The organism is Actinomadura rugatobispora (assembly GCF_042656285.1).
In the GTDB taxonomy this organism is placed as follows: Bacteria; Actinomycetota; Actinomycetes; order Streptosporangiales; family Streptosporangiaceae; genus Spirillospora; species Spirillospora rugatobispora.
The window spans coordinates 1-57,208 of the sequence record NZ_JBHSON010000072.1; the positions used below are offsets into that span (position 1 = coordinate 1).

A 57,208-nucleotide genomic window follows, 5' to 3' on the forward strand; every position below is an offset into this window, starting at 1 on the left:
CGGCACGATGACGTGCCGACCGACGTCCAGGCCCTCCAAGGGCGTGCGGTCGGCGGGATCGCGACGCTGGATCCAGCCAGGATCGCTCGGCCAACTGGGCACCGCCGCTGGTGGACGGGCGGTCTAGGTGACCGTGGGGTGAGATGCCGAGCAGGGTGTTCACCCGGTAGTGGCCGACCGCAGACGGGCACCGGGCGGCGCGCTGCGGTCGCACGTCCCGACAGGCAGTCGCCTGCCCCGTCAGCGGAGTGGCTTCAGAAACGTCGTTTTGATCCAACGCCGCGGGTTGATCGGCTCCGAGGCAGGAGACGGGCTTCGGGGCCGACCTCGGCGATGGCGCGGGCGCCAGGTCTGTGCGGCCAGCAGCAGGCTGCGCGGTTTGGCCCGGTCGTCGAAGCGGCCGTGCGCGCCGTGGTCGCGGTCGGTGTCGCGTGGTTCCCAGAGGTTGCCGGGCTTGTGCGGTGCCTCTGGTTCGCTGGTCTCCTGGGAGCGGTATCCGGCGCGGCCGAGGTAGCGGTCGAGGAGGCCGGGAATGATCTTTTCGGCGAGCAGTGTGGCGACGGTGGAGCCGCCGACCCAGCGTTCGCGGCGGCGCGGGTGGTCGGCGGCGTGGACGATGGCGCGGGCGGCGACCTCGGGCTGGTAGATGGGCGGCACCGGTTGCGCGCGTCGTGGCAGGCGCGAGCGCACCCAGTCGAACTGCGGGGTGTTGAGCGCGGGCAGTTGCACCATGGTCACCTTGACCTTGCTTCCGTCGTGCAGGAGTTCGGTGCGCAGGGATTCGGTGAAGCCCTCGATGGCGTGCTTGGCGCCGCAGTACGCCGATTGCAGCGGGATGCCGCGGTAGGCCAGGGCGGAGCCGACCTGGACGATGACTCCGGTGTCACGCGGTTTCATCCGGGCGAGCGCGGCGCGGGTGCCGTTGACCGTGCCCAGGTAGGTGACCTCGGTGGCCCGGCGGTACTCCTCGGGCGTGACCTGGTCGAAGGGCGCGAAGACGCCGGTGAACGCGTTGTTCACCCAGGCATCGATGGGGCCGAGTTCGCGTTCGACGCGTTCGGCCGCCGACTCCACCTGGGACGGGTCGGCGACGTCCACGGTCAGTGGCAGGGCGGTGCCGCCCAGTTTCTCCACGTCGGCGGCCGCGGGCTCCAGCCCGGCGCGGCCGCGGGCGAGCAGCGCGACGCGGGCCCCGCGCGCGGCGAAGGCGCGGGCGGTGGCCCGCCCGACCCCCGCGCTGGCACCCGTCACGACGACGACCTGATTGCGCACTGTTTCCTCCCTATCTACCTTGATCGATGTCCTGGGCGTGCCCGGTCGCGCCGGGCCCGCCCCCTGGCCGCCCGTCGAGGCGGGCGGCGCATTCCAACAGGAGTGCGTGCACGAAGGCCTGGGGGAGGTTGCCGCGCATCTGCCGTTGCGCCACGTCGTACTCCTCGGCCAGCAGTCCCGCCGGCCCGCACGCGGCGCGGTTGCGCTCGAACCAGCGCAGCGCGGTGGAGACGTCGCCCTGTTGATGTGCGGCGAGCGCGGTGAGGAAGCCGCAGAGCAGGAACGCCCCTTCGGCTTCGCCGAGCGGCCGGTCGCCGTGCCGGAATCGGTAGGCGTACCCGTCGTCGGTGAGTTCGGCGAGGTAGGCCCGCAGCGTGCGTCGGGTGTGCGGGGCGTCGGCGGGAACGGCGCCGCGGATGGCGGGCAGCAGCAGCGCGCCGTCCAGGCGCGGGTCGCCGGGCGCACGCTGCCAACGGCCCGTGCGGTGCGTCGCACGGGCCATCGTGTCGGCCGCGATGGCGTCGGCCAACGCGGTCTTTCCATGGGCGCGCAGTCCGGCCACGCAGTTCAGGCGGCTGTGCGTCCATTGCCGGTTCTCCAGTTCCCAGATGCCGGCGTCCGGCTCCCGCCAGCGCGCCTGGACGGCCGCCGCCGCCGTCCGGGCCGCGCCGCGGCCGTCGGCATCGAGCCGGTCGCGCCGGGCCGCGGTGTCCAGCAGCAGGAGGGCGTCGCCGAAGCAGTCCAGTTGGAACTGCCGGGACACGTGGTTGCCGACCTGGTCGTAGCCTCCGGGGTAGCCGGGGAGGCCCAGGCGGCGCTGATCGGGCACGGGCCTGCCGGTGAGGGTGTACGCGGGCGCCAGGTGCGGCCCGTCCTCGTGCAGCCGCGCCGTCACGAACCGCACCGCGTCGTCCAGGAGGGGGTCCGCTCCCGCGGCGGCCGCCGCCAGGCCCGCGTAGCACTGGTCACGGATCCACACGTAGCGGTAGTCGTAATTGCGGCCGGCCTCGCTGCGTTCGGGCAGGCTCATGGTGGCCGCGGCCACCATCCCGCCGCCGTTGCCGGTCAGGCCGCGCATGACGGCGTAGGCGTGCCGCGCGTCCCGGTCCGCGATCGTGTGCAGGCGCGGCACGACCCGGCTCCACGCCCGCTCGGTGGCGCGCCAGGCATGGTCGGCATCGGGAGGGGCTTCCCGGAGCGGCCGGTCGGCGATCTCCAGGACCAGGTCATGATGTCCCCCCGCGGGGACGGTCAGGTCCAGTTCAATGCCGTCTCCGGCCTTGGCGGCACCCGCGCCGGTCCAGCGGAACCACAGCCCGCCGGCCTCGGCCTCCCACGTACCGGCCCGGTCAGGACGGTCCTCGCCGCCGTCTGGGCGACCGGTTCCGCGGAACCTCGGGCGGTGCGCGCCGAAGCCGGGGCGCGGGTCGCAGACGACGTGGACTCGCGCGTCGCCCTTCTGGGCGAGGATTCGCCGGAGCAGCACCGCGCGGCCGGCGTCGCCCGGGAACGCCAGCGCCTCGCGGCACTCGATGATCGCACCGGTCGTCACCCACCGGTTCCGCCAGATCAGCGAGCCCGGCTCGTAGAAACCGCCCCACACGAATCGCCCCCGCGGCGTGACGGCGTAGATCCCGGCGCCGCCGATCAGGGAGGCGAACACCGCGTCGCTGTCCCAGCGCGGCGCGCACATCCAGGGGAACTCCCCGCGCGGCCCGGCGAGGACGCCGCGCTCGCCGTCGGCGAGGAACGCGTACTCGCGCAGGACCTGCGGCGGATACCGGTCGCCGTTCATGCGACCCGGTACTCCTGCGCGTCGGCCCGGCGGAACTCCAGCCCGAGCCCCGGGGCGTCGTCGCGCGGGCGCACGGTCCCGCCGGACGGGTCGAGAGCGCCGTCGAAGAGCATCGACTCGATGCGGACATGGTCGTGGAACCACTCGATGTGGCGGGCGTTGGGGATGGCCGCCATGGCGGCCGCGTGCAGGTGCGGGGCGCAGTGTGCGGACAGCTCCCTGCCGTGGGCGCGGGCGAGGGCGGCGACGCGCAGGAACTCGGTGATCCCGCCGACCCGGGTCACATCGGCCTGGAGGCAGTCGACCGCGCCGACCAGCCGGGCGAAGTACGGCAGGTCGTAGCCGTACTCACCGGCCGCCACCTCGCAGGACACCGCGTCGCGCACGGTGCGCAGGCCGCCGGTGTCGTCGGAGGACACCGGCTCCTCCAGCCATCGCAGCCCGGGGGCCTCCGCGGCGATGCGCACGGCCTGCTTGGCGTTGTAGGCGCCGTTGGCGTCGGCGTACAGCTCGGCGCCGGCGCCGATGACGCCGCGCGCCAGGTGGAGGCGCTCCAGGTCCCGGTCCTCCCGCGTCCCCCAGGCCTCGCCGATCTTGATCTTCACGCGGGGGATGCCCTGGTCGCCGGTCCAGCGGGCGAGCTGTTCGCGCAGTCGCGTCGCGTCGTACGTCGTGAACCCGCCTGAGCCGTACACGGGCACCTCGTCGCGGACGGCCCCCAGGAGGCGGTGCAGTGGCAGACCGAGCCGGCGCGCCTTCAGATCCCACAGTGCGCAGTCGACGGCAGAGATCGCCATGGCGCACATCCCGGGACGCCCGGCGTTGCGGACGGCGCGACACATCCGCTCGTGCGCCGCGGGCGGGTCCAGGACGCCGGTGCCGCGGACCGCCGGCTGGAGCAGGGAGGCCACCGTCTCGGTGATGGCGGCCGGCCCGTAGGTCCAGCCGATGCCGGTCGTCGCCTCCGCGCTCGCCTCGATCAGGACGAGCGTGGTCGAGGTCCATTCCAGGGTACCGTCGGCCTCGGGGGCGTCGGTGGGGATCGTGTACGCGGCGGCGGCGAGCGTGATCACAGCAGCTCCGCGAGGAGTTCGGCGAGGTGCCGGGCCCGCGCGCCGGTACCGGCCGCGATCTGGGTGCGGCAGGAGAACCCGTCGGCCAGCACGGTCGTGTCCGGGTCCGCCGCCCGCACCGCCGGCCACAGCCCCAACTCGGCCGCGCCGACGGAGACCTCGTAGTGGCCGCGTTCGAAGCCGAAGTTGCCCGCCAGGCCGCAGCAGCCCGCGTCCAGCACATCGGCCTGGACGCCCGCGCGTCTCAGCACCTCGGTGTCGGCGTCGAAGCCCCAGATGGCGTGCTGGTGGCAGTGCGGCTGGGCGAGGGCGGTGCGGCCCGTGCCCGGCGGTGGTGCGGTGATCGCCTGCGGCGCCCGGTCGAGGAGGAACTCCGCCAGCGAACGGGTCTGCCCGGCGAGGCGTTCGACGTCCGGATCGCCCGCCAGCAGCTCGGGGGCGTCGGCGCGGAACACCGCCGTGCAGCTCGGCTCGAGCCCGATCACCGGGACCCCGGCGCGGAGCCGGGGCGCGAGCGCGCGGACGGTGCGGCGCAGCACGCGCTCGGCGGTGGCCAGTTGCCCAGTGGAGATCCAGGTGAGCCCGCAGCACAGCGGAACGGGCGGCATCTCCACCCGGAACCCGGCCGCCTCCAGAACGCGGACGGCGGCCTCGCCGATCCCGGGATGGAAGTTGTTGGTGAAGGTGTCCGGCCACAGCACGACCGGCGGCCCGTCGACCCGGGACCCGGAGAACCGGTCGGTCAGCCGCCGCCGGGCGAAACGTGGCAGCTCCCGGCGCCTGTCGACCCCGCCGGCGCGCTTGACCGCCCGGTCCAGCAGCGGCGCGTGCGTGAGCGCGTTGACGGCGCCGGGCGCCAGCGCCGCGACACGCGCCCAGAGCGGGAGCCAGCCCATCGAGTAGTGCGAGGGCGGGCGGATCCGCCGCCGGTAGTGGTGGGACAGGAACTCCGCCTTGTAGGTCGCCATGTCCACCCCGACCGGGCAGTCGCCGCGGCAGCCCTTGCAGGCCAGGCACAGGTCGAGGGCCTCGTGGACGTCCTTGGAGCGCCACCCGCCGGTGACGACGGCGTCCTCGCCGCCGCCCGGCATGCCGCGCATCATCTCCATCAGGAGCCGGGCACGCCCCCGCGTGGTGTGCTTCTCCTCGCGGGTGACGCGGTAGCTGGGGCACATCACGCCGCCCGATGAGGCGCGGCACTTGCCGATGCCGACGCAGCGCGCCGCCGCGTGGGTGAACCGGTCGTGGTCGCGGGGGTAGGAGAAGCGGGTCCGCGGCTCGGCGGGGTGGTAGCCGAGGTGGTCGAGGTTCTCGCCCAGCCGGTACACGCCGGGCGTCCTGGACGGATCGGCCGCCTCCAGGGGCGAGGCGACCTTGCCGGGGTTCATCCGGTCGCGCGGATCGAAGATCCCCTTGTAGCGTCCGAACAACCGTACGATCTCCTCGCCGAACATGATCGGGAGCAGCTCGCCCCGGGACTGGCCGTCCCCGTGCTCGCCCGACAGCGACCCGCCGTAGGACGCCACCAGGCGGGCGGCCCGCTCGACGAACCGGCGGTAGACCGCGGCGCCCCCGGGGTCCTCCAGGTCGAACGGGATCCGCGTGTGGACGCAGCCCTGCCCGAAATGGCCGTACAGCGACGCCGACCCGTAGCCGAACTCCTCCAGCAGGGCTCGGAAGTCACGCAGATAGTCGCCGAGCCGTGCTGGCGGCACCGCGGCGTCCTCCCAGCCCTCATGGGTGTCGCGGCCGCCGGGCGGGTACGCGGTCGCGCCCAGCCCCGCCTCCCGGACCTTCCACAGCCGCTCCTCCTCGGCCGGGTCGTCGAGGTAGGAGACACGCGTGTCGTGTTCGGAGCGGTGCATGTCCTGGAGGAGGCGTTCGGCGCGTTCGTCGGCCTCCTCGCGGGTGTCGCCGCCGAAGCGCACCATCAGCCAGCCGGACCCCTTCGGCAGTTCCTCCAGCACGCCATGCCCGGCGACGTGCTCGACGCGGGCCAGGTCGATGAGCGTGTCGTCGATCCCTTCCAGGGCCAGCGGATCGTGCCGTGCCACGGCCGGGACGGCGTCGCCCGCGGCCGTCACGTCGGCGAAACCGAGCACTACGAGTGACTGGTACTTCGGCACGGGCACCAGCGAGATGTGGGCCCGCAGGGCCGTCACGAGCGTCGACTCGCTGCCGACGAGCGCGCGGGCGAGGTCGAAGCCGTTCTCGGGCAGGAGCGCGTCCAGGTTGTACCCGGACACCCGCCGGGGGATGTCGGGGTACCGGGTGCGGATCAGCGCCAGATTCTCGTCGACGAGCCCGCGCACGGCACGGTAGATCTCGGCGCGGCGCCCTCCCTCGGCGAGGATACGTTCGTACTCCCCCGCGCTGGTCGGCCCCACCCACATACGAACGCCCTCGTAGGTCAGCACCTCCAGCCCGACCACCGAGTCGGCCATCTTCCCGTACGCCTGGGCGGAGGCACCGCAGGAGTTGTTGCCGACCATCCCGCCGATCGTGCACGTGTCGTGGGTGGACGGCCTGGGGCCCACCATCAGCTCGTGAACCGAGAGTTCCCGATTCAGATCGTCGAGGCAGGCGCCGGGTTCGACGACCGCCCGCCGCCGCCGCGGGTCGACCGACAGCAGCCGGCGGCAGTACTTGGACCAGTCGATCACGATGCCGGTGTTGCAGCACTGGCCGGCCAGGCTGGTCCCGCCGCCCCGGGAGAGCACCGAGGCATCGTGCTCGCGGCACACGGCCACCGCCTCGACCGCCGCGTCCACGTGCCGCGGCACCACCACGCCGATCGGGGCCTGCCGGTAGTTGGAGGCGTCGTGGGCGTAGGCCGCGCGCGACCCGGCGTCGAACCGGACCTCGCCGTCCACCCGCGCTTCGAGATCACGCTGGAGCGCCGTACGCATACGGGTCACCTACCCGGGTCCCCGGTTTCCATCGCGTGGTCCGGGAAAGGGGCCCCAAAGAGCCGCTGTCAGCCCGAAAGGATCTGATCATGGCGCCCACGGTGGGGACTACCTGCTGACACGCCTTCGGCAATGGGACGTGGACCACCTGTTCGGCTACCCCGGCGACGGCATCAACGGGATCGTGGCCGCGCTCGGCCGGGCCGATGACCGCCCCCGGTTCGTCCAGGCCCGGCACGAGGAGATGTCGGCGTTCGAGGCGGTGGGATACGCCAAATTCTCCGGCAAACCCGGGGTGTGCCTGGCCACCAGCGGGCCCGGCGCGATCCACCTGCTCAACGGCCTCTACGACGCCAAACTCGATCACGTCCCGGTGGTGGCGATCGTGGGGCAGACCGCGCGCACCGCGATGGGCGGCAACTACCAGCAGGAGGTCGACCTGCTGAGCCTGTACAAGGACGTCGCCTGCGCCTACGTGCAGATGGCGACCGTCCCGGCGCAACTGCCCAACCTGATCGACCGGGCCATGCGCATCGCCATCGCCGAACACGCCCCCACCGCCGTGATCATCCCCTCCGACCTGCAGGACGAGGACTACCAGCCGCCCGCGCACGCGTTCAAGAACGTGCCGTCCTCGGCCCCCGGCCACACCGCCCCGCTCACCCGCGCACCCGACGAGGAGATCGAGCGCGCGGCCGGGATCCTCAACGCGGGCTCGAAGATCGCGATCCTGGTCGGCCAGGGCGCCCGCGGCGCCGCCGCCGAAGTCATGGAAGTCGCCGAACGCACCGGCGCGGGGGTGGCCAAGGCCCTGCTGGGCAAGGACGTCCTGCCCGACGACCTGCCCTACGTCACCGGCGCGATCGGCCTGCTGGGCACCCGCCCCTCCTACGAGCTCATGCGCGACTGCGACACGCTGCTGATCGTCGGGTCCAACTTCCCCTACACCCAGTTCCTACCGCCCTTCGGCCAGGCCCGCGCAGTGCAGATCGACATCGACGGCCGCATGATCGGCATGCGCTACCCCACCGAGGCCAACCTCGTCGGCGACGCGGCCGAAACACTGCGGGCACTGCTCCCCCGCCTGAACCACCAACAGGACCGCTCCTGGCGCCGCACCATCGAGGACAACATCGCCCGCTGGTGGGGCACGGTCGAACGCCAGGCCAAGGTGGCCGCCGACCCGATCAACCCGATGCTGCTGTTCTGGGAACTCAACCAGCGGCTGCCCGACGACGCCATCGTCACCGCCGACTCCGGCTCGGCCGCCAACTGGTACGCCCGCGACCTGAAGATCCGCGGCGCCGTCCGCGGCTCCCTGTCGGGAACCCTGGCGACCATGGGACCCGGCGTCCCCTACGCCATCGGCGCCAAGTTCGCCCACCCCGACCGCCCCGCCATCGCCTTCGTCGGCGACGGCGCCATGCAGATGAACGGCCTGGCCGAACTCATCACCATCAAACGCTACTTCTCCGACTGGGCCGACCCCCGGCTGATCATCGCCGTCCTGCACAACAACGACCTCAACCAGGTCACCTGGGAACTGCGCGCCATGAGCGGCGCACCCAAGTTCGAGGAATCCCAGACCCTCCCCGACGTGGCCTACGCCGCCTTCGCCCGCTCACTGGACCTGGAAGGCATCGAGGTCGAAAAGCCCGAGGCGATCGGCCCCGCCTGGGACCGCGCCCTGACCGCCGACCGACCCGTCGTCCTGGACGTGCACTGCGACCCCGACATCCCCCCGATCCCGCCCCACGCCGAGTTCGAGCAGATCAAGGACGCCGCCGAGGCCATCATCAAGGGCGACCCCGACGCCGTCGGCGTGGTCAAGAAGGGCCTCAAGACCAAGGCGCAGGAACTGTTCCCGGGGAGTGGAGGCTGACCTCGGACGGTTCAGGCCAGGGCGACCAGCTGGACCGCGATGATGATGTCGACGCCTTGGGCATAGGCGACCTTGTCCAGCTTGAGGTGGACGAAGTCCCAGACTCCGCGCAGGAACCAACCCGCGGCCACGATGTGGCGGGGCGAGGCCCAGACCGGCCAGGCCCAGGGCGGCGATCATGCCCGGCGCCTGAGCCTGGAACGCGGCCGACCGGCGGCGTCCCTGACGAGGATGACCAGCACTGCAGCCGCCACGACAACGTCCAGGCTCCGCAGGTCGGCGAAGGCGCCCAGCAGAACGGCGCGCACCGCCCACGTCGCTCGCCGCCATCGGAACTTCGCGACGACCAGGTACAGGAGGGGCAACAGCGGCAGGTCCCCGGCCAGGGCGACCACCTCCTCGTCCGACCCGCCGCCGCTCAGCCTGGGAGCCGCCAAGGCGACGGCGAGCCCGGCCGGCCACAAGCGCCGGATCGGCATCGGCGCACTCCGGGGCGAGGCGGGCGTTGATCCGCGATCTTCATCATGCCGGCCATGACATACCGGGCTGGCGTATCTGGATGGACTCCCGGGCCGCGCATGCGGGGCTCCGGGCCAGAAGGACGGCTGATGATCTCATGGCCGATGAGGCCGCTGCTCCACAGCCCGAACCTGATCCGCGAGACGAGGCGGCACGTCCCTGGGGCGCTCGCCCGGCAGGCCCGTTGTCCATGATGGTGATGCCCGCCTGGAAGTGGCAGGCCGCCCGGTGGCGGGGACCCGGATCACATAAGTCGACTGTTTCGCTTTCCGTGGCCCTTTGCTTAGTGGATACGGGGTGGCCGATGTTTCCGGCGGGGTTGGCGTGCCCGCTGCGGCATACGGCGAGTACGGCCGCCGCCGAAACCGGGCCGGGCCGTTCAAGATTGCAAGATTCGCGCTGACCGGCCCTGACGGTTCAGAGGTATCGTTGTACGATTTATTAATGGACCGTAAGGGCGGCCAGGGGTCCCACGTGGGGTCGCTGACGCAGCAGGATTTCGTGACGCTGCTGGAGTTCCGTACGAGGCTGCGGCGTTTCCTGGCGTGGAGTGAGCAACACGCCAGGGAGGCCGGAGTGACTCCGCGGCAGCACCAACTGCTGCTGGCGATCAAGGGCCACACCGACCCCCGCGGTCCGACGGTCGGTGAACTGGCGCGCTACCTGCTGCTGCGCCACCACAGCACGGTCGAAATGGTGAACCGGGCGGAGGAAGCGCGGCTGGTCGCCCGGTACCGCGATGTCGACGACGCGCGGGTGATCCGGGTCCGGATGCGGGTCCACGGCGAGCGTATCCTGGCGGCGCTGACACGCCAGCATCTGATCGAACTCGGCGAACTGGCCCCCGTCCTGGACCACCTCGCCGCCCTGCTGGACAACCTCGGCACGCCCAAGCCGCAGGCAGGCGGGCCGAGGTGCCCCGCCCCCGCGACCTGACCCGTGTTCTCCCGGTTCTCCGTGGGACGCCGCGTGTCGCGGCCGGACGTCGGCGATGCGACGCCTAGCCGCGACACGTGTGATCAGTCCGGCGATCACGCTCCCGTGACGGTCATCGGTGCGAACGTGCCGGGAGCGCCGCGGCCCCGATGCCCAGCACCACGATGAGCGCGCCGACGATGACGTTGCTGATGATGGTCCCGCCCTTGGGAGAGGCCCCGGACACCACCCAGGGCGCGATGATCGTCCACACACCGATGAGCGGAACGGTCCACGCCACCCCGTGGGTGCGGCCGAAGGCCGCGGCCAGGCCCATCGCCATCGCGGCCACGGCAAGACCCGTGATCAGGTTGTTCACCTGCAGATCGCCCGTGCCCCCGAAGCGCCCGAACCCCAGGATCCAGGGCGACAGCGCCAGGTACAGGCCACTGAGAATGATCAACCCGTCCAGCGCCCGCGCGGCGGGCTGCTCAGCGGCCATCTCGTAGTGGGAACGCAGTTCTACCAGATCGGGATGTGCTCCGATGCCCGCGGTTCGGGAAGTCATGAGCTCCCTCCATTCCACGATCGAATGGCGTCTTTCACTCGGCGCCCCGCCTGGAGCCCCGGCCCGCTCGCATCACCTGACGATATCCATCTCTATCGCCCAGCGATATAATACACCGCGGGGCCGGGAACCGAGAAGAGCGAAGAAGCCCGTAGACCAATAGCCCCTGACTGTTGACAGAGTGACATGAAATGGCGATGTGCTTTTTGTGGCCGATAATACGCATGTTGCCGACGCAAGTGGGGGTTCCTGGGCCGGGCCCCGCCGAGCAAGGCGCGGATGACGACCGCATTCGTCCTTTGGGGAGGCGGGAGCCTGGGGCCGTCCAGGTCGGCATGCTCCGCGCACTCACCGCCGACGCTTCGACCGCCCCGACAAGAGGGCGTCGAGGAACTGGCGTGCTCGGTCGGCAGCCACGACGTCCACCCGCTGAACCTGCCGCAGACGCTGCACGCGCCGGTGCGCAACCCTGTCCATGCACTGAAAGGGGCCGGGCATCGGCATCGCCAACGGCACCTTCGCCTTCCGCCCGTTCACGCTCACCGAGGCGATGGGGTCGGCCGTCAGAACCACCTGTCCAGTTCCTGACCTGGGCTCATGCGGCGCGGTGGCAATCGTTGATCGCGCCTGTGACCACTGGCCTTCCCGACCGGCGTTCGGACGGCGTTGACGTCGGGGCGGGTTGAGGCCGGCGTGTGGCCTCCAGGCGCCGGCGTCTGGGCAGCATGGTGATGGTCCACAACCCTTCGGCCATGAACACCTCTGCGAAGGCGGCGGTGAAGAACGGGTCTCGGTCGCGGATCAACCCACGCAGCCAGCCGACACTCTCGCCCAGGTCCATGGCCAGTTAACGGGCTTGCCGCACCACCCACACCCCGCTCGCATGTGCGGGTCACTCCGGCCAAGTGCAGCCGCCGGGTGCCGTGCTCGATGAACACCAGCACCCACAGCACGCTTGAGCAGGACGGTCTCCAGTACCTGTACCGCTCGAATATTGAGTTCGGTTTCTACGGGACCGGTTCGGTCTCACCTGCACGGACGTTCCCGGCTCCACACGTCGCCTCACCCAAGGCGACGGCCGCCCCTGGCCTCCGAGACGGCATCAGGGCAGGCCGACGGCGGTTGGAGTCCCGCCCGCGCCCCCAGAGCGGCTCTCTCAAACCACCTTTGCGATCCGGCACTCAATGCCCGCCGGGCCCACCGATGCCTGAGCCGCTGTCGCACCGCTGAACGTCGTGGTGTCACGGACATCGAACGTCCGCTCCCCGATACGCTGCTTGGTCGCGGCATCGAGCACCTCAACGGTCACCTTGAACCGGGAAGAGTCGCCCTTGATGGTGCCGCTGATCGTGACCGTCCCGGCGCCCCCGACGGTGTTCACCTGGCAATCGACCTGGGCGTCGTAGGACTTGCTGCCGAGCCGGGGCGTTCCCTCCCCAGAGAGTGCCGGGACAAGCAGGCCAAGCACAGCGATCAAGCCGGTGACACCCATGATGACCGCGGCGATGATGAGCGCCTTCTTGTTTCTGCGCCGCCCGCCCCGACCGTAGGGATCTTGGGCGAGGGTCCATTCGTGCGTGGGCATCTGACCTCGTTCAAATCGTTCCGAATGATCATATCCCCCCAACCCGGACGAACGGCCGGACACCGAGCCCTCGGAGCTGGGGCAGGGCGTCCGCCGCCTGTGCGAGTACGTTCAACGCGCGGTCTTCGGAACTCGCGGTGCAGTGGAGCGACAATGGCCTCGGACGAAAGCCCGGACGACAACGCACTCGCGGCGGCCATCGACGGCGCGGACGCCCCCGGTTCGACACGCTGGAGGACGCCGAGCGGCTCAACGGCCTCGGCCGGGTGGAGCGCGACCGGGCGGCCGTAACGCAGCGGCGTGTCCTGCTCACCCTGCACGGTGAGCGGGTCCGGCTGCCGAAGGCACGGCCGCGCCATGGCTCAGCAATCCGGGCGCGGACACCAGCAGCTGGCGCGGCCTGCGGGCGGTGCCCTAGGCCCGTTGGCGTGCGCCGCCGCCTCCACGGCGGGGCCGAGCAGCAGCCAAGCGGGACGGCGTCGCGAGGTCGTCCACGTGGAGCCGGAGACCGCCACGCTCCACCGCCGCCTCCCCGATTGAGGGGGGTCATGCGCATCCGCAGCGGCCCGCGACGAGCATGCTGCGCGCCAGCAGGTTCGCCGCGGCCGACCAAAGACCAGCCAACTCGGCCTCGGTCACCTCCCGAAGACGGGCGGGCAATGTGACCAGACCACGATCAGGCTCATCCCCTTGTTCACGATCACCGCCGACAACTCGGCGAACCCTGACAGGCCGATCAGCAGCGGCAATCGGAACTCAGGCCCGCCCGACAACCACACCACCACGCCGCCCACGAACACCTGCGGCGCCGACCGCGTCCTTAGAGCCGGCGCTGCCTCGTCCGTCGCCCCCTGTGCCACCACGGCGTCGAGTTGTTCGGGCCTGGATCACGGTCAGCGCAAGAAGGACATCGGCACACGCCCCGACCTCCAACACACCCCTGACCAGGGGAATTCTCGACCGTCGAACCCCTCGACGGTGTCCGTGGTCACGCGTTCGGAGCCATCTGCGGAATGATGTCCGGGGGCCCGATGACGGAGAGAAGCTGCAGTTTCTCGTGGCTTTCGCTGCCGGGGACGGCGGTGTAGACGAGAAGGATGTGCGACTGCTCGGGGTCGAGAAGTGTCTGGCAGGTCAGTTCCAGAGCGCCGACTTCGGGGTGCATGTAGCGCTTGACGCCGTTGTAGTGGATGCCGATTTCGTGCTTGTTCCAGATGGCACGGAATTCTTCGCTGCGGGCGAGCAGGAGTTCCATGAGGTGAGCGGCCCGTGATTCGGGGCCGCGGAGTGTGACCATCGCGCGCAGTCCGGAGGCGAAGACGCGGGAGTGCAGCGCGTGGTCGTCGGGGTGGTACAGGGCCCGGGTGGCCGGGTCGGTGAACCACCGGTAGCCGATACTGCGGGCCGGGCCGGTGTATCGGGTGGTGTCGCCGGTGAGTGCGACGCCGAGCGGGGTCTGCCGGAGTGTCTCGCCGAGCTCGGTGACGATCTCGGCGGGGGTGTCGGTGAGCCGGTCGAAGATGCGGAGCATGCCGGGACTGATGTGCTCGCTGGTCGCGCCCCTCGCGGGCGGGTTGTGCCCGGCGAGGCGGAACAGGTGGTCGCGCTCGTCGAGGGACAGGTGCAGGCCCTGCGCGATCGAGGCGATCATCTGCTCGGACGGGTGCGGTCCGCGCTCCCGCTCGAGCCGGCTGTAGTAGTCGGTGGAGATGTGGCAGAGCGTGGCGACTTCTTCGCGGCGCAGACCGGCGGTTCTGCGCCGTTGCCCGCGCGGGAGACCGACGTCCTCGGGTTGAAGCGACTCTCGACGGCGGCGCAGGAACTCGGCGAGCCCAGCTCGATCGATCACGGCTGCTTCCTCCCTCGTTCCAGTGCCTTTCATCCTGCCACCGGTGCCGGATGGCTGCCTGGGATTGTGAATCCCCCCTTCGGGTCACGTTCGGCTGGGTCCGGCCTGCCTGGGATCGAGAGGCCGTGGATGTCCCCGTGGATCCGGCGCAGCATGAGATCACATCCACTTCCGGAGAAACCAGGAGCAGCACATGGCACGCACACGACCGGACATCACCGTTCCCGACCTCTCCGGGAAACTCGCCGTCGTCACCGGCGCCAGCGATGGTGTCGGACTGGGCCTGGCGACCCGCCTGGCCGCCGCCGGTGCCGAGGTCGTCATGCCCGTCCGCAACCGTCGCAAGGGCGAAGCGGCGGTCGCGAAGATCAAGCAGCAGCGGCCGGAAGCGAACCTGTCCCTGCGGGACCTCGACCTGTCGTCGCTGGGCTCGGTCGCCGCGCTGGGGGCGACGCTGCTCGGCGAGAACCGTCCGATCCACATCCTCGTCAACAACGCCGGCGTGATGACCCCGCCGGACCGGCAGGCCACCACCGAAGGGTTCGAGCTGCAGTTCGGCAGCAACCACCTGGGGCACTTCGCTCTCGTCGCCCATCTGCTGCCCCTGCTGCGCGCGGGACGCGCGCGCGTGACCTCGCAGATCAGTGTCGCCGCGAACGAGAACGCCATCAACTGGGACGACCTGAACTGGGAGCGGTCCTACCACGGCCGCCGCGCGTACAGCCAGTCCAAGATCGCCTTCGGCCTGTTCGGGCTCGAACTGGATCGGCGCAGCCAGGCCGGAGGCTGGGGGATCACCAGCAACCTCTCCCACCCCGGCATCGCCCCGACCAACCTCCTGGCCGCGCGCCCCGAGGTCGGCCGGGCACGAGACACCACCGCCGTGCGCGCCATCCGCATGCTGTCCCGCCGCGGCATCCTCGCCGGCACGGTCGACACCGCGCTGCTTCCGGCCCTGATGGCCGCCACCTCGCCGGACGCACGCGGCGCCCGCCTGTACGGTCCCAGCGGTCTCGGGCACCTGAGCGGCGCGCCCGCCGAACAGGCCCTCTACTCCCGGCTTCGCAGCGAGGACGAGGCCAGCCGCATCTGGCAGATCTCCGAGAACCTCACCCACACCTCCTTCCCGGTCGACGAGGGTGCCCGGCCCAGCCTGGGATCGAAGAGCCCTGACAGTCGTCGGGCTCGGTGAGAAGGGTGGGCGGCCGAACCATGGGAGATCTCCACGAATCCACGTGACGGCGGCACCATCCGGCAGGCCAGGATCACCGTCGACGGGGTGGGGACCAAACCGTGGCGGCTGATGACACTCGAACGAGCCCTGACCGGCCGTCCCGCCACCGTCGACGCGTTCGTGTCGGCGGTCGGCAACGCCGCGGAAGGCGCCCGGCCGCTGATGCACAACGCGTACAGGCCCGCGCTGCTGCCACGCGCGCCGATCCGGGCCTTCACCGTCCTACGGGAGAGCCGATGAACGATCGGCACGCTCTTGCACGCCGGGCGGACCGGCACCATCGACATCGGAGTGGCCGACAGCTACTACCGAAAGCCGATGCCCCTGCAACACAGCGAGACCGCGAATGCCCGTCTTCGGGGTCATTGATCACGCCGCGGCGGCGCCGACCCCCCTCGGCGGTGATCTTCTGTGACGGGCTGGCCACGCCGGGTAAATCCACGTACGCCGACGAGGTCGTCGTCGACTGGCCGCACCGCTATCCGCGGTCACAAGGTCTCGACGGCCGGACGGTCATCTGCGTACTTACCCACGAGGCGAGCGACCGGCTCGAAGGCGGCGGCACGAGGGCCGTCTCAGCGGAAGGCGCCGATGTGGCGCCGGGCCCAGTCGGCGAAGGTACGCGGCGGGCGGCCGAGAACCTGTTCGATGTGCGGGCTGACCCGCCGCTCCGCCGGGGTCGGCTCGCCCAGGGCGTCGAGGGTGGTCTCCACCACGGGTCCGGGCATGAACTGCAGCATCTCCGCGCGGGCCTCATCGCGGGTCTGCTCGACGAACCGGACCGGCTCGCCGAGCGCGGCCCCGATCGCTCCGGCCCGTTGCCGGGGCGTGGTGCGGGCGGGACCGGTCAGCTCGTAGACCTGCCCGGCGTGGCCGTCCTCGCGCAGGGCCGCGGCGGCGACCTCGGCGATGTCCGCCGGATCGACGGTCGGCAGGCCGACGTCCCCGAACGGCGCGGCGACCGTCCGACGGGCACGGACCGTCTCCGCCCAGGCGTAGGCGTTGGAGTTGAATCCGCCGGGTCGCAGGATGGTCCAGATGAGGCCCGACTGCCGGACGGCGTCCTCGATGGCCCGCATCGTGCCGCCATGGGACGCCGACTGCGGCCGGGTGGCGACTCCTATGGAGGACAGCAGTACGACCCGTTCCACTCCACCGGCCTTCGCGACGTCGAGAATGTCCCACGGGCGCAGCAGAGGGGCACTGGCGCCGCCGTCGTGGAGGAACAGCGCGCCGCCTCCGTCGAGAGCGGGCCGGAGGCTCTCCGGGACGGTCAGGTCGGCCCGCTGGAGCCGCACGCCATCCGGCGCGGCCGCGTCCGAGACTCCCCGGGACACCGCCGTCACCTGCTCACCGGCCGCGGCGAGCGCCTGCACGAGCGGTCGGCCGACGTTGCCGGTCGCTCCCGTAATTACGATCATGAATGGCTCCCGTGTCGTTCCATCGCGGTCATCGACGCCCGAGCGGGCGCGAACGTCGCCGGCCAGAGCGGCCTCGCGACGACCCGGCGACGCTAACACCCTCGATATAGTAGGTACCTAGAGGAAAGTAGCTCTCTGAGAGGAACCCGATATGGAGCGGTCTCGGACGCCCGCGCCGATCGATCCCGAGCAGGCATGCCCGATCGCCCCGGTAGTGGACATCGTGTTCAGCCGGTGGACCACGCCGATCCTGTGGACCCTCAACGAGTACGACCGGCAGCGGTTCGTCGAACTGTCCCGGCGGATCCCCACGATCACGCCGAAGGTGCTGACCCAGCGGCTGCGCCAGCTCGAACGCGACGGCCTGATCGTGCGCAGCTACCACGCCGAGATTCCCCCTCGGGTCGAGTACGAGATCAGCGAACTCGGCCGCAGCCTCGCCCCGATCTTCGCCCACCTCGCCGAATGGGCCACCGCCAACCTCGACAAGGTCGAGCGGGCGCGGCACGACCACGACGCGAGATCCGCCGGTTGACGCGCCGGCGTGCGGCTCCGGCAACATCGCGGCAGGTCATCGACAGTCTCGCGGCCCGGCTGTGAGCGGCACGCCCACTGCCGGCGGACGACCGCCGAGCACTGGAAGACGTCTTGGAAAGGTTCCTGGCGGCCGGTGCCCAGTCGCGATCCTCCACGCGTCCGGCAGCACATGGCCGCGACAGCAGGAGCCCCTGGTCCGCATGAGCACCCAGATGCTGTTCCCGCGCGGGGAGCAGTTGGAGCGAGGGGTGAGGGCGCACCGGGCGATCCTGAAGGTGATCCTCAACGGGGATCAGGACCGCGCCGAGGAACTCGCCCGAGGGCACACCTCCGCGGGACCGATGGGTGCCCGTGCTCCGCGCCGAGGACCGGCCAGGAGACGCCCGGTGGCATCGGCGAGTTCAGCCGCCCGCTGATCCGGTTCCGCCTCGGTGATGTTCTGCATCGGATGGGTGAGCACGATCGTCGGCAGCGGGCGGTCGGTCTCCTGAAACGCGGTGATGTCCTTCACGCGCTGCCCGAACGGTTCGGTGAGGACGGTAAAGCCCGTGACTCCCGCCCGCTGCACCAGGACCGACGCGAGCACGAGCGGGTTGAGCAGCGCGGTGACAGTGGTGCTGTCCAGCAGGCCGAGCTCGCCCGCGATCATGCCTACGAGCTTCGGGGTCAACTGGTTGCAGATCAGAGGTGTCGGCTGAGGGGGAACCTCTCGGTGAGCCCGGCGAACGCGTCCGCATGGTCCCTTCGATAGGACTCCGCCATCTCGGATCGCGGCCGGTCGCTGACCGTCCTGCGATGCGCTTCGACGACGTGCCCTATGTTGGCGCCGGCCTTGCGGAACTCGGCACCCACGAACTCCAGCAGCGGCGGCTGGGGCACGTCGAGGCCCACGACCAGCGCGCCCGCGCCGTCGCCGTACCCCCAGAGTCCCATCGCGGACGGGTCGGCGAAGTCGACGGTCTGCGGCCACCGCTCCGCCGCACGATCGCCGCCGTGCTTCGCGAGCCAGCCGTGGGCGAAGTCGAGGGCCGCGAGCGTGGCGAGGCACCCGGCCATCATGTCCATGCCCAGGGTGCGGTCGCCCAGCCCGCACAGCCGGATGATCTCTGCGGCTACCGAGCACGAGGCCGGATAGTCCCGTGATGCCCCGCAGTAGATGACGAGTTTCAGTTCGTCGGCCCGGATTCCGCTTCCTGCCAGACCCATGCGCAGGCCAGGGCACCCATGCCGCTCGGGTGGTCATCGGCTCCGCCGTGGTACGCGCGCTCCCACCCTTGGTACACGGCGACGAGCGTCCGCACGTCGACAGATGGCGGCAGGTACAGACCCACGGCCAAGACTTCAAGGTTCCGGATCGCCTTCGCATCCACCTCTCGAGGCCCCTGTGTCCGGATAGTCGTCCATGCGCCGGGCCGCCGACGTTGTGCTTCCGTGGACGGGGTCACCGCCCTGGCCGCGTCCGGGTCCGGCGGCAACTCGGTCTTTCCACCCCTTCGGATTCGACTCTCCGCCCCGGGGCGCCCCCCGAACAATCTCCCAAGCGCGAGGGCGCGGGTGCACTGTTCGAGGGGCCCATCGCCGGATGAGGCCGAAGGAGCGTGGTCACTGGCCGCCGAAGGCCGCCTGGCGGAGGCCGTCGTCGGTCATCTTCGCGACCGCGATCGGGGACTTGTAGGTCAGCACTCCCCCGTAGCCGAGGAAGATCTGCTGCATGCGCTCGAGCGTCTCGCCGTTGACGGTGAGCTTGGGATCGAAGGCGTAGAGAGCGCCGTTCCGGATCGTCTGCTCCGGCGCGTCGACGCCCTTGGCGAGCGACGTCACGACCTCCGCGTCCTTGCGGTAGTCGCCCTGCAGCCTCTGTGCGGCGCAGGCGTTCGCCTTCAGGAACGCGGCGCCGGTGTTCCGGTGGTTCTTGAGCAGCGAGGGGCCGAACACCAGACCCGCGAGCGAGTCGTCGCCGTACACCCGCTTGACATCGATGACCGGCTTGGCCGTGCCCGCCGCCTCCACCTGGGCGGTGTACGGCGCGGTCAGGAAGGCGGCGTCGACGCTTCCGTTCTCCAGCGCCGGCACTGTGTCGGCCAGCGACATCGTCACCAGCTGGACGTCCTTCAGGGTGCGGCCGCCCGCGGCGAGCACCCTGGCGATCTGGTACGAACCGGCGGTGCCGACGTCACCGATCGTGCCGATGCGCCGCCCGGCCAGGTCGGCGGGCTTGGTCACCTGACCGGAGTCGACGAGCGCCTTCCGCACGTACACGCCGACCGGTGCCGGTTCGCCGGCCGGGGTGGCGATGGTCCCGAGCCCGGCGACGACGGCCAGCTTGGCGCCGGAGTTCACCTGGTTGAAGACGGCGGCCGACGGCGCGCCGGCGTAGACGTCCAGCTTGCCTTCGGCGACGAGCGCGACGGCGTCGGCGGGCTGCACCGCGCTCAGTTTCACCCGGAGCCCCTGCTGTCGGTAGCAGCCGATCGATTCGGCGAGGAACACCGGTGCGAGGGACACCGAATTGAGGTAGCCCACCGACACCGAGTTCGGGTCGGACTTCGCTCCGTTGTCCCCTCCGCAGGCGCCCAGGGCCGTCGTCAGCACCGAGGCGAGCAGCAGAGTCGTCAGGCGGCGGTGCTTGGATGCTGGCAGTTTCATGGTTCTCCTCGCCTCAGATCCCGGACCGGCGCGCCCACGGGGTCAGCACCCGTTCGGCGAGCCGGATCAGCATGTTCGCGATGACGCCGACCGCGGAGATGGTCACGATGCCGACGTACATCCGTTCGGGGATCGCGATGTTCCAGGCGTTCCACACCAGGTAGCCCAGCCCTTCCTTCGCCGCGACGAACTCGGCGCCCACGATGACGATCACCGCGAGCCCCGCCGACAGGCGCAGCCCGGTGAGCATCTGCGGCAGCGCGGCCGGGGCCGTGATGTGGCGCAGCGTCGCGAGCCGGGACGCGCGGCTGGCGCGTCCCACGTCCAGATAGCGGGGAGAGACTCCGGCGACCGCGTCGATGGTGTTCAGCAGCACGACGAAGAAGCACGTCAGCGCCACCAGAAGCACCTTGCTCGTCTCGCCGATCCCGAAGATGAGCAGCAGCAGCGGCAGAATCGACAGCTTCGGGACCGTGTACAGCGCGACGATCACCGGCTCGAGCCCCGACCGCAGCAGCCGGCTGGGAGCGATGGCGAAGGCCAGCAGGAGTCCGGCCCCCGCCCCCAGTGCGTAGCCGAGGACGATGCGCTGCAGACTCGCCTTCAGCGACGCGATGTACAGCCCGCTCTCGAACATGCGCTGCCACTCGGCGACGATGTCGCTCGGCGGCGGAAAGTAGCGGCTCTCGATGAGCCCGGTCGATCCCGCGATCTGCCAGGCGGCGATCAGCGCGACGGGAACGAGCACGGCCAGTCCCCGCTCGAGGAGACGCCTTCGCCGCTGGTGCCGGCGCGGGTTCTGCTCGGCCGCGCCCGGACGGATCTCTATCCACCGCTGTCCCGGGTTCCCCGGCTCCTGCCGGTCCGGCGTCGCGGCGGCCGTGCCGCCACCGGGCATGCTGGTGCTCATCGGGCGCCCTCCTGCTGGATCTCCCGGCGCAGCTGTTGCCAGATCCGTTCCCGGAGCTCGGTGAACTCGCGCGCCGCCCGGATCTCCGCCGGGTCCCGCGGCCGCTCGAAGGGCACATCGATGATCGTCCCGATCCGGCCGGGGCGCGCGGACATCACCGCGATCCGGTCCCCGAGCAGCAGCGCCTCGTCGATGCTGTGGGTGACGAACACGACCGTGTGCCGGTCGGCCTCCCAGAGTTCGAGCAGCTTCTCCTGCAGCAGCAGGCGCAGCTGGGCGTCGAGTGCGGCGAGGGGTTCGTCCATCAGCAGCAGCTCCGGCCGTACCGCCAGGGCCCGTGCGATCGCCACCCGCTGCTTCATCCCGCCCGACAGGGTCTCGGGGTAGGCGTCCGCGAATCCCCCGAGGTCGAGCAGGTCCAGCCAGTGCGCGGCCTCGTCCCGCGCCGTGCGCCTCGATCGGCCCGCCTGCAGCAGGGCGAAGGTGACGTTGGCGCGCACGGTCTTCCACGGGAACACCGAGTAGTCCTGGAAGACGATCGCGGTGGCCGGTCGCGACCGGTCGTCGTGCCGGATCCGCAGCGTGCCCGTCGAGGAACGTTCCAGACCGCCCATCATCCGCAGCAGGGTGGTCTTGCCGCATCCGGACGGCCCCAGCAGGCACAGGAACTCGCCGTCATGGACGTCGAGGGAGATTCCCGACAGCGCCTGCACCTCCCGGCCGTTGGCGGAAAAGACCTTGCCCACGTCCCGGACCGAGACCTTCGGCAGCACATCGGCCACGGCCGACGATCGCGAAGACGGGTCCGTCAGGGACCGGCCCCTGGGGCCGTTCTGAGCAGGTGGCATCTCGAACCTCCTGTGTCCGGTGAGGTCCCGGCACTGTGACCTCGGATGACGCTCGTGCCGCAGGCCGCGCGTCTGGCAGTTATAGCAATCTTCGATAAGATAGTAAACAGATACCTTGCTCCGATCAGTGCTGCTCAAGCGGCCGGGAGCACGGCACACTTCAGAGGATCCGTTGGGCAGCGCACGCTTCCGCTGGTCGAGCAGGGCGGCTCCGCTGACCGTGGACGACCGTCGCGAGCGTGCCCGCAAGTCCCTGCCGGACATGGTCTGGGCCTACGACGACCACGACGCCGAGAGCGAGACGACGCTGCGGTCCTACCTGCGCCTTCAGCCCGTGGACGCTGCGGCACCACGTGCTTTCCGGCAAGCCGAGCGCCCGGGGGCGCCGCTCGCTACAGCGCCAGGCCAACGCGCTGACTTCCACGCCGCCAGGGCGCGCTGGGGTTTGGCCGAGCGCTGCCCGGGGCCCGCCGCCGGCGGCGCGCAAAGAGCGCGACCTGCCGCCCACGACACTGCGCACGCGGGAGCTGATCAACCTTCCGGTGCTGCTGGCCCCCACCGGCCCGACGGGACTGAGCCCATTGGACCGGAGAGTTGGGGCCGCTCGCACGACCGGGCGGGCCGGCACACGTGCCATCATCAGCACCGCCGCGGCCTACAGACGGCGGAGCGGCATTGCTCCCAGCCGTATCCCTGCTCGGACCACAGCGGCCTGCACGACCCCACGCTCGAACTCATGCGCCGCGCCGAAGGGGCCAGCTACCCAACGCTGGTCGTGACGGTCGACGTGCCTGTACTGGGCAACCGGGAGGCCGAAGGCCGCGTGGGAATGGGCAGTCCGCCGCCCCTGTCGCCGGCCCGTGTGCTCGGCGCGATGCCCCGTCCGGGGTGGTGCTACCGGTTCCTGCGCCATCGACGCGTGTAGGCGCGGAACCTGGTGGACGCTGGCAGCACGAAGGCCGCCGTGCGCTCGATCCGGCGGCATGAACGCCTGGTGAACCCGACGATCAACTGGGACATTGTCGCGCTGGGCGTCGATGGCATCGTGGACTCCACCCACGGTGGCCGCCGACGCCGCGGCCACGCTCGGCGCCTTGTCGGCGATAGCCGACGATGTCGCCGGGCACGCCGAAGTGCTGCTGGACGGCGGCGTCCGGCGAAAATCCGACGTGGTCAAGGCCCTCTGCCCGGGCGCGAACACCGTTTGCACCGGCAGGCCCTACCTGACCGGCAGGAATGGCCTCGGTCCTGCGCATCCTGCGCGCGGAGATCATCGGCACGATGGCTCTGATGAGTGCCGACTCGCCCCGGGACCGGGCGAGCCGGCGCCCGTGCCCGTGACCGACCGCGCCGGCGGGCTGGTGCCGCCTGCGCCACTGTGATCGCGGCGCTGGGCCTGTCGGCGCAGGCGTCCGGCCACGAGGCATTGCCCAGACCGGCCCCTGGGCTGCCCGGCGGGAGGTGACCGATCAGCCGGCGGGCACCACGACGCCTTCGATCACCTCGGTGAACCGGTGCAGGGTCTCGACACGGGCGAAGTCGGTGAACCACACATAGAAGCGGTCAACGCCGGCCGCGTGCAGGCGGCTGAAGTGCTCGGTGAGCTCGGGGGCAGTGCCGACGACGATGTTCTCGGACAGCTTCGTAGCGCCGTAGCGGCGCTGGACCAGCGCCGTCATCTCCTGCCGTTCCTGTTCGGAGGAGACCAGGCCGACCATCGGCTGCATGGAGACCCGCGCCTCGCCCACCCGGTCGCGAAGCTCCCCCAGCCTATGCAGGGCGTGGATCGGGATGTTCCACCAGTCCGCGTGCTCCCGGGCCAGGGCGAGGGTGCGTCGACCGACGCCGCCGATCGTGACCGGGATACGACGCGTGGGGACCGGGCGTTGCAGTGCGCCCCGCAGGGTGAAGTGCCGGCCGTCGTAGTCGAACTTCTCGCCGCTCCACAGGCCGCGGATGATCTCCAATGACTCGGTCAGGCGGTCGACCCGCTCGCGCGGCTCGGTGGACCCCACCCCGAAGGTGCTCAGTTCCGCGGGCACGCTGCCCCAGCCGATGCCGACCTCGAACCGGCCGCCCGAGGCGTGGTCGAGCGAGACCGCCTGGCGGGCGAGCACGGCGGGGTGCCGCAGCGCGTCGCAGAGGACGAGGTGCCCGACGGTGAGCGTGGTGGTCCTGGCCAGGACCCAGGCCGCGATCGACATCGCCTCCCACATCTCGTGCTCGTAGGCCAGCGGGGGCGCGAGGTGGTCCATGAACGCCATGCCCTCGAATCCCGCGGCCTCCGCGGCGAGCGCGCGCTCCACGATCGTCTCGTGCGACATGCGCATCTGCGGAAGGAAAAGGTGGAAGGTCGGACGCACGCTGGGCCTCCTCATGGCAACCGCTGGACTGTCCGGTGTTGTCTTGCAGAACGCTGTAAGCCTGTTCTCGGCCATCTTCTCTGGGGACGCCCTGGTCGGGCAGGAGCCGCAGGGCGAAGCGCCAGGGCCCGTCCTCGCCGACGAACTCATCGACATGGCAGCCGGCGAGGGCCCTCAGGGTTCCCGGTTCGATCGCGGAGGTCGCCGCCCACGCGCATTCACCGATGCGGTGTCCCGATCGTTGGTCGGCATGCTCCTCACTTCCGGCCGGCCTCTTGCCCCTGGAGCAACGCTAGATTACTAATCTTAGGTAAGAAAGGCTGTCGCCCGGACACACCGCCGGAGAGGTGACGATGCGTTTCATGTTCCACTACCCCGAGACCGTCGGCCCCGACGGCGACGTCCTCGATGCCGGATCGCTGCGCGCGGCGGCGGTCGCGGCGGAACACCACGGGTTCGACGGGTTCTCGCTGAGTGAGCATCCGGCACCGGGCGCCGCATGGCTGGCCTCGGGGGGACACCAGGCGCTCGACCCGTTCGTGGCGCTCGGCTACGTGGCGGCGGCTACCGAACGGTTGCGGCTCTTCACCTACCTCGCGGTCGCTCCCTACAGGAACCCGTTCCTGCTGGCCAAGGCGGCGGCGACGCTGGACAAGCTGTCGGAAGGCCGTCTCACGCTCGGGCTCGGCGCGGGATATCAGAAGAGCGAGTTCTACGCCCTCGGCGTGGACGTGAAGGAACGCGGCGCCCTGTTCGACGAGGCGCTCGACGTACTTCCGCTGCACTGGAGCGGTGAGCCGTTCAGCTACCGGGGCCGGCACTTCAGCGCGCGCGATGTGATCGCTCGGCCGCGTCCGGTCCAGGACCCGATCCCGATCTGGATCGGCGGCAACGCCGCGCCCAGCCGCCGCAGGGTCGCGCAGCGAGCACAGGGCTGGATGCCGATGGTGGGTGGAGGGGACCTCGCCACCAGCGCCGGCACGGCCCCCCTCGCCACCGTGACGGAACTCGCCGAGGCCATCGCCGAGGTACGCGAGCAGGCCGCCGCGGCCGGACGCGCCGAGCACATCGACGTGGCGGCCTCCTACCAGGGCGCAGGAACCACAACGCGACTTCTCGAACCTGACCGTCATCGGGAGGTCCTCGCGGAGCTCGAGACGGCGGGAGTCGGCTGGGTGGTGATATCGCACCGCAGCAACGACTCCACGGCCATCGTGGAGTTCATCGAAGCCTTCGGCTCGACCTACCTCGCGTGACGGATCGGCTGCGCAGCACTCGCACCCGCACAGATATCGACCCACAAGAACCTTCAGACGCAACCGGCGCGACACCGGCCGAGCAGGATCGCGAGCGCGGTCGGCGAGGGACGGCGGATCAGTGGGCCGGACGGAGCCGAGGTGAGAACGCGTGACCGATCTACTGCCCCCCGAGGACGCCCCGGGCAGGAGCCCCCGTCCGAAGAAGGAGAAGATTCCCCCGTTCGCCCGGAGGGTGGCGACCGCGGGATTCGCCGGAACGTTCGTCGAGTACTACGACTTCACTCTGTACGGGGTGCTGACCGTGGTGTTCTCGCCGCTGTTCTTCCCGTCCGACGACCCCACGACCTCGTTCCTGGCGGGACTCGCGGTGTTCGGGGCGGGCTTCTTCGCCCGCCCGCTCGGCGGGATCGTCTTCGGGCACATCGGCGACCGGTACGGCCGGCGGGCGGCCCTGATCGGGACGATCATGCTGATGGGGGTGAGCGTGACCCTCATGGGCCTCCTGCCCACCTACGAGCAGATCGGGCTCTGGGCGCCGCTGCTGCTGGTCATGGCGCGGCTCGGGCAGGGCTTCTCGGCCGGCGCCGAGATGCTCGGCTCGGTGACCTACGTACTGGAGTCCTCGCCGCCGTCCCGCAGGTTCCTGCTCGGCTCGCTCACTCCGCTAGGCGCCATCCTCGGCGGGAGCCTCGGCGGCATCTTCTCCGGGGTCCTGCGCGGCGCGCTCGGCCCGGACGCGATGAGCTCCTACGGCTGGCGCATCCCGTTCCTCGTCGGGGCCCCGCTGGCACTGATCTGCCTGTGGATGCGGGCGCGGCTGGAGGACTCCCCCGAGTTCACCGGCATCGTCGCCCGCAAGGAGGTCGTCAGGTCGCCGCTGGGCGCGACACTGCGCGGGCACTGGCGCATCGTGCTGATCGCCGGGATGGTCGCGCTCGCCGCGCACGGGACGGCCGGGATGAACGCCTACTTCGCGACCTTCCTGGCGGGCACCCGGGAACTGCCCCAGGACCAGGTCTTCATCGCCGTTTCGATGGCGGGCCCGTTCGGCCTCATCACCATTCCGCTGGTCGGGCTGCTGACCGACCGGTTCGGCCGCAAGCCGCTGCTGGCCGGTGTGCTGACGGCCTTCGCCGTCACGATCGTCCCGGTGCTGTGGCTGCTGAGCACCACCCGGTCCTTCGTGGGAATGGCCGCCGGCTGCGTCGTCTTCATGTCGCTGGCCGCCCTGATCATGGTGCCGGCGCTCGCGCTGATCGCCGAGATGTTCCCGCCCGAGGTCCGCTACACCGCCGCCAACTTCGGCAACAACATCGGCACCGTGCTCGGATCCGGCCTCGCCCCACTGGCCGCCGCCTCGCTCGCCGCCGCGACCGGCTCGGGCCTGGGACCTGCCATCTGGATCGGCGGCCTGGTTCTGCTCGGATTGCTGGTGCTCCCCCGCGTCAGGACGACTGAACATCGCCCTGGCCGAGCCACCGCCACCGGGGAGGCGGACCTGGCCGGAACGTGAGAACACGGAGCCCTCATCGAGGGCACGACGACAGGAGCGGCATGCCCCGGCAGAAGCCCCTCTTCGACTACCTGGCGCTGGGCGGGGATTCAAATCTGGTCGCGAACGAGTGCGTCGCCTGCGGCGCGCGGTACTTCAACCGATGCAACGCTGCGCCGGGTGCTTCCGCACCGGGTCCCACGCTCGATTGCGAGGTGACGAGTGTGGAGGGGAACCCGGTGGACGTCTCACCCGGTACCAGCACGTGAAGGTGCGGGTGACCAGCCAGTCCATGCGCACGGACATGACCAAGCTGCACCCCGACAAGGACACCGTCGACCTCACGGCCAAGACGGCCCTGGACGACCGCGAACTGAAGCCCCCTGTCCGACTCGTTCAAGCGAAGGAGCGTCAACGACACCGGCTAAGTAGAGCCCTCTTGAGCGGTGCTGGCCGCTACCGAGTCCACCGGACAAAGAGGTGATCGCAACATTCCCCTCACGGAATTGACCGAGCAGCCCGACGGCGACGTGGTGAAGGGCCTCGCTGACGCCTTGGCCGCGGCACGCGATATCGACGGACACCAGCAGCCGAGGGTAATGTTGCCAGGGAGCGAAGATATGCCGAAAAGGGCGCATGATCCCCTCTCCGACCGGCCTGCCCGGGGCCGGTTCGGTCGCTTCCGGCGGTTCTTTAACGCTCTCCTTCATCCAGTGCTGCAGCGCCGCCGCAATCATTTCGTACCGGCGAACGGAAGCCTCGTGGATCGTCCGGGTCGACACATGCGCCGGTGCCGCGACCTCCCGGATCCATACCACCTCATAGCCCGCCATCTCGAGGAAGTCGGTCACCACCCGGAGCACGACCCGCTCGATCCGGGTCCCGGCTGGCGAACCCACTACTTCCTCATCTCGGTCACGGGCCACGGCTCCCCCGGCGGCGTCCCGAGCCGCGTTGCCGGGACGCCGCGGCTCGTACTGGGTCAGTTCGTCCTCTGCCCGTTCGACAAGCTCAGGGTTCCGCCATCGGTCAGCAGCGGCACGGCGGACAGGGCGCCCGTGGCGGTATCTACGCCCATGATCTTGGCCTGGCCCGCAGCGGGCAGCGCGTCGAGCTCGTCGGCGAAAGTGACCAGGGCGACCAGACCCGGTCGGCGCCGATCACCTCCACCAGGCAGATCGCGATGGTGCCCTCGAACGGCGCGTGCCCGCCAGATCTGCCCCTCCCCCTCGTTGAGGCAGCGGGCACACCCGCCCTCGGTGGCGTACAGACCAACGACGATGCCAGCGTCCTGCACCACCATCCAGAGCAGCGGCCCACCCCGCGTTCGAGCAACCACTCAAACTCGCGGATGGCCTCGTCCACGATCACCGGAGTCGGGAAGATCCGGTCCTCGACGTTCGACGCCCAGTGCTCGTGCGTCCAGCGCGCAGCCTACGGATCGTCGGCGAGCCGATCTGCCAGGTGGAAGAACGCCGGGACCTCGATTCATTTCAGCGGGGAGCGACCTCGATGAAGGCGGGTTCAGGAACGTACTCGCTTGACTTCACCAAGCGCGAGAATTCCTTAGGCAGGTACATGGTGAACGCGGTCCTCCAGCCGCCCGGTAACGCCGTTTTCAATTTGACAAGTGGATGGTAACATCGTTTTCCTCAAGTGGAGCCCGACCAAAAGACCTTTGGAGGCATGCTCCGATGCCGATCGACATCCGCACATTGAAGGGCGACCCCGCGGCGTACCAGGCCGAGTTGCGGCGACGCTGGACAGGACTGCTGAGCTACCGGTACATCGGCCGCAACCACAGTTCGATGAACACCGGACCGGTCGACAACACCGTGACGCTGCGCCGCGACATGCGCAATGCCGCCGGAGGCCTCCTGGTGGCCCCACTGTCGATCAGCGCACCCGAGGGTGACGTCGGCTCGGACCTGGAGACGGTCCCCAACCCGGTCATCCACTCCTGCCAGATCCTGGACGACGCACGCGACGTGAAGCGCATCGAGGTGGTGGAGTCAGAGGTACTCCACTCGGGCACGCGCATGGGCTACAGCCGATCGAAGATCGTTGACGCGGACGACCCCGGGCGCGTGATCGCGTTCACCGAAGGGCAAGGCGTACGGATCGGCGCGGTCCCCGAGGGCCTGCACAAGATGGAGGAAGACAAGCTCGACATCGAGGATTCGCCCGACCTGCCGCCCCTGCGGGAGGCGTTCGGCTGCGCCCGCCGCGCCGACGGGCACTGGATCCTGCCCGAGCTCGCGGTCGAACTCGCCTCGCCCGACGCCGCCCTGCACATCGGGCCGCAGCACATCCTGCTCGAGACCGCAGCGATCGACCTCGCCGCCGGCGCCACCGGCACCGACCGGCTCCAAATGCAGACCTGGCACGTCATGTTCCTGGCCCGCGGCAAGGTCGGCCCCTTCCGTGCCGAGGGCGAGGCGGTGCAGGGCACCGACGGCAACGTCGGCGTCCGTCTGACCTTGCACGACGAGGGCAACGGCGACCGCGCGGTGACGTCGGCCTCTGCCGTGATGCGGATCGTCCCCTAGATCATCAATGGCAGAGGGTCGGCGGGCCAGCGGTCCCTACTGCTCAGTCGACACGTCGGCCTCGGCCACCAAGGACGCTGGCAGAGATCGATGGCGATGATGTCGGCCCTCCTCGGCCAGCCGAGCACTTGCCGGTGGCTGGCCCCGGCAAGTGCTCGAATGCACGGTGCTGTGCACCGCCGCCCGCCTGGGCGCGCCGTCCGCCGATGCGCTGGCAGCCGCCGCTGCGCCCGCAATGCCGCCGGGTGGTGGGGCCGCCACCCACCGACCGTGGCGCCGCTGTGCTTGATCGTGGCGGCCCTGGTGCTTTATCGATGCCCGCATCCCGTGGGTCGCGCGCTCAGCAGAGCGGCCGCGGCCTACGCAAGGCCACGCGGCGAGGTACAGCGCACCACCAGCCGCGACAAGACCGCCGCCCGGTGCGGCCGGGGGCCGGCGTCGCGCACGCGACCGCGGCGACCGCGGTCGATACGCCCGGGCCTCTCACGATCCGAGCCAACGCCGGAGCCGCTTCATAGAACGCACCGAGGCGCGAATCGTCGTTGATGTCCAGGGCGACCAAGCGAACCGATTACGCGGTCAGCGGCCATACCTCTGCCGATTTAAGTCGTCCCGGGGTGGAGTCCGCGCTGAGCCCGCTTCCGAAGGGCTGGAGCGCGCCGACGCCGACCGGGCACCTGTGGTTCGCGGACAGGTGCAGCGTCAGCTCGGCGTAGATGAAGCTCCACTTGCCGTGGGACAGCCGAGCGGTGGAAACGTAGTCAACGCGGCGATCGCGGGGTCGGCTCGCCGTCCCACACCTGCCGACGCCCTGACCCAGCCCCGCAGCGGACCTGTCCGAGTGGCACGCCTCCCACTTGGCTCGCCACAAGTGCCCGCGCCACAGTGAGTTGACCGACGCACTACCCCGCTCCAATACCGGAGAGCTCTGCAAACAGCACTTGTGCGAGCGGTTGCCACGGGATACCGGGGGAATGAGGGCAGTGCCCGAAAGGCCGGGGCCCCTGGCCCTGGCGCTCAGCCCAGAAGACGGGCAACTGGCTGCCACGCTCGACGCCGTCCCGCCGTCTGCGTCAGAGCGGCGGGGCAGGTCATCCTGACAGCGAGCAGGGCGGTCGCCATCTCGCGAGCGCGCTCATTGTGGAGAGCCCGGGCATCGCTCCGTCGGTACGGCCCCCGCGGCGAGCCGGACGCCGAACTTGTCCCCAGAGGGTGGCCTATAGAGGGGGACGGCACCGATAGGAGCCTGAACGTACGAGCCAAACCCCGTGGTGGGCTGGCTCGGGCCGATGCCAGCGAACTTCGGATGGTCGCGGACAAGCCCGCTTAGCGAGGTGGCGAACGCCCTTCCAGCACTGGCCGCAGCTCGACCTCGTCTTGAAAGTCCTGGACGAGCCGGAGTTCGAGGGCGGAGTGCATGGCGGTTGAACTGTCCGGGCCGCAGGTGGTGTCCAAAAGGCGGCTCTCACAAGGAGTGGGCAGGGCCCGGTGCGGGGACACGCCGAGGGCGTTCGGACACGGATGCCCGGTTCAGCAGCCACCCGAACGGGGCGGTGCGAGCAACGCCGTTCAGCATCATCCGAGCGAGCGCGCTGGAGGGCTGCCGGTGCACATTCACCGGCGGGAACGGGCATTGGTCTTGGCTACCGCTGGGCGGTGGCGATTCAGCATGACCGCAGTTCCGTGGCCGGGCTGGGTGGCGAGCCCTGAATGGCTTCCCCGTCCCATCATCAATCTTGTCTTGCCATCGTGCGGACATGCCAGCGCAGGTGGGCGCGCATGCGGCTCAGCATGGCCGGATCATTGGGCGGGCGCCTCATGCCCTGGGGGGTCGGCAGACCGGCTTGCGCGTAACACATGATCGACCAGCTGACCGTCCACAGCGCGACCTCCGCGTCCACGTCCGGCCGCACGGCGCTGCGTACGAGCGCAAGCGTTTGCGGCACCATTCGTGCGTAGTTGCGCTCCTCCAAGTCGGTGATGTCACTGGCGTCGGACAACCGGCGATGCTGCCACAGCCTGGGGAGTTCCGGGTGCTCCAGGCAATGCACGAGAAGGCGGTCGAACAGAAAAAAGAGGCCATCGGCGTCCGGAGTGAAACGCGACGTTATCAGCTCCTGTTCGACCAACCACTCATCGGTCGTCCGCTGCATCGCCGCCAGGTACAGGTCGCGTTTGCCGCCATATCGTTCGGTCACCGTGCCGGGGTCGACACCGGCCGCGTCGCTGATCATCTGGGTGGAGACCTCGTCGTAGCCGAGTGCGGCGAACAGATGTCTGGCCACCCCCAGCAACTGGTCGTCCGCCGCGTCGCCACCACTCTCATCGTGTACGGAGTTAGCGGGGGGAGGCGCCTTCGACGGATTGGACTCTGTCATGCCATCACCTCCGGGCGTCTGTCTCGTCCCAAACTACCCGGTGATACCGAACCGCCAGACTCGGAGTGATTCAACAATCTTGGATGCAATTTTACCGGCGCATTGGCCACCTGCTGGCGCAATGACCCTGGGTATAACTGACGCATAGGACCACATGAGAGGAATACGCTGCGTGCGACTATCTACTCGCTTTCCTTCGTCCGTCGGCGGGTGAGGTCTGGACGGGCTCGGCGATGCCGCCCCTCACGAACAGGTCTTCGAGGGCTTCAACCGGCAGGCACCCCTCGGGTTGCGGCTGGTCGTCGTCGCGCTGGTGAACCGGCACGCGCCCATCCGGTTGGGCGATCAGGTTCCGCGGGCTTCCCTACCGCACGGACTTTCCGGGCAACCGCCCTGGACCGGCTGCGGCCGGGACGGGATCGAAGGCAAAGTGCCCACCGCCTGGTGGACGAGCGCGGGACGCACTTCCCCGCCCGAGGACATCGGGCCGCTGAGATGCGAGAGCTGAGCGAAACCCTGACGCCCTTGCCCGCCCTCTGACCGCCGGCCGTCGGCACCACGGGCACGGCGGCATCGACTTCCTGGGACGATCCACCGGTCGATGTCGAGCGCCCCTCGGCGGCTGGTACGACCAACTGCTGAACGCGCACTCGAACACCGCCGTCGTCGCGCGTCACCCGGCGAACGTGGACGCAGGTTGGTCCTATCTGGCCGGCGAGGCTTTCGGGACGTCGAGCGCGGCGGCACTGACCAGGCTCGCCCGGATCGTCTCGTGCTCGCTGGACTGCAGGGTGTTCGTGTGCGAAGCGCTCAGATGGGCGGCGGCCAGGCTGGTGGCCTTCGTGGAGTTGCCCTGCTCGATCTCATTCACCAGCTTCTCGTGGGTGCGGAGGGCGGCGCGCCGTGTCTTGCGTCCCAGCGGCGCCGACGGATCCGCCTCGGTGTCCGCTCCGTCGGCGATCGTCTCCCATACCAGTGAATCGTGAGCGGACCAGATCGCCTGCAGCGCACCGATCACGACGATCATCGGCTCGTTGCCACAGAACGAGACGATGCTGGAATGGAAGTCCCGCGAAAGCCGCAGGTACGCCTCCATGTCCTCCAAGCTCTCCCACTGCTGTTCCACGAGCTCGCGCAGCACAGGGACGACGGTCTCGGCCCGGTCCTCCCGGGAGGCGCACAGACCTGCACAGATCGGCTCTAGATGGCGGAGGGCGATGCTCACCTCCTGGGGCGAGGTCTCCCGTTTCTGGAGGACCATCGCGATCATCTGCGCGGCGCGCTCCGGCGTCGGGCTGTGCACGATCGCCCCGCCGACATTGCCGCGGCGTACGCTGATGAGCCCCTCGGTCTCCAGAATCCGGAGCGTCTCACGCGCGACCGGCGGACTCACCTGGTAACCGTCGAACAAACGCGCCTGACTCGCGAGGAGATCGCCCTCCTTCAACCGGCCGGACAGAATGTCCTCGCGCAACTGCGCCGCGATGATCTCAGCGAGTCGCGGTTGACGCAAGTGGGCCACGTGCTCTCCCATCAGGGTTGCCCGGCGAGCCGAGGTGCGGGTCCCTGGTCCGTACACCCAGCGGCTTCTCTATCTATCGCATATAAGATTACCTGACTGGCTGACCGACAGGCTCGTCATCCGCACCACGCGCGTCCTGTGCCGATCAGCCCGCCGACATCCCAGACGAGGCAGGGGCTCGCGGCGGCCCCTCAACGCTCCATTCCCAGGTCGTCGCCGGGCGGATCCGATCTGGCGCTTCACGCCGAGACTCCCCGCAGCGCATCCCCTGCCGGACTCAAGTCGATCTCGCCTGGCACCGTCCGGGGCGGCTCACGCACAAGGTGAATCTCTCTCGGCATCTCGTATCCGCCCAGCGACCGAGCGGCCTCCTCACCCAGCCGGGTCGGTCGGCATCCCCAGGATGGCCGCCGCGCGGACGTCCGGATGCGCCTCCGGCACGCTCCTGACCTGATCGGGCAGCAGCCTTGCGGCCGCCTCGGATGATCGTCTGGTCGAGGACGTCAAGGCACCCGTCGGCCTCGATGCGCCCGAGGTCGTTCGCATCCACCCCGCATCGGGACCGGGCTGGGTCGGTTTGACCTCCAGCAGACCCAGTTGGCCGGGCCCGAGCACGTCGTGGGTGCGATCGTCCACGATGCGGGGCCGACCCGCTCGTCGCTGCCGCACGCCTCTTCCCGGTACTTCGCGTGATCGCGCAGCGTCCACTCCGCCACGCCTGCGGCGAACTCGGCCACGCTGCAGGACGCCAGCAAGGGCACTCCTGACCAGCCGACGCAGGCGCCCGCGTCCTCCAGCGATGGTGGTGCCGGCCTCGACACGGAGGCTGGAGAGCTCTGCGGAGCCGGGCGCGGGCACGAGGAGCTTGGGAGCCCATGCTGACCGTCTTCGGCTGGCGTGGGAAGCCTCTTCCTCCCACGTGGTCGGTGCACGGGTGACATTGCCAATGTGGCGTCTGGGGGCTCGACGGCCCAGCGTGACGCACCCGTCCGTCATCGACCGCTGAAGTCGGGGTCAGACCGATCGGCGAACGTCTTGGCTCCTGCCTTGAAGTTGCGCGGCAGGCGAGTTCGAACCTCATCGTCTCGTCCGTCACCCCGCCTTCGGAGCTTCTAAGATTAGTAGTATATATATCTTAGAACGGAAACGTACCCACAGATGGAGGTCGGCCATGCCGGACGCGAGGATCCTGCGGGAGTACGGCGAGGAACCCGGCGTCGTCCGGCTGACCATCAACAACCCGCAGAAGAGGAACACCTACGATCCCCAGATGCGCGATCAGCTCGCCGCCTACCTCGGGGAAGCCGCCCAGGACGACGACGTCAAGGTCGTGCACCTCAGGGGTGCGGACGGCATCTTCTCCACCGGGGCCGACATGAACAACGCCTACGCGTGGTACGGGGACGGGAAGGCCAAAGGGCGCAGGCCGAGCCAGCGACGGCGGCTGACCGTCGACCGGCGCACGTTCGCCTTCTACCACGAGTTCATCGGGTTCCCGAAGGTGACCGTGGCCGAGATCAGTGGTTTCGCACTCGGCGGTGGGCTGGAACTCGCCCTCGCGGCGGACATCGCCGTTATCGCACGCGACACCCGGATCGGCATGCCGGCGACGCGTTTCCTGGGACCCGCCCTGGGATCGCTGCACCTGTTCTTTCACCGGCTGGGCCCGGTCCTCACCCGGCGCATGCTCCTGACGGGCGATCTCATCGAGGCGGGTGAACTGGAAGGGCTCGGCGTCTTCACCGAGTTCACCGACGCCGGGTCCGTGGCGGCGCGAGCCGACTACTGGGCGCGCAAGGCCGCTCGCATGCCGGCCGACGGGATCGTGATCGCCAAGGAGATGTTCCGCTTGGTGGAGCAGCTCCAGGCATACCAGGGCGAAGAGGTGCTGAGCTACGTCACCCATGCCTTCGGCACGAACCTGCGGTTCGAGGAGGATGAGTTCAACTTCGTCAAAGCGCGGGCCAAGCACGGAACCAAAGAGGCATTCCGGCTGCGTGACGAGCACTTCGACGTCGACGGCTGACCACACGTCGAAAGGCGTCCCCTCCGCCGCAGCGCTGCGGGCTTGCGGACCCTGAAGGAGTTCAGAACCGCGCGCCCGGCCACCTCGGCCGACTGCCCCGAGGGCCGACGAGCGACTGCCGGACGTGAGGAGGGCACCGCTCGTCAGAGCTCATCAGAGGATCTCCAGCACCGGGGCCGAGCCCATGCCGCCGTCGGCGCACATGGATGCGCAACCCAGTGACGCTCCCCTGCGGTGCAACTCCCCGACCATGCGGGCGCCGGTCGCGGCGATCGGGTGGCCCAGACCGCTGACGATGCCGCGTTCGCGGTCGAGTCCCAACGCTACGGATCTCCCCCGGTGCACCTGCGGCGCCGATGACCTGGAGAGCGTCTTCCTGCACCTGCTCACCGAGCACCACCGGGCGTCTAGGTCCTGCGTTCCTAGGCGCCCTGGGTGACGCTTCTGGCCTTTCTGCTGCCGGTGCTCCTGTCCGGCGTCTTCGTGACGGCCTCCGGCGGAACACCCCTGGACGGCAAGTCCCGGGCGCTCGGGATCTCCCCTGACTGGCCCCGTTTCCGCGCCGCGCTCATGCAGATCGACGCCGCGGGCGATTTCCTGCTCGTCGGCATCGTCGTCACCTGGATGTTCGGCCGCGAGTTCAGCGACCGCACCGTCCTGGACCTGCTCACCCTTCCCAGCTGTTGCCACGGCCTGGCTCGGCGTCCTCAGCGGGTTCCAGACGGTCGTCTGGCTCGCGGCGGGAGCGTTGCTCGGCCTTCCCGGGCCTCTGGGCGCCGCGACCGATGGTCTGCCGTCCCTCCTCCTTCTGCCGGGCATCGGGGCGACCGTCGCCTTTCCTCGTCTCCGGCGTCGCCATCGCCGCGATCGGCGGGAGCGCCTGGTGGCAGAGGGCAGAGCACACCTGACCAACCGCGGGCCTTGCTCGTTCCTCTGCGCTCCCCCACCGCTCCTCTCCCGGCTCCGGCGCCGGGCGGGTGACGTGGCCGGCCCCGACACGAAAACGTCATCGAGTCGGGGCCGACCGTTGAGGTGTTCAGTCCTTGACGGACTCGGCCTTGGCGTCCTCGGGACGTTCGCCGCTGAAGTAGGCGCGCGTCTCGCGGTAGACCAGGGGCGAGAGGATCAGCAGGCCGATCAGGTTGGGCAGGGCCATGAGGCCGTTCATGACATCGGAGAAGGTCCACACCGTGGTGAGGGTGGTGGTGGCGCCGATGTAGGACACCACGATGAACAGCAGCCGGTAGGGCAGCACGACCCTGCGCCCGAACAGGTACTCCACGCACCGCTCGCCGTAGTACGACCAGCCCAGCAGGGTGGAGAAGGCGAAGAAGATCAGGCTGACGGTGACGATGATGCTGCCCCAGTCACCGGGCAGGCCCGCGTCGAAGGCCCAGGCGGTGAACTTGCCCGCGTCCTCCTCGCCGCCGTTCTTCCACACGCCAGTGACCACGATGGTGAGGGCGGTGAAGCTGACCACCACCAGGGTGTCGATGAAGGTCTGCGTCATCGACACCAGCGCCTGCCGGACGGGGTGGGTGGTCTTGGCCGCGGCGGCCGCGATGCCGCCGGTGCCCAGGCCGGACTCGTTGGAGAAGATGCCGCGCGCCACGCCGTAGCGGATGGCGGCGGCGACACCGGCGCCGACGAACCCGCCCGCGGCGGAGGTGCCGGTGAAGGCGTCGCTGAAGATCAGGCCGATGGCCCCGGGGACCTCGTCGATGTTGAGGGCCAGCACGGCCGCGCCGCCGACGACGTACAGCACGATCATCATGGGCACGAACGCGCTGGCGACACGGCCGATGCTCTTGATCCCGCCGAGGATGACGGCGGCGGTGAGCAGGGTGACGATCGCGCCGGTGAGCCAGGTGGGCCAGCCGAACTCCTGGTTGACGTTCTCGGCGACGGCGTTGGCCTGGGTCATGTTGCCGATGCCGAACGCGGCCAGGGCGCCGGCGATGGCGAAGAACCCGCCCAGGAACACCCCCAGCGGTCCCTTGATGCCGTTGCGCAGGTAGTGCATCGGGCCGCCGCTCTGCTCACCGGCGGCGTCGGTGCGGCGGAACCGCACGCCCAGGAACGCCTCGCTGTACTTGGTGGCCATGCCGACCATGCCGGTGAACCACATCCAGAACACCGCGCCCGGCCCGCCCAGGGAGATGGCGGTGGCGACGCCGACGATGTTGCCGACGCCGACGGTGGCCGCGAGCGCGGTGGCCAGGGCCTGGTAGTGGGAGATGTCCCCCTCGGTCTCACCCCCGTCCGACCGTTTGACGAAGGCGAGCCAGAAGGCCAGCCGGAACCGCCGGATCTGCAGACCGCGCAGCAACAAGGTCAGGTACAGGCCGGTCAGCAGCAGCAGGGGAATGAGCAGCCAGGGGCCCCAGATGAAGCCACTGGCATCGTTGAGGAAATCGTCGAAAGCGTTCATCACACCACCGGGTCCAGGAGCGGGCGGAGATCACTCGGACGGTAGGTGATGCCGCGGCCATTTGTGTACTTCTGGTGACCAGACGTTACAAAATCGTCTTGTCGGCGTTTCGCGGGTCGGCGAAGGCCGCCTTCCGGGCCTGCGCCGACCCTTGGTCGGTGGGGTGCAGGGCGCCGTTTGTGCGGTTCCTGTCAGGCCATGTGGCCAGGTGGAATCGTCATGATGGGCGGGCCGGCGGCGGCTCGGAGGGGCGAGGGCGTTCGGTACGCCAGCGTTCGATCAGAGCGGGGAGTTCGCGGAACATGAAGCCGTAGAAGTCGCGCATCTCCTCCAGCCGGCGGGCCGCGGGGCTGCCCGGACCGGCGGCCTCGATGCCCCGGTCGGCGGCCTCGAACATGGCCTGGACCATGCCGTTCTGCGTCGACATCAACGTGGCCCACGCGCCCTCTCGAATCCGGTAGTGCTCGCGCCGGCTGCCGGGAGCGGGGGCGCGTTCGATCAGCCCGACCGTCGAGAGCATCTTGATCGCCCCTGACACGCTGCCGGAGCTGATGCCCAGCCGCTCGGCCAGGTCGGGCGCGGTGACGCTGTCCTCGTCGGCGAACATGAAGGCCGCCAGAACCCGCGCGGTCGCCTTCTGCATGCCGCCCTGGACGAAGCCCAGCGCCATGTGCTCCGCGGCCTCGGCCGTGTCCGCCAAGATCGTCCCCCTCCCCGAGATCTTGATGAAATCCTAACAGCTCGAAATCTTCAATAATCTCTGAAAATTCTATAGCTTCCCGGGTATGAGCGACACCGCGATCGAGCTCACCGGGCTCACCAAGACCTACGGCACCCGCCGCGGCCTCACCGACCTGACGCTCCAGGTCCGCGCGGGCGAGGTGTTCGGCTACCTCGGTCCCAACGGCGCAGGCAAGTCCACCACCATCCGGATGCTCCTGGACCTGATCCGCCCCACCTCCGGCACCGCCCGCGTCCTGGGCCTGGACCCCCGCGCCGACGCGGTCGAACTGCACCGCCGCATCGGCTACCTGGCCGGCGACTTCGTCGTCGACGGCCGCCAGAAGACCGGCGAATGCCTCACCTTCCTGGGCAACCTGCGCGGCGGCGTGCCACCGGCCCGCATCCTCGAACTGGCACAGCGACTGGACCTGGACCTGTCGGCACGCATCAAGAGCCTGTCCAAGGGCAACCGGCAGAAGGTCGGGCTGATCCAGGCGTTCATGCACCACCCCGAACTGCTCATCCTGGACGAGCCCACCTCCGGCCTCGACCCCCTCGTCCAGCAGACCTTCCTCGACATGGTCGGAGAGGCCCGGCGGGCCGGGCAGACGGTGTTCATGTCCAGCCACATCATGAGCGAGGTCGAAGCCGCCGCCGACCGCGTCGCCATCATCCGCGAGGGCCGGCTGGTCGCCCTGGACACCGTCGCCGACCTGCGCGCCCGCTCGTTCCTCCAGGTCCGCGTCACCTTCGACGCCCCCGTACCGGAGGAGGACTTCACCGACCTGCCCGGAGTCACCGGCCTGGCCATCGAGGACCGCACCCTGACCTGCCGCGTCGACGGCCCCCCGGACCCGCTGATCAAGGCCGCCGCCCGGCACACCGTCACCGGCCTGCACGCCGACACACCGGACCTGGAAGAGCTCTTCCACACCTACTACAGCGGCGCGCCGAGCACCGCCTGACCCGGCACCACGACGAAACGGCGGCACCATGACCACCACCGCGACCACCCCGGCCACCGGCTCCGGCGTCCCGGGAACCGCAGGCCCCGGCCGCTTCCTGAACTCCTCGATCTTCGGGAAGACCCTGCACGACAACAGGCACGTCCTCACCGTCTGGGCCCTGGCCACCGGCCTGCTGGCGATGATGTACGGCGGCTTCTACCCGCAGATCTCGGCCGATTCCATGGCCTCGGTCCCCGAAGCCATGCGCGGCTTCGGCTTCGACGACGCCCCCTCCGCGGCCGGCTACCTCCAAGGTGCCGTCTTCGGCCTGCTGGTACCGCTCATGGCCACCTTCTACGGCGCCGCCACCGGAGCCCGGATGATCTCCGCCGACGAGGAATCGGGCTACCTGGACCTCCTCCTGGCCCACCCCGTCGGACGCACCCGGCTGCTCCTGCACCGCTTCGCCGCCCTGACCACCGGCGCAATCGCCATCGCCGCCGTCGTCTGGGCCGCCATGCTCGCCATCCGCGACACCGCCGAACTCGGCACCGTCAGCGTCGGCGGCTTCACCGCCCAGGCCATCAACCTGGCATTGCTGGCGACCCTCTTCGGCGCGCTCGCCACCGGCCTCGGCGCCGCCACCGGCAAAAGCCGCGCCACCGTCTTCGGCACCGCCGCCGGCCTCGGCGTCGCCACCTACGCCCTGCACGGCTTCGCCCCGCAGATCGGCGCCGACTGGCTACGCCACCTGACCCCGTACCACTACTACATCGGCGGCGAACCGCTCAAGCACGGCCTGCAACTCGGCGACGCCACCATCCTGTCCGCCGCCGCGGCCGTCCTGATCGCCGCCGGCAGCCTCCGGCTGAACCGCCGCGATCTCGCCCGCTGAACCTGGCCCGGCACGCCCATGCCGAGCCCAGGCCGACAACGCGCCGGGGCGTCCGTTCCCGCTGGCGCCAGCATGGCGTCGCAGCGGGCGGGACGAGGAAGACGTGCCCAAAACAAGCAAGGCGGTCTTGGCGTGCTGGAGGTCGCGCCGTCACCATCGCCAACGGCGGCGTCCACCCAGGACATCGGCGGCTGCGGGGTCGTGGGCCGTGCCGGGGCGGGCCATGGTCGGGCGCCCGGGCTCTTGATCATGTCGGTGTAGTAGCTGTCGTGGTGGATGAAGAACGCGGTCCGTCCCTCGTCTCCTTCGAGGCGGCGCCGGGGCGAACAGGATCAGGAATTCGACCGGACGGCCGGACGGGTTCCCGAAGGAGTGCAGGCTGCCTGGCGGTACGTAGAACGACTCGGTGGGCGTCGGTGCTCATAGAGGCCGAAGTCGCCACCGGTCGATGTCTTGGGTAGTCGGTCCGGCCCTCGGACGGTGTGACCAGATCGGCCGATGTGCCAGCGGGACGGAAGCGTGCACTGCCGTGGTAGTGGGCTGGGGGGTCGTCGGCGTCCGACCAGGACATTTCACCTCCTTAGCGAGCGAGTACGCGACCGGACATGTCGCCGAACACTGACGGTTCGACCTCGGTGATGAAGTCGGTGGGGAATCCGGGGGCGAATCCGGTAGCGGTTTCGAGTCGCTCGATCGCGTCGGCGGGGAGGGTGAGGTCGAGTGCGGACAGAGTGTCGTCGAGTTCCTCGACCGTGCGCGGCCCGGTGAGGGGGTGCACGGCTCGGGACCGTGTCCTGGTCCAGGCCAGCGCGACCTGAGCCGGGCTCGCTCCGAGTTCGCCCGCGACCTCACGTACGACCACCGTCACAGGGGATTCCGGATCGTCCGGACTGGCCGCACCGGCTGGAACGGGTGGGCGCGCGAGAGCGCCGTGCCCGAGTGGTCCCCATGCGGCCACGGTGAGGCCGAACGCCTCGGCCATGGGCAGTAGTTCGCGTTCGATGTCCCGTCGCAGCAGGCTGTAGGGGGCCTGCAGGCCGGCGAAGGGCGTCCAGCCGCGCCAGTCGGCGAGGGTGTTGGCCTGCGCGACGATCCAGGCGGGGGCGTCGGAGATGCCGATGTAGCGGACCTTGCCGGCGCGCACCGCGTCGTCGAGGGCACGCATGGTCTCGGCGAGAGGTGTGTGCCGGTCCCATATGTGCACCCAGTACACGTCGATGTAGTCCGTGCGGAGGCGGCGCAGGCTCTCCTCCAGTGAGGGCACGAGGTTCTTGCGGTGGTTGCCGGCGGCGTTCGGGTCGGTCGCGTCCCGGGTGACGGTGTACTTGGTGGCGAGGACGAAGCGTTCCCGGCGTCCGGCGAGTAACTCTCCGACGACGCGTTCGCTGTTGCCGTCGCCGTAGAAGTTCGCCGTGTCTATGACGTTGCCACCGGCGTCGGCGTAGCGGTCGAGGACCCTCCGGGCGTCGGCTTCGGTCAGACCGCCGTCGGGGTATCCGTAGGCCATCGTGCCGAGGAAGAGTTCGGAGACGCGCAGGCCGCTGTTGCCGAGCAGTCGGTATTCCATGTCAGCTCCGTCGATGAAGGTGTGGCCGCCAGGCGGTGACCGTTCCGATCAGTTCCGCGAGATCGGTGGTCCCGTGCTTCCGGCCGATGTCGATGGCGACTTTTCGCCGGGATCGAACGAGATACCGGCCGGCGGTCGTGTGGGCCGCGGCGACGGGCGCCTAGGTCCGGTTGTGGGCCCGCAGCGGCGCGAGCGCCCGTGCCCAGGCGATCAGTTGGTCGAGCATGTCGGTGAGGGCGTCTTCCTGGTGCGGCGCGGGGCGCAGGTACTGGAAGTCCTCGAAGTCGGTGTGCAACCCGAGCCCGACCTGCGCCGACACGTCGGCGATCTGGAGTTCGCCCATCATCGACCGGAGCTGCTCGACGGCCCGCGCCCCGCCGAAGGCGCCGTACCCGACGAACCCGGCCGCCTTGTTGGTCCACTCGGCGTACAGGTAGTCGATCGCGTTCTTCAGTGCGGCCGGGGGCGCGTTGTTGTACTCCGGTGTGACGAAGACGTAGCCGTCGAACCGGGCGACGACCTGCGACCAGGTCTTGGTGTGCGGCCTGGTGTACCGGGCCATCATCGGGGTGAACGGTTCGTCGAACATCGGCAGATCGATCTCGGCGAGGTCGACGAGCTCGAATTGCGCGTCGCCGCGCTTGGCCGCCGCCTCGTACACCCAGCGGCCGACATCGCCGCCCTTGCGGGGGATGCCCCCGCCGTTCCCGTCGTCGCCGGGTCGGGTGCTGCCGACGATGATCGCTATCTTGATGGTCATCGGGTCTCCTTCGCGCCGTTCACTCGCGGACGACGCTATGACCCCGGATCGAGATGACCAATGCATGCACGTCTCGAATTAATCATCGAACGTCTTGCTCCCTAGACTCTCTTCCGTGGACGTGTTGAGCGATGTCATCGCGAGCATGCGCATCGGGCGCCCCGGTTTCGCGCGGGCCGAACTACGCTCGCCATGGGGCATGCGGTTTCCGCCGAGCCCCGGCACCGCGGGGTTCACCGTGCTGCTCCGCGGGTCCTGCTGGCTTCTGGTCGACGGCCGGGAGCCGATCGCGGTCGGACCGAGCGACGTGATCTTCGCCCCGCGCGGAGACGGCCACGGCCTGGCCGACAACCCGGCCACACCGCTGGTCGAGGCCGTCCACCCACCGCCGCCCCCGGCCGGAGGAGGCGACGTGGTGACCCTGTGCGGCGGCTACCGGCTCGACCCGAACCGCACCCACCCGCTGCTGCAGGACGTTCCCGCCGTCCTCCACCTGCCCGCGCGGCTCGGACGCCACGACGACCTGCGCTCCACACTCGGCGCGCTCGGCCGGGAACTCGAAGCGCCCCGCCCTGGAAGCGCGGCGCTCGTCCCGCTCCTGCTCGACATGCTCCTGCTGCACGTCCTGCGTGCCTGGTTCGAAGACCAGCCGCACGAGCCCGGCGGCGCGGGCTGGGCGGCGGCACTGGCCGATCGATCGATCAGCTCGGCGCTGCACGCCATCCACAGGGACCCCTCGCATGGATGGACCGTCCAGTCGCTCGCTGAGGAGGCGGGCCTGTCCCGGGCGGCGTTCGCCCGCCGTTTCAGCGCCGCGGTCCGCCAGCCGCCCCTGACCTACCTGACCTGGTGGCGGCTGACGACCGCGGCGAGCATGCTCCGCGAGACCGACGCCTCGCTCGAACAGGTCGCCTTCCAGGTGGGTTACTCCTCCCAGTACGCCCTCGCCAACGCGTTCAAACGTGAGTACGGCGTCCCGCCCGGACGCTTCCGTCAGACCGCGAGGGCATGACCCCACCGCCTGAACCCCTGTTCTCGTGCATAGCCGGGCGGCGGCGACTCGACCTGTCGCGGACGGTGCTCAACACGTTGTCGGGCGGGCTGTGCAGTGCTGCTCGGCATCGTTGCGGCCGGGACGCACGACGCCCGCGCTCGGGTGGTGCGAACGTGCGGGCAGGTAGTCCGGGTCGATCCGCGTGCACAGGTATGGCTTGCCCTTGGGGGTGAGCATCGCGGCGATCGCTTGCCAGAACGCGTCGTGGTCACCGCCTGGTCGCGGGGCGATGCCCGGGCTGCTCAGGTCCGCCGGACGCTCTCCCGGTACTGCCCGGGAGTAAGACCGATCTGCCAGGCGGCGGCCTGCACCGGGTCCCGGATCCAGCCGGGCACCAGCTCGCCGAACTCCCGCCGGGTGCCGTCCCGTTCCACCGTCCCGTTGGTCATCAGCAGCAGGTGCAGGTGGTCGTCGTACAGTTCCTCGACGCACCAGAGACTGAGGACCTGCCCAGGGTTGCCCGGGTCCGGTGCCTCCCGACCGACCCGCGGCCATCCCGCCTGGCCGACCACCTGACCCCAGCCGGCCCGCCCGGCCAGCATCTCCACGGCGCAGCGCCGCTGTTCGGAGTTGCGCAGCGACACCGCGCGGCGGATCGGGACGTCCTCTTCGACGATCTCGCGCGGCATGGTGACGCCGTGCCACGCCCACAGGCACCAGCCGTCGGGGTACCGCACCGCCGGGCCGCTCGGATGGTGGAGCCGGCCTTCGGCGTCATGGTGCAGTTCGATGGGACGTTCGGTGAGGATCACGCTGTTGCGCATCGGCCACCACTCCCCGACCTCGCGTCCCACCCGGAGCAGGCCACGGCTGTGGCGGTCCGGTTCCCAGACACCGCAGCGTGCCAGGAAATCGAGACGGGCCAGCTGCCCCAGCATCGGCGGGCGGACCGCGCCCAGCCGGGGCAGCGCCGCCACCTCGGGAAGCTGCTGCGCGTCCTGCCAGGTCGCGGCCACCTGGTCGACGGCCGCGCCGACAGCCTTGCCGAGCCCGGTCTCGACCGCGGCGGTCACCTCGCGGCCGAGCCGGCCCGGCAACCCGCCCCACCGCGGGTCCCGCTCCAGGTCGTCCAGGTCAGGCGGCAGCGGCTCCAGCATGATCAGGTCGGTCTCCGGAGGGTCCTGCGGCACCTGTTCGACGACGGCCTCGCCAGTCGGTTCCGGCAGCGTCTGCCACGCCCGCCTGGTGACCAGCGGAAGCCGGCCCGCGCGGATGTCGGCACCGATGCTGCCCGCCATCGGGGAGCCCAGCCAGATCACGTGCTCGGGTGGCTGCCGGCCGGCGCCGAGGTAGACGTCCTGGACGCCCGCCTCGGCCGCCGCCCGGTCCACCGGCCCCACGGCCAGCCCGTGCCCCGTCCACTCCTCGCGCACCGACGCCGACAACGCCTGCTGCTCTGCGGTCGGCGCCGTCGGTGGCCGACCGTGACCGTGTGCGGGACGCAGGTCCGTCATCGTCAGTCCGCAACAAAGCGGACGGTCGCGCTCATTGCCTGCTCCCGTGCCGCCCGCTCGCGCGCCGCCTGGTCACGGGCCGCCTGCGCCATTGCCTCCTGCTTACGAGCCTGCTTGCGGGCCTGGTCGCGCTTGCGACGAGCCCCAGGATCGAGGACACGCGGCGCCAGTTCGCGCTTGCGGCGCAGCACGTACCGGCCGGGGGCGATTCCGGTGTCGCCGTGCTCGGGGTGGTCCAGCCAGGCGGTCGCGCCCTCGCCGACCTCCAGCGACCCCAGGGTGAGGTCGTCCGCCGCGCCGCCGTCGCGGAAGTCGTACCGGACGTCACCGGAGGCCAGCAACAGGTGCGTGTGGCCGCCCGCCTCCCCACGGACCACCGCGACACCGGCCGCCGGGACCGGGGTCATCGGACGCTGGTGGTCGTCCACCGCCATCGCGGCGGGGATCACGGACACATCCCCCTGGTGCTGCAACCCGGCGATCGTCGGGATGTCGAGTTCGGCGGCCAGATGAGCCAGGTCGATGCCATCCGACCGCACGCTGCTGAGGAGTTTCACCACGGCCTCCCTCGAAGTGACTTGCCCAAAAGCTAGCGCCGTCGGCCCCACAGGGGAAACGTATTTTTCGGGACCGCATTCAAAGCCGCCAGCACACCCCCGCCCGACCTGGGTTCGCGAATGTCCATCAGTCTTATTGAAAGCTCCGCTATTCCACCCGCACGGCCCCAGCAGCGTGCCGCCCAGCGCCGCCATCACTGCGATGGGCATGTTGCTGTACAGGCTCCAGCGCCAGTCGGCGCACATTCCAAACGCCCCGGCCGTGTTCACGGGTCTGGGTGAAGGTGGCGGGTACGAGCAGGGCGGCGAACGTCCCTTGCAGCGCCCGCGCCGCGAACAGCATCCCGGGGTTTTGATCGTCGGCATCTGCCCTCCGGGCGTTCGCCGCCGAACCAGGTACACGACCGCGTTCCACCATGACCAGGCCCGATGTGCCTTTGACGTCATTCGGTCACTCGTTTGCCCGGTGGGATGCGCAGGTGGTGGAAAGGCGGCGGGGCGGGTGGCTCGCGTCCGTCCCGCCGCTCGGGACGTGATCGGCTGGGTCAGCCCTGTGGTTTCCTGCGTTCAGATGTTGCCGGTTCCTGTTGCGGGTCGGCGTTCGAGGTGGGCGGCAGGTGCCGTAGCAGTGCCACGGCCGCAACGGCGAGCGCGGTCAGCAGCACGGCACAGCAGAGCGCCGCGGTGTTCATCCCGGTGGTGAAGGCGTCGCGGGCCGTCTCCAGCAGCCGCGCCGCCGGCTCGGGCGGTAGCTGCTGGGCGAGGGCGGTCGTTTCGGTGAGGGTCTCACCCGGTGCGGCTTTGGGAAGACCGTCGCGGTAGACGGCGGTGCCGACACTGCCCAGGGCGGCCACCCCCATGGCCACGCCGAGTTCGGTCCCGGTCTCGCTCAGCGCCGAGGCCGCGCCCGCCTTGCTCGGCGGCGCCGAGCCGACCACCATGTCGGTGCCCAGCGCGGTGGCGGGGCTGCCGCCGGCGTAGGCGAGGGTGAAGCCGAGCACCGTCAGCAGCGTCCCGGATCGGGCGTCGACCTGGGTGAGCAGCACGAATCCGGCCGCCGACACCACCAGGGCGGCCCCCACCACGTAGCCGGGACGCACCCGCCGGGCGGCCAGGGGCGCCAGCGTGGAGGCGATCAGCAGCGCGCCGGCCGATGGCAGCAGCCAGAGCCCTGCCTCCAGCGGCGACATCTGCCGCACCAGTTGCAGGTACTGAGCGACGAACAGGTAGATTCCGCCGACGGTGGCCGCGCTGACCAGCAGCATCACCAGGGAGCTGCCGAGGGTGCGGTCGGTGAACAGCCGCAGATCCAGCAGCGGCTCGGCCAGTCGCCGCTGCCGGCGCACGAACAGCACGCACACGGCGGCGCCGACCGCGATGAAGGCCAGCGGGACGAGCGCCGGACCCCGCACTGACAGTTCTTTGACGCCGTAGATGACCGGCAGCGTCGTGGCCGGCGTCAGCACGACGCTGAGCAGGTCGATGCGCCCGGGTCGCGGGTGGCGGACCTCCGGCAGCAGCATCGGCGCGGTCACCAGCAGCAGCGCCAGCACCGGCACGCCGGCTACGAACACCGACCCCCACCACAGGTGCTCCAGCAGGACTCCCCCGAGCACCGGCCCGGCGGCGACGCCCACCGAGAACACCGCCGCCCACACACCGATGGCCAGCCCGCGCTGGCGCGGCACCCGGAACATGTCACTGATCAGCGCCAGGGTCGACGGCATCAGCGTCGCCCCAGCCATCCCCATCAGCCCGCGAGCGGCGATCAGCGCTTCCGCGCTGGCGGAGTAGGCGGCCAGGAGCGAGGCGGCCCCGAAGCCGGCCGCGCCGAGCATCAGGAGCCGGCGACGACCCAGCCGGTCGCCGAGCGCGCCCATCGTGACCAGGAACCCGGCGATCATGAAGCCGTAGATGTCGACGATCCACAGCAGTTGGACGCCGCTGGGCCGCAGGTCGGCGCTCAGTTGTGGCACCGCCAGGTGCAGCACCGTCAGATCCACCGCCAGCAGCAAGGTGGGCAGGGCCAGCACGGCCAAGCCCAGCCATGCACGCAGCCGGGCCGGGGATGCGTCATGCGGCAGCATGGACGCGGACATTCGATCTCCTTCACAAGAAGGGTGATCAGCCCGCACGACCCGACGCGAATCGCCGACGGTCCGCGCCGCCCGTTCGCCGAGAACACCGCCCGCTACAGCGCAGGCGGTACGGCGGTCACGGCACGGAAAGGGAACCTCACCTCGAGCACCTCGACCCACGACGGTAATCCCGTCGAAGTGCGGTGAGACGACGGTTCAGGGCACCAAGCGCAGCGGCCCCATGCAGGCAGAATCAACCAGGCAGGAAACAGGTCGGATCACCTGTGGACACCGAAAGCCGCTCCGGCGCGAAGGCTCGCGCACGTCACTGTGGACGCGCTTGACGATGAACGGGAACGACGGTCAGTTCAGGGCGGGCCACGCAGGCGAAGCGGAAGCCTGGACCATACCGCGAACCACGATCGTCAAGATCACCCTCCAGGAGCCGGACGGCAGCGCTCCCGCGATGCTGGCACGCCAATTCTCGACCATGCAAACTCACCCCGGCCGACCAGCGCTCGGAGGTCGGTGCTCATCGCCGTCGATCGAGGTCCAGCCACCCCCTGGTGCGGGCGGTCATCGGCGGCTCCCGGGTTGCCGCACTTCTTTGCGGCCCGGCACGTGAGGCTGGTGGCGAACTGCCGCGTCACCGAAGAAGTCAGCGGCGCACGCCCGCGACAGTCCCGGCACCGGCTGGTCCCCGCTGATGGGACTCCGGCCGCAAGGAACACAGGCCGTTCGATCTGCGACTTCTGCCAGTCGTAAAGCTGATCGACGGCCCAGGCCACGGAGCTGGAGCGCTTCAAGGACCTCGGCGACGGTTTGAACACCGAATCTCGCATCGGGGTACCGAATGATATTCGGAAAACCCTCGTGATTGAGTGATCTTCGGCGGATATGCGATCGATGGGTCGCCCCCTGGATCGGGTTCCAGGTTCCCGTTGCGGGCGGCCGGCGTTGAAGGAGCCGAGGATGAGCCTGACCGTGGAGGAAGCGGGCCGCGCGCTCGCCGATCCGAGCGCGTACGCCGATGACGCGCGGCTGCACGCGGCGCTGGCGCTGCTGCGCCGCGAGGCCCCGGTGCACTGGGTCGAGCCCGACGGCTACCACCCGTTCTGGGCGATCACCAGGCATGCTGACGTGCTGGAGATCGAGCGCAACCATCAGATCTTCCTGAACGCGCCGCGCCCGCAGTTGCTCCCCTCGGCCGTCGAGGACGAGATCGAACGGCAGGCCGAGCAGGGCCTCGGGCTGCGCACGCTGATCCACATGGACGACCCGGACCACCGGGTGATCCGGGCGGTCGGGGCGGACTGGTTCCGGCCCAGGGCGATGCGCGACCTTGAGCCGCGGATCAAGGAGCTGGCCCGCCGGTACGTGGACCGGATGGCCATCCTCGGCGACACCTGCGACTTCGTCCGGCAGGTGTCGGTGCACTACCCGCTGTATGTGATCCTGTCGCTGCTCGGCCTGCCCGAGTCCGACTTCGAGCGGCTGCTCAAGCTGACCCAGGAGCTGTTCGGCGGTGACGACAAGGACATGCGCCGGGGCGAGACCCCCGAGGAGAAGTTCGAGGTCCTGATGGAGTTCCTCGGGTACTTCCAGGAGCTCACCGCCGCCCGCCGCGCCAACCCGACCGACGACCTGGCCTCCGCGATCGCCAACGCCAAGGTGGACGGGAAGCCGCTGAACGACTTCGACGCCGCCTCCTACTACGTGATCATCGCGACCGCCGGGCACGACACCACCAGCGCGACCATCTCCGGCGGGTTGCACGCACTGATCGAGCACCCCGGCCAGCTCGCCCGGCTGCACGACGACCCCGCGCTGATGCCCCTGGCGGTGGAGGAGATGATCCGCTGGGTGACCCCGGTCAAGGAGTTCATGCGGACGGCGAACCAGGACTACAAGCTGGGCCAGGTGACGATCCGCGAGGGCGAGTCGGTGCTGCTGTCGTACCCGTCGGCGAACCGGGACGAGGAGGTCTTCGACGACCCGTTCCGCTTCGACGTGGGCCGCGATCCCAACCGACACCTGGCGTTCGGGTCCGGCACGCACTACTGCCTGGGCGCCGCGCTCGCCCGGATCGAGATCCGCGTCTTCTTCGAGGAACTGCTGCCCCGGCTGGAGTCGATCGAGCTGGCCGGTACGCCGGAGAACACCGCCACCACGTTCGTCGGCGGCCTGAAGCGGCTGCCCATCCGCTACTCCCTGCGAGGCTGAATCCGCCGGAAGTAGGGACGGGACTGTGCGGGACGTCGATCAGTCGGCAGATGCTCACGGGATGTGCGGCGTGCCGTTGGAGATCAGGTGTCAAGGAACTGTGCACGCTCCGTCAAGGACGGCATGCGCGTGCCGCAGCATACTGAAGCCAAACTGCCGGGAATTCGATTTCCGCCCATGCGGCGATCTGCGTCATACAAGCGGTTGAGAGGGCCTGTAATGTCTCGGACGTACCGGCGCATATTCGTGCGTATCGGTTTGGCCTTTGGCCTTGTGCTCGCCTCGATCACGTTCGTGGCCTCGCCCGCTTCGGCCCACACCCTGGGCGAAGCCGTCGTTTCGGAGCGGGGGTGCGGTTGGCCGAACGGCGACTACAGGGTGCTCACCAGGGTGGATCTCTGGGATGACCGGAACGACATGCCCTTGGGCGAGGTCTATGTGTTGTGGAACGGCACCTATCGGGAGAACTGTGTCGTCACCTTGAGGGTCGGCCGGGCGGACGGCGTCGCCAGTTATACAGAGGCCGTCTTGGAACGCCAGGGCATGAAGACCATCAAGGACGAGGGGAACTACGCCCACTATGCGGCGGCCAGCGGCTACGCCGCCGGCACGTGCATCAGGTGGACGGGGTCCATCGCGGCGATCTACGGCGGAGGAATCTACGGCACCACCACCACCGAGTGGAGGTACTGCGGCTGATGTCCGGCTCAGCGCGAATCCAGCGGGTGACGTTGCGAGCCGGTCGTCAGGCCTGCCGAGGCCATAGCTGCCAGGACGCTGCGATGGCTCCTCGCCGCCGCCTCCGCGACGGGCATCGCCCGGTGGACCGGCGTGATCACCTCGGCGCCGATCCGTCGAAGAGCGCCGATCGGGTCGAGCGTTCGCAGGAAACGGTCCAGGTCGAACTCCCCCTCGGCCGGCAGTGCGCGGTCCATGCTCTCGTTCCGGGTGCCCGGCGTGTCGAGGAGCGCTCCGTCATCGAGTTGCACGGAGAGGACGCGATCGCCGTCGATCGATGCCAGGAGCTCGAAGTCAGGGTCCGAGCGGAAGAAGTGCCATGCGTCGATCAGAAGGCCGCCGTTGGCACGGTCTGCCTGCTCGACGATGTCCCATCCGGTTCGGAGGTCCGGTACCGACGACCAGGGCATGAACTCGAGTTGGGCCTCGGCTCCGAATGCGGCGACCCTGTCGCCGACGTCCCGGAACGCGGCCGCCATGCCCGTCTGGTCCAGGGCGCTGTGGGGATTCGGCACCACGCTCACGAGCTCGGCTCCCACCTCCGCGGCCCCGCGCAGCGAATCCTCCAGGCCGATCGCCGCGAAGGGCGATACGGGCGGCACGAGCGTCGGGTGCCATCCCATCAGAGGATCGAAGATGATCCTGAGTCCGGCCGTGCGGATGCGGTCGCCCACTTGTGCGGGCGAGAGTCCGCGCTCCGACTCGGTGGCGAGATCCAACGCGCTCAGGGACACCCATTCGTACGGACCGTCGGCCGCGACTTCGACGCGCGTCTCCAGGTCTCCGAAGAAGTCAGCGGTGCCGGCCCAGAGGATCCAGCTCACCGGGTTCCGGTCGATGCGTTCAACGGTCATCCGGCCTCCTCGTACTCGCCTCGGCGTTCACCGGCGCCCGGAGGGGGTGGACGCGCACACCCCCTCCGGGCCGTCGACCGGGTCAGCTCGCCGGCGCTTTCCAGATCATGTTGTCGCAGGTCATCTTCGGTTCGGACTTGATCTGCCCCTGCTTCTCCGCCAGCTCGATGGCGCGCTGGAGGGCACCGCAGTCCAGCTTGGTGGACAGCAGGCGCATCGGACCGTCCTTGGAGACGACCTGCTTGGCGAGATCCAGGCTCGGGACCCCGAAGGACTTCTGGAGCCCGGCCGCCACGGTGTCCCGGTTCTGCTCCGCGGTGACGTAGTCGAGTGCGTCGCCGAATGCCGCGCAGAACTTCTGGGCCTTGTCGGGGTTCTTGTCGAGCCAGTCCTTGTTCGCCATCCAGCCCGAACTCATCGTGTTGTACATGTCCGAGGGGGCGTCCTTTTCGTTGGGGACGTCGACGAACAGCTTGACGCGGTCCTCGCCCTGCTGGGTGAGGAAGGGGTAGGTCACCACGGCGTCCACCCGGCCCTGGTCGAGCGCGGAGAGGGCGCCCTTGCCGTAGCCGATCGCGACGTAGCTGACGTCGGAGGCCTTGAGGCCGCCGGCTTCGAGCATCATGCCGCCGAGCAGCTCGGTGGTCGACTTCAGTGCTGAGACACCGATCGACTTCCCCTTCAACGCGGCGATCTTCTGCTTGTAGGGCAGACCGGCCATCCCGGCCAGCGGGCCGTCCGAGTCCACGATGAGGCCGTTCCAGATCACGGGGCCGACACCGCAGAAGTAGCGGAGGTCGGCTCCCTTCTGATTGGCCTGCGCCATCACCACCGGGCCCTGCTGGACGGTCTGGATGGAGCCGTTGGCGAGACCCGCCAAGGCCGGAGCCGCACCCTGCATGGGGACGTTCTCGGCCTCGAGGCCGCGCTTCTTCCAGACCCCCGCCTCGGACCCGAGGATGAACGGGGAGTCGGAGGCGGTCAGGCTGGTCGCGACGTTGATCGTGCCGGCCTTGGAGTCGCCTCCGGCTCCGCACGCGGCCAGGCTGAGCGCGCACGCGACGCTGACCAGCGCGCAGGTCATCTTGTTCATCCGGGTCTCCTCGTCGTTGCGCGGTCGAGTTCCAGCTCGACCAGGGCCGTTCACTGGCCCATGTCTTCACAGGGTGTTCTGGTAGCCGCCCGCCACCGGCAGCCCGGCCCCCGACAGGTAGTCGGCCTGGCGCGAGCACAGGAAGGCCACCAGCGCGCCGAAGTGGTCCGGCGAGCCGATCCGGCGGCCGGGCCCGTCGCGGTCGGCCGCGAAGGCCAGGTAGCGGGCGGTCGAGTGCGGACCCGGCTGGATCGAGTTGACGGTGATGCCGTCGTCACGAACCTCGTCGTTGAGGGATTTGAGGTACACCGAGAGGGCGGCCCGGGCGGCACTGCTGCTCGCCAGGCCCACCAGCGGTTCGCGGGCCCCGAGCGAGGTGATCGCGACGACCCTGCCCCAGCCGCGCGCCCGCATGGCGGGCACCGTGGCCGTGCACAGTTCGACCGCGCTCATGAAGTTGAGCCGCATGGCCTCGTCGACCGCGTCCTTGGTCAGGTCCACCGCGTGGGCACCGCGTGGTCCGGGCGCGTTGGCGACCAGTATGTCGATCCCGCCCATCGCGGACCCGGCGTCCTCGGCCAGCCCGGTTCCCGAGCCTTCCGAGGAGAGGTCCGCGACCGATCCGGTGCATCGGGGCCCGAGCCGTTTCAGTGCGGCGTCGAGGCGATCGGGGTCCGAGCCGCAGATGTGCACCCGGGCCCCCTCCGCGACCAGTCGCCGTGCGGTGGCGAAGCCGAGCCCGGTGGTCGCCGCGGGGACCAGCGCACGCCGGTCACGCAGGCCCAGGTCCATGGCCGCTCCGCACGGTGGAACGTTCCGGCCGGTTCACTCCCAGCGGAGCAGCCACTGCTCGCCCTTCTCCGCGATGAGGCCGAACACGGTGGCGATGACCGCCATCACGACCAGTACCGCCAGCATGCTGTTGATATCGAAGGAGTTGCTGAAGGACACGACCGACAGCCCGAGCCCCTGCTTGGCGGAGACCATCTCGCTGGCCACCACTCCGAGGAGGCTGTAGGTCACCGAGAGCCGGACCCCGGCCGCGATGGAGGGGACCGCCGACGGCAGGGCCACCTTCCACATCACCTCGTGGCGCTTGAGACCGAGGGTCTTCACCACCGCCAGCTGGTCGGGCTGGACTCCTTTGACCCCGGCCCGGGTGTTGAAGAGCATCATGAAGAAGACGATGGAGACCGCGAGGAAGACCTTCGACCAGATCGTCAGGCCGAACCAGAGCAGGAACAGCGGTGCGAACGCGATCCGGGGGAGGCTGTTCACCGGGATCAGGAAGGGCGAGATCACCTTGTCGAGGAAGGGGACCTCGGCGAGCACGAGACCCGCGAGGATTCCGGACGGCACCGCGATCAGGAGCGCCAGGAGCGTGGCCCAGAGGGTGTCGAGTGTGGGAGCGACCAGCTCGCCCGATGCGAGCATCCGGGTCAGCGAGTCCCACACGCCCGAAGGCTGCCCGACGAACTGCGCGTCGAGGCTTCCCGTGCCGACCAGGAGTTCCCAGCCGCCCAGCACGATGACGACCAGTGCGGCCCGGCCCAGCCAGACCTGGATCGTTCCGGTCTTCTTCGGCTTGCGCCGCTGCCGCCGGGACGGCTTCTCCTTCGGAGTCGCCTCGGCGGTCCTGGTGAGAAGGTCACTCATGGCCTTCCCCTTCCTGCAGGAGGTCGAAGAGATCCCGGTGCAGCCGCTGGAACTCCGGGCTGAAGATGATCTCCTTGAGGTTCCCTGAACGCGGCCGCGGCAGGTCGACCGGCTGGTCGGACGCGATCCGCCCGGGCCTGGGCAGCATGACCACCACGCGGTCCGCCAGGAGGATGGCCTCGTTCAGGTCGTGGGTCACGAACAGCACGGTCTTGGAGACGCGGTCGGATCCCTCCTGCTCCAGGAGGTCGAGGAACTCCGCCTGCAGGCGGAGCTTGGTCTGGGCGTCGAGCGCGCCGAAGGGCTCGTCCATCAGGAGGATGTCGGGGTCGGTGACCAGGGTGCGGGCGATCGCGGCGCGCTGGCGCATGCCGTGCGACAGCTGGCGCGGGTAGACCTTCTCGAAGTCGGCCAGGCCCACCAGCTCGAGCATCTTCCGCGAGCTCGCGAGCCGCTCGGCCCGTGACAGGCTCGTGCGCGCCTCGAGACCGAGCTCGACGTTCTTGTGGACGCGGCGCCAGGGCAGCAGGCCGTCCCGCGCGAACATGTAGCTGGTCTTGTTGCTCGGGCCGCGCACGGGCTGCTCGTCGATGACGACCTCGCCCTCGGTCGGCTCGACCAGGCCGGCGAACATGTTCAGCAGGCTGGTCTTCCCGCAACCGGATGCTCCGACGAGTGCCACGAACTGGCCCTTCGGCACCTCGATGTTCACCTCGCGCAGCGCCTCGACCGTTCGCCCACCACCGAGCCCCCCATAGGTGAGGCTGACATTGCGGGCCGCCAGCACGGACTCACGCGCCTCAGTGCGCGCCTTGGGCGCGACCTCACCGGTCACGGATGTCGTCATTCGGGTGCCCACCTCCAAACGTTGCGTGTGTTCCCGACGGGGATCCAGGGCGGTCGTCATGCACTTCTCAGCTCGCCCGGGGCTCATCTGGGACGATGCCGGGCGAGTATGTTGCATCAGTGTGAAGTTACAGTGTGACGTACGTCAATAGGTCGGGATGAACAGCCTCAACTCCCGGCACGGAGAGGCCGTCCGGGAGCGGCCGAGAGGAACCCGAAACCCGCCTGGAGCGAGGCGGCAACCTCGATCGATGCCATCAGGATCATCGCGGGCGGGCCCTGGGCGGAGGGCTCTTGATACTAGACAATGACACTAGTAACCTCTCGGCCGGTAAGTGTAGTCCTCCTGTGGTAAGGAACGCCCTGGTGACACGAATCGAGATCGCTGGCATCACGGCTGAGGACACCGACCTCGCGCTGACCGACGGTGTCTCCGGCCTGACGTGGGGCCGGCTCCTGGACCAGGCCGTGCGCGCCGGCAACGCCCTCCGCGACGCCGCGGCCGGTGGCCGGGCGGCGGTCATCGGCGCCAACGAGGTCCGCACCCTGGTGGCGCATCTCGCGGCGGCCCTGGCAGGTGTCTCCTCGGTGGCGGTGAACGCGCGCCTGCGTCCGCAGGAGGTGGAGTACATCCTCCGGGACTCGGGATCGACGGTGTGCGTGGTCCCCGCGAGCCGGTATGCCGACCTCTTTCCCGTGGCCGAGCGCGCCGGCTGCCGGACGGTCGTCTCCGACGTCTCCGGCGCCACGGCCTGGCAGGAGCTCGTCGAGTCCGGCGCGCCCGACTGGGACCCGCACGCACCGGTCGAGCCGCTCGTCCTCTACACCTCCGGAACCAGCGGCTTCCCTAAGGGCACCCACTCGCGCTGGGCCGCACGGCCGGAGCCGGACGTCGGCCGGCACCTCGATTCCGTGCGCGCCGGCATGGCCGCGGTCCCCGACGGCCCCCATCTGGTGGCCGGGCCGCTGCACCACAACGGACCGTTGATGGGACTGCGCAGCCTGCTCATGGGACGGCCAGTCGTGATCCTGCCGAAGTTCACGGCCGAGGCCGCCCTGGCCGCCATCGAGCGGCACCGGATCGCCTCGACGGTGATGGTGCCGACCCACCTGAGCCGGATGCTCGCCCTGCCCGAGGACCTCCGCCGCCGGTACGACGTCGGCAGCGTGGCGCACCTCGTGCTCACCGGCGCCCCGTGCCCGCAGGAGGTGAAGCGCGCCTTCATCGACTGGTTCGGACCGGTGGTCAGCGAGGCCTACGGCGGTTCGGAGTCCGGGACCGTGTGCATGATCGGCTCCGAGGAGTGGCTGCGCAAGCCGGGCTCGGTGGGTCGTCCGCTGCCCCGCTTCGACGTGGTCGTGGTCGGCGACGACGACCGGCCGCTGCCCGCGCACCGTACGGGCCGTCTCTATTTCCGCGACCGGACGGGGCACGGGATCGAATACCTCGGCGACCCGGAGAAGACCGCGGCGGCCCATCTCGAGCCGGGGCTCTTCTGCCTCGGCGACGTCGGGCACGTCGACGGCGACGGCTATGTCTTCGTCACCGACCGTGCGGTCGACATGGTCCTCTCGGGCGGGGTCAACGTCTATCCCGCCGAAGCCGAGCGCGTCCTCCGTGACCACCCGCAGGTCGAGGACGCCGCGGTCATCGGCGTCCCCGACGAGGACATGGGCGAGAGCCTACTGGCCCTGGTCGTCCCGGTCGCCGGGCGGGCACTGGACGAGCGGGCCCTCGACGCGTACTGCCGCGGGTTCCTCGCCTCGTACAAGTGCCCGC

At 69.9% G+C, this 57,208-nt stretch carries 50 protein-coding genes and 1 pseudogene (1 of these 51 cut by a window edge); 17 read left to right on the top strand and 34 right to left on the bottom strand.

What is annotated here, in order from left to right:
- Positions 1-240: 240 nt before the first annotated feature.
- The 4 genes from ACFPZN_RS38615 to ACFPZN_RS38630 are packed head-to-tail and all read right to left on the bottom strand — an operon-like array spanning position 241 to position 7,049.
- Complete coding sequence (locus ACFPZN_RS38615) at positions 241-1,272, bottom strand: SDR family oxidoreductase (RefSeq protein ID WP_378287491.1); 1,032 nt, start codon at positions 1,270-1,272, stop codon at positions 241-243.
- Positions 1,273-1,282: 10 nt separating this feature from the next.
- Positions 1,283-3,067, bottom strand: coding sequence for a glycoside hydrolase family 15 protein (locus ACFPZN_RS38620; protein WP_378287492.1), 1,785 nt, complete (start codon positions 3,065-3,067; stop codon positions 1,283-1,285).
- Positions 3,064-4,140, bottom strand: a complete 1,077-nt coding sequence (locus ACFPZN_RS38625) for an enolase C-terminal domain-like protein (RefSeq protein ID WP_378287493.1) — start codon at positions 4,138-4,140, stop codon at positions 3,064-3,066. Before ACFPZN_RS38625 ends, ACFPZN_RS38620 begins: the two co-directional genes overlap by 4 nt.
- Positions 4,137-7,049 (bottom strand): FAD-binding and (Fe-S)-binding domain-containing protein, encoded by a 2,913-nt coding sequence (locus ACFPZN_RS38630; protein ID WP_378287494.1) that lies wholly within the window; start codon positions 7,047-7,049, stop codon positions 4,137-4,139. The genes ACFPZN_RS38625 and ACFPZN_RS38630 overlap by 4 nt, the downstream gene beginning before the upstream one ends.
- Before the next feature lie 106 nt (positions 7,050-7,155).
- On the opposite strand from ACFPZN_RS38630, the pseudogene ACFPZN_RS38635 reads away from it, so the two are divergent.
- Positions 7,156-8,931: pseudogene (locus ACFPZN_RS38635) on the top strand (thiamine pyrophosphate-requiring protein); the annotation flags it as partial.
- Between the two features lie 176 nt (positions 8,932-9,107).
- Here ACFPZN_RS38635 and ACFPZN_RS38640 read toward each other — a convergent pair.
- The gene (locus ACFPZN_RS38640) at positions 9,108-9,410 is read right to left on the bottom strand and encodes a hypothetical protein (protein ID WP_378287495.1); all 303 of its coding nucleotides are present in this window, start codon (positions 9,408-9,410) and stop codon (positions 9,108-9,110) included.
- A gap of 484 nt (positions 9,411-9,894) precedes the next feature.
- On the opposite strand from ACFPZN_RS38640, the gene ACFPZN_RS38645 reads away from it, so the two are divergent.
- Positions 9,895-10,386, top strand: a complete 492-nt coding sequence (locus ACFPZN_RS38645; protein WP_378287496.1) for a MarR family winged helix-turn-helix transcriptional regulator — start codon at positions 9,895-9,897, stop codon at positions 10,384-10,386.
- A gap of 112 nt (positions 10,387-10,498) precedes the next feature.
- On the opposite strand, the gene ACFPZN_RS38650 is transcribed toward ACFPZN_RS38645, so the two are convergent.
- The 5 genes from ACFPZN_RS38650 to ACFPZN_RS38670 form a co-directional block, all read right to left on the bottom strand.
- Positions 10,499-10,933, bottom strand: coding sequence for an SPW repeat protein (locus ACFPZN_RS38650; protein WP_378287498.1), 435 nt, complete (start codon positions 10,931-10,933; stop codon positions 10,499-10,501).
- A 595-nt stretch (positions 10,934-11,528) separates the two neighbouring features.
- The gene (locus ACFPZN_RS38655; RefSeq protein WP_378287499.1) at positions 11,529-11,774 is read right to left on the bottom strand and encodes a hypothetical protein; all 246 of its coding nucleotides are present in this window, start codon (positions 11,772-11,774) and stop codon (positions 11,529-11,531) included.
- Positions 11,775-12,089: 315 nt separating this feature from the next.
- Positions 12,090-12,518, bottom strand: a complete 429-nt coding sequence (locus tag ACFPZN_RS38660) for a hypothetical protein (protein WP_378287500.1) — start codon at positions 12,516-12,518, stop codon at positions 12,090-12,092.
- Positions 12,519-13,153: 635 nt separating this feature from the next.
- Positions 13,154-13,312, bottom strand: coding sequence for a hypothetical protein (locus tag ACFPZN_RS38665; protein ID WP_378287501.1), 159 nt, complete (start codon positions 13,310-13,312; stop codon positions 13,154-13,156).
- A gap of 194 nt (positions 13,313-13,506) precedes the next feature.
- Positions 13,507-14,367, bottom strand: coding sequence for a helix-turn-helix transcriptional regulator (locus ACFPZN_RS38670; RefSeq protein WP_378287502.1), 861 nt, complete (start codon positions 14,365-14,367; stop codon positions 13,507-13,509).
- A 193-nt stretch (positions 14,368-14,560) separates the two neighbouring features.
- Here ACFPZN_RS38670 and ACFPZN_RS38675 point away from each other — a divergent pair, with 193 nt between their 5' ends.
- Together ACFPZN_RS38675 and ACFPZN_RS38680 are read left to right on the top strand one after the other, a co-directional pair.
- Positions 14,561-15,559 carry an SDR family oxidoreductase gene (locus ACFPZN_RS38675; RefSeq protein WP_378287503.1) on the top strand — a complete coding sequence of 333 codons (999 nt, stop codon included), beginning with the start codon at positions 14,561-14,563 and terminating at the stop codon, positions 15,557-15,559.
- 57 nt (positions 15,560-15,616) lie between these two features.
- Positions 15,617-15,841 carry an FAD binding domain-containing protein gene (locus ACFPZN_RS38680; protein ID WP_378287552.1) on the top strand — a complete coding sequence of 75 codons (225 nt, stop codon included), beginning with the start codon at positions 15,617-15,619 and terminating at the stop codon, positions 15,839-15,841.
- 335 nt (positions 15,842-16,176) lie between these two features.
- Here ACFPZN_RS38680 and ACFPZN_RS38685 read toward each other — a convergent pair whose 3' ends face one another.
- Positions 16,177-17,022: an NAD(P)H-binding protein gene (locus ACFPZN_RS38685; RefSeq protein WP_378287504.1), complete on the bottom strand. Its 846-nt coding sequence runs from the start codon at positions 17,020-17,022 to the stop codon at positions 16,177-16,179.
- 151 nt (positions 17,023-17,173) lie between these two features.
- Between ACFPZN_RS38685 and ACFPZN_RS38690 the strand changes: the two genes are divergently transcribed.
- The gene (locus tag ACFPZN_RS38690) at positions 17,174-17,557 is read left to right on the top strand and encodes a winged helix-turn-helix transcriptional regulator (protein WP_378287506.1); all 384 of its coding nucleotides are present in this window, start codon (positions 17,174-17,176) and stop codon (positions 17,555-17,557) included.
- Between the two features lie 294 nt (positions 17,558-17,851).
- On the opposite strand, the gene ACFPZN_RS38695 is transcribed toward ACFPZN_RS38690, so the two are convergent.
- The 5 genes from ACFPZN_RS38695 to ACFPZN_RS38715 form a co-directional block, all read right to left on the bottom strand.
- Positions 17,852-18,208: a hypothetical protein gene (locus ACFPZN_RS38695; RefSeq protein WP_378287508.1), complete on the bottom strand. Its 357-nt coding sequence runs from the start codon at positions 18,206-18,208 to the stop codon at positions 17,852-17,854.
- A gap of 32 nt (positions 18,209-18,240) precedes the next feature.
- Positions 18,241-18,765 (bottom strand): hypothetical protein, encoded by a 525-nt coding sequence (locus tag ACFPZN_RS38700; protein ID WP_378287509.1) that lies wholly within the window; start codon positions 18,763-18,765, stop codon positions 18,241-18,243.
- A 396-nt stretch (positions 18,766-19,161) separates the two neighbouring features.
- On the bottom strand, positions 19,162-20,205 hold the full coding sequence (locus tag ACFPZN_RS38705; RefSeq protein WP_378287510.1) for an ABC transporter substrate-binding protein: 1,044 nt from the start codon (positions 20,203-20,205) through the stop codon (positions 19,162-19,164).
- Positions 20,206-20,218: 13 nt separating this feature from the next.
- Positions 20,219-21,115, bottom strand: a complete 897-nt coding sequence (locus ACFPZN_RS38710) for an ABC transporter permease (RefSeq protein ID WP_378287511.1) — start codon at positions 21,113-21,115, stop codon at positions 20,219-20,221.
- Positions 21,112-21,897 carry an ABC transporter ATP-binding protein gene (locus ACFPZN_RS38715; RefSeq protein ID WP_378287512.1) on the bottom strand — a complete coding sequence of 262 codons (786 nt, stop codon included), beginning with the start codon at positions 21,895-21,897 and terminating at the stop codon, positions 21,112-21,114. The genes ACFPZN_RS38710 and ACFPZN_RS38715 overlap by 4 nt, the downstream gene beginning before the upstream one ends.
- Positions 21,898-22,225: 328 nt before the next feature.
- On the opposite strand from ACFPZN_RS38715, the gene ACFPZN_RS38720 reads away from it, so the two are divergent.
- Both ACFPZN_RS38720 and ACFPZN_RS38725 read left to right on the top strand, forming a co-directional pair.
- Positions 22,226-22,888, top strand: coding sequence for an alpha-hydroxy-acid oxidizing protein (locus ACFPZN_RS38720; RefSeq protein ID WP_378287553.1), 663 nt, complete (start codon positions 22,226-22,228; stop codon positions 22,886-22,888).
- Positions 22,889-23,024: 136 nt separating this feature from the next.
- Positions 23,025-23,345, top strand: coding sequence for an alpha-hydroxy-acid oxidizing protein (locus ACFPZN_RS38725; protein WP_378287513.1), 321 nt, complete (start codon positions 23,025-23,027; stop codon positions 23,343-23,345).
- 87 nt (positions 23,346-23,432) lie between these two features.
- Here ACFPZN_RS38725 and ACFPZN_RS38730 read toward each other — a convergent pair whose 3' ends face one another.
- Positions 23,433-24,326, bottom strand: a complete 894-nt coding sequence (locus ACFPZN_RS38730; protein WP_378287514.1) for an LLM class flavin-dependent oxidoreductase — start codon at positions 24,324-24,326, stop codon at positions 23,433-23,435.
- Positions 24,327-24,679: 353 nt separating this feature from the next.
- On the opposite strand from ACFPZN_RS38730, the gene ACFPZN_RS38735 reads away from it, so the two are divergent.
- Entirely contained in the window at positions 24,680-25,582 is a 903-nt protein-coding gene (locus ACFPZN_RS38735) for an LLM class F420-dependent oxidoreductase (RefSeq protein WP_378287554.1), read from the top strand.
- 151 nt (positions 25,583-25,733) lie between these two features.
- On the top strand, positions 25,734-27,098 hold the full coding sequence (locus ACFPZN_RS38740) for an MFS transporter (RefSeq protein WP_378287515.1): 1,365 nt from the start codon (positions 25,734-25,736) through the stop codon (positions 27,096-27,098).
- 320 nt (positions 27,099-27,418) lie between these two features.
- Here the strand turns inward: ACFPZN_RS38740 and ACFPZN_RS38745 are convergent, their stop codons facing one another.
- Together ACFPZN_RS38745 and ACFPZN_RS38750 are read right to left on the bottom strand one after the other, a co-directional pair.
- Positions 27,419-27,928, bottom strand: coding sequence for a hypothetical protein (locus ACFPZN_RS38745; RefSeq protein WP_378287516.1), 510 nt, complete (start codon positions 27,926-27,928; stop codon positions 27,419-27,421).
- A 131-nt stretch (positions 27,929-28,059) separates the two neighbouring features.
- Complete coding sequence (locus ACFPZN_RS38750) at positions 28,060-28,380, bottom strand: hypothetical protein (RefSeq protein WP_378287517.1); 321 nt, start codon at positions 28,378-28,380, stop codon at positions 28,060-28,062.
- Between the two features lie 391 nt (positions 28,381-28,771).
- Here ACFPZN_RS38750 and ACFPZN_RS38755 point away from each other — a divergent pair, with 391 nt between their 5' ends.
- Entirely contained in the window at positions 28,772-29,626 is an 855-nt protein-coding gene (locus tag ACFPZN_RS38755) for a hypothetical protein (protein WP_378287518.1), read from the top strand.
- Between the two features lie 1,730 nt (positions 29,627-31,356).
- Here the strand turns inward: ACFPZN_RS38755 and ACFPZN_RS38760 are convergent.
- Entirely contained in the window at positions 31,357-32,004 is a 648-nt protein-coding gene (locus tag ACFPZN_RS38760) for a TetR/AcrR family transcriptional regulator (RefSeq protein ID WP_378287519.1), read from the bottom strand.
- Positions 32,005-32,707: 703 nt separating this feature from the next.
- Entirely contained in the window at positions 32,708-33,526 is an 819-nt protein-coding gene (locus ACFPZN_RS38765; protein ID WP_378287520.1) for a FadR/GntR family transcriptional regulator, read from the bottom strand.
- A 1,171-nt stretch (positions 33,527-34,697) separates the two neighbouring features.
- On the opposite strand from ACFPZN_RS38765, the gene ACFPZN_RS38770 reads away from it, so the two are divergent.
- A complete protein-coding gene (locus ACFPZN_RS38770) occupies positions 34,698-35,552 on the top strand; it encodes an enoyl-CoA hydratase/isomerase family protein (protein ID WP_378287521.1) in 855 nt (284 codons plus the stop codon).
- 153 nt (positions 35,553-35,705) lie between these two features.
- Here ACFPZN_RS38770 and ACFPZN_RS38775 read toward each other — a convergent pair whose 3' ends face one another.
- The 3 genes from ACFPZN_RS38775 to ACFPZN_RS38785 all read right to left on the bottom strand — a co-directional run bounded on the left by ACFPZN_RS38775 (position 35,706) and on the right by ACFPZN_RS38785 (position 38,683).
- On the bottom strand, positions 35,706-35,873 hold the full coding sequence (locus ACFPZN_RS38775) for a hypothetical protein (RefSeq protein WP_378287522.1): 168 nt from the start codon (positions 35,871-35,873) through the stop codon (positions 35,706-35,708).
- Between the two features lie 715 nt (positions 35,874-36,588).
- Positions 36,589-37,983 (bottom strand): alanine/glycine:cation symporter family protein, encoded by a 1,395-nt coding sequence (locus ACFPZN_RS38780; RefSeq protein WP_378287523.1) that lies wholly within the window; start codon positions 37,981-37,983, stop codon positions 36,589-36,591.
- 217 nt (positions 37,984-38,200) lie between these two features.
- Positions 38,201-38,683, bottom strand: coding sequence for a GbsR/MarR family transcriptional regulator (locus ACFPZN_RS38785; RefSeq protein ID WP_378287524.1), 483 nt, complete (start codon positions 38,681-38,683; stop codon positions 38,201-38,203).
- Between the two features lie 85 nt (positions 38,684-38,768).
- Here ACFPZN_RS38785 and ACFPZN_RS38790 point away from each other — a divergent pair, with 85 nt between their 5' ends.
- Positions 38,769-39,671 carry an ABC transporter ATP-binding protein gene (locus tag ACFPZN_RS38790; protein ID WP_378287525.1) on the top strand — a complete coding sequence of 301 codons (903 nt, stop codon included), beginning with the start codon at positions 38,769-38,771 and terminating at the stop codon, positions 39,669-39,671.
- A 28-nt stretch (positions 39,672-39,699) separates the two neighbouring features.
- The gene (locus ACFPZN_RS38795) at positions 39,700-40,548 is read left to right on the top strand and encodes an ABC transporter permease subunit (RefSeq protein WP_378287526.1); all 849 of its coding nucleotides are present in this window, start codon (positions 39,700-39,702) and stop codon (positions 40,546-40,548) included.
- A gap of 580 nt (positions 40,549-41,128) precedes the next feature.
- On the opposite strand, the gene ACFPZN_RS38800 is transcribed toward ACFPZN_RS38795, so the two are convergent.
- Both ACFPZN_RS38800 and ACFPZN_RS38805 read right to left on the bottom strand, forming a co-directional pair.
- Entirely contained in the window at positions 41,129-42,115 is a 987-nt protein-coding gene (locus ACFPZN_RS38800; protein ID WP_378287528.1) for an aldo/keto reductase, read from the bottom strand.
- A gap of 160 nt (positions 42,116-42,275) precedes the next feature.
- Positions 42,276-42,875, bottom strand: coding sequence for an NADPH-dependent FMN reductase (locus tag ACFPZN_RS38805; protein WP_378287529.1), 600 nt, complete (start codon positions 42,873-42,875; stop codon positions 42,276-42,278).
- Positions 42,876-42,990: 115 nt separating this feature from the next.
- On the opposite strand from ACFPZN_RS38805, the gene ACFPZN_RS38810 reads away from it, so the two are divergent.
- Positions 42,991-43,887: an AraC family transcriptional regulator gene (locus tag ACFPZN_RS38810; protein ID WP_378287530.1), complete on the top strand. Its 897-nt coding sequence runs from the start codon at positions 42,991-42,993 to the stop codon at positions 43,885-43,887.
- 284 nt (positions 43,888-44,171) lie between these two features.
- Here the strand turns inward: ACFPZN_RS38810 and ACFPZN_RS38815 are convergent, their stop codons facing one another.
- The 3 genes from ACFPZN_RS38815 to ACFPZN_RS38825 all read right to left on the bottom strand — a co-directional run bounded on the left by ACFPZN_RS38815 (position 44,172) and on the right by ACFPZN_RS38825 (position 48,039).
- Positions 44,172-45,383 carry a DUF6745 domain-containing protein gene (locus tag ACFPZN_RS38815; RefSeq protein WP_378287531.1) on the bottom strand — a complete coding sequence of 404 codons (1,212 nt, stop codon included), beginning with the start codon at positions 45,381-45,383 and terminating at the stop codon, positions 44,172-44,174.
- Positions 45,384-45,385: 2 nt separating this feature from the next.
- A complete protein-coding gene (locus ACFPZN_RS38820; protein WP_378287532.1) occupies positions 45,386-45,940 on the bottom strand; it encodes a hypothetical protein in 555 nt (184 codons plus the stop codon).
- 545 nt (positions 45,941-46,485) lie between these two features.
- Positions 46,486-48,039 carry an MFS transporter gene (locus ACFPZN_RS38825; protein WP_378287533.1) on the bottom strand — a complete coding sequence of 518 codons (1,554 nt, stop codon included), beginning with the start codon at positions 48,037-48,039 and terminating at the stop codon, positions 46,486-46,488.
- 951 nt (positions 48,040-48,990) lie between these two features.
- Between ACFPZN_RS38825 and ACFPZN_RS38830 the strand changes: the two genes are divergently transcribed.
- Positions 48,991-50,241, top strand: a complete 1,251-nt coding sequence (locus ACFPZN_RS38830) for a cytochrome P450 (protein ID WP_378287535.1) — start codon at positions 48,991-48,993, stop codon at positions 50,239-50,241.
- Positions 50,242-50,460: 219 nt separating this feature from the next.
- A complete protein-coding gene (locus ACFPZN_RS38835; RefSeq protein WP_378287536.1) occupies positions 50,461-50,940 on the top strand; it encodes a hypothetical protein in 480 nt (159 codons plus the stop codon).
- 8 nt (positions 50,941-50,948) lie between these two features.
- Here ACFPZN_RS38835 and ACFPZN_RS38840 read toward each other — a convergent pair whose 3' ends face one another.
- The 5 genes from ACFPZN_RS38840 to ACFPZN_RS38860 form a co-directional block, all read right to left on the bottom strand.
- Positions 50,949-51,833, bottom strand: a complete 885-nt coding sequence (locus ACFPZN_RS38840) for a sugar phosphate isomerase/epimerase family protein (RefSeq protein WP_378287537.1) — start codon at positions 51,831-51,833, stop codon at positions 50,949-50,951.
- 82 nt (positions 51,834-51,915) lie between these two features.
- The gene (locus ACFPZN_RS38845; RefSeq protein WP_378287538.1) at positions 51,916-52,926 is read right to left on the bottom strand and encodes an ABC transporter substrate-binding protein; all 1,011 of its coding nucleotides are present in this window, start codon (positions 52,924-52,926) and stop codon (positions 51,916-51,918) included.
- Positions 52,927-52,992: 66 nt separating this feature from the next.
- On the bottom strand, positions 52,993-53,718 hold the full coding sequence (locus ACFPZN_RS38850) for an SDR family oxidoreductase (protein WP_378287539.1): 726 nt from the start codon (positions 53,716-53,718) through the stop codon (positions 52,993-52,995).
- A 33-nt stretch (positions 53,719-53,751) separates the two neighbouring features.
- On the bottom strand, positions 53,752-54,582 hold the full coding sequence (locus tag ACFPZN_RS38855; RefSeq protein WP_378287540.1) for an ABC transporter permease: 831 nt from the start codon (positions 54,580-54,582) through the stop codon (positions 53,752-53,754).
- Positions 54,575-55,429 (bottom strand): ABC transporter ATP-binding protein, encoded by an 855-nt coding sequence (locus tag ACFPZN_RS38860; protein WP_378287541.1) that lies wholly within the window; start codon positions 55,427-55,429, stop codon positions 54,575-54,577. Before ACFPZN_RS38860 ends, ACFPZN_RS38855 begins: the two co-directional genes overlap by 8 nt.
- Before the next feature lie 365 nt (positions 55,430-55,794).
- Here ACFPZN_RS38860 and ACFPZN_RS38865 point away from each other — a divergent pair, with 365 nt between their 5' ends.
- Positions 55,795-57,208: the 5' portion of an AMP-binding protein gene (locus tag ACFPZN_RS38865; protein WP_378287542.1), read on the top strand. The gene runs 122 nt beyond the window's last position; 1,414 of the gene's 1,536 nt are visible here — the first part of the coding sequence; it begins with the start codon at positions 55,795-55,797; its stop codon lies beyond the right edge, outside the window.

Bases quoted from the DNA above. Each gene is read 5' to 3' on its own strand.
- ACFPZN_RS38620 (WP_378287492.1), bottom strand. From the start codon at position 3,067: ATGAACGGCGACCGGTATCCGCCGCAGGTCCTGCGCGAGTACGCGTTC.
- ACFPZN_RS38630 (WP_378287494.1), bottom strand. From the start codon at position 7,049: ATGCGTACGGCGCTCCAGCGTGATCTCGAAGCGCGGGTGGACGGCGAG.
- ACFPZN_RS38640 (WP_378287495.1), bottom strand. From the start codon at position 9,410: ATGCCGATCCGGCGCTTGTGGCCGGCCGGGCTCGCCGTCGCCTTGGCG.
- ACFPZN_RS38645 (WP_378287496.1), top strand. From the start codon at position 9,895: ATGGACCGTAAGGGCGGCCAGGGGTCCCACGTGGGGTCGCTGACGCAG.
- ACFPZN_RS38650 (WP_378287498.1), bottom strand. From the start codon at position 10,933: ATGACTTCCCGAACCGCGGGCATCGGAGCACATCCCGATCTGGTAGAA.
- ACFPZN_RS38655 (WP_378287499.1), bottom strand. From the start codon at position 11,774: ATGGACCTGGGCGAGAGTGTCGGCTGGCTGCGTGGGTTGATCCGCGAC.
- ACFPZN_RS38660 (WP_378287500.1), bottom strand. From the start codon at position 12,518: ATGCCCACGCACGAATGGACCCTCGCCCAAGATCCCTACGGTCGGGGC.
- ACFPZN_RS38675 (WP_378287503.1), top strand. From the start codon at position 14,561: ATGGCACGCACACGACCGGACATCACCGTTCCCGACCTCTCCGGGAAA.
- ACFPZN_RS38685 (WP_378287504.1), bottom strand. From the start codon at position 17,022: ATGATCGTAATTACGGGAGCGACCGGCAACGTCGGCCGACCGCTCGTG.
- ACFPZN_RS38690 (WP_378287506.1), top strand. From the start codon at position 17,174: ATGGAGCGGTCTCGGACGCCCGCGCCGATCGATCCCGAGCAGGCATGC.
- ACFPZN_RS38695 (WP_378287508.1), bottom strand. From the start codon at position 18,208: ATGATCGCGGGCGAGCTCGGCCTGCTGGACAGCACCACTGTCACCGCG.
- ACFPZN_RS38700 (WP_378287509.1), bottom strand. From the start codon at position 18,765: ATGGGTCTGGCAGGAAGCGGAATCCGGGCCGACGAACTGAAACTCGTC.
- ACFPZN_RS38705 (WP_378287510.1), bottom strand. From the start codon at position 20,205: ATGAAACTGCCAGCATCCAAGCACCGCCGCCTGACGACTCTGCTGCTC.
- ACFPZN_RS38710 (WP_378287511.1), bottom strand. From the start codon at position 21,115: ATGAGCACCAGCATGCCCGGTGGCGGCACGGCCGCCGCGACGCCGGAC.
- ACFPZN_RS38720 (WP_378287553.1), top strand. From the start codon at position 22,226: ATGGTCTGGGCCTACGACGACCACGACGCCGAGAGCGAGACGACGCTG.
- ACFPZN_RS38735 (WP_378287554.1), top strand. From the start codon at position 24,680: ATGCGTTTCATGTTCCACTACCCCGAGACCGTCGGCCCCGACGGCGAC.
- ACFPZN_RS38750 (WP_378287517.1), bottom strand. From the start codon at position 28,380: ATGGTGGTGCAGGACGCTGGCATCGTCGTTGGTCTGTACGCCACCGAG.
- ACFPZN_RS38755 (WP_378287518.1), top strand. From the start codon at position 28,772: ATGCCGATCGACATCCGCACATTGAAGGGCGACCCCGCGGCGTACCAG.
- ACFPZN_RS38760 (WP_378287519.1), bottom strand. From the start codon at position 32,004: ATGACAGAGTCCAATCCGTCGAAGGCGCCTCCCCCCGCTAACTCCGTA.
- ACFPZN_RS38770 (WP_378287521.1), top strand. From the start codon at position 34,698: ATGCCGGACGCGAGGATCCTGCGGGAGTACGGCGAGGAACCCGGCGTC.
- ACFPZN_RS38780 (WP_378287523.1), bottom strand. From the start codon at position 37,983: ATGAACGCTTTCGACGATTTCCTCAACGATGCCAGTGGCTTCATCTGG.
- ACFPZN_RS38790 (WP_378287525.1), top strand. From the start codon at position 38,769: ATGAGCGACACCGCGATCGAGCTCACCGGGCTCACCAAGACCTACGGC.
- ACFPZN_RS38795 (WP_378287526.1), top strand. From the start codon at position 39,700: ATGACCACCACCGCGACCACCCCGGCCACCGGCTCCGGCGTCCCGGGA.
- ACFPZN_RS38800 (WP_378287528.1), bottom strand. From the start codon at position 42,115: ATGGAATACCGACTGCTCGGCAACAGCGGCCTGCGCGTCTCCGAACTC.
- ACFPZN_RS38805 (WP_378287529.1), bottom strand. From the start codon at position 42,875: ATGACCATCAAGATAGCGATCATCGTCGGCAGCACCCGACCCGGCGAC.
- ACFPZN_RS38815 (WP_378287531.1), bottom strand. From the start codon at position 45,383: ATGACGGACCTGCGTCCCGCACACGGTCACGGTCGGCCACCGACGGCG.
- ACFPZN_RS38825 (WP_378287533.1), bottom strand. From the start codon at position 48,039: ATGTCCGCGTCCATGCTGCCGCATGACGCATCCCCGGCCCGGCTGCGT.
- ACFPZN_RS38830 (WP_378287535.1), top strand. From the start codon at position 48,991: ATGAGCCTGACCGTGGAGGAAGCGGGCCGCGCGCTCGCCGATCCGAGC.
- ACFPZN_RS38835 (WP_378287536.1), top strand. From the start codon at position 50,461: ATGTCTCGGACGTACCGGCGCATATTCGTGCGTATCGGTTTGGCCTTT.
- ACFPZN_RS38840 (WP_378287537.1), bottom strand. From the start codon at position 51,833: ATGACCGTTGAACGCATCGACCGGAACCCGGTGAGCTGGATCCTCTGG.
- ACFPZN_RS38845 (WP_378287538.1), bottom strand. From the start codon at position 52,926: ATGAACAAGATGACCTGCGCGCTGGTCAGCGTCGCGTGCGCGCTCAGC.
- ACFPZN_RS38850 (WP_378287539.1), bottom strand. From the start codon at position 53,718: ATGGACCTGGGCCTGCGTGACCGGCGTGCGCTGGTCCCCGCGGCGACC.
- ACFPZN_RS38855 (WP_378287540.1), bottom strand. From the start codon at position 54,582: ATGAGTGACCTTCTCACCAGGACCGCCGAGGCGACTCCGAAGGAGAAG.
- ACFPZN_RS38860 (WP_378287541.1), bottom strand. From the start codon at position 55,429: ATGACGACATCCGTGACCGGTGAGGTCGCGCCCAAGGCGCGCACTGAG.